This window comes from Methylobacterium brachiatum (assembly GCF_020523825.1).
GTDB lineage: Bacteria > Pseudomonadota > Alphaproteobacteria > Rhizobiales > Beijerinckiaceae > Methylobacterium > Methylobacterium brachiatum.
Window position 1 is genome coordinate 558,118 of record NZ_JAJALK010000002.1, and the last position, 57,671, is coordinate 615,788.

The window sequence follows — 57,671 nt, forward strand, 5'->3', positions numbered from 1 at the left end:
CCCGGGTGATGCCTGCGATGATCGCAGCCTCGCCGGATTCCCGGCGCTGGTCGCGCGGCTCGTACCAGTTCCAGCAGCGCTGGACATGGGCCTGCCGGCTCTGGGCCGGGTAGGCGACGAAGAAGCCGGCGCGCTCGGCCAAAGCGTTCATGCCGGTGCCGGCGGCGAAATCGTCCGGGTTCTGCGTGCAGCCGTGCAGCATCACCACCAGCGGCGCCGGCTCGGCCGGATGGCCCGGAATGAACAGCTTGTAGTCGCGACTGCCGGCCGGCTCGGCGTGGCTGAGGGCGACGAAGCGGCTCTCGGCCGGCGTCCGGGGGGCCGGCGGCCGCGCGGGGATGCGCCGCGCATGGCCGAGCCCCTTCAGCACCGGCGCCAGGCCGCGCACGACCTTGCCGACCGCCTTGCGGACCCGCACCGCCGGCTCGGCGATCACCGTGCGGGCGGGCTCGGTGCGCGGCGTCTTCTGCGGGACCTCGCGCCGGGCCTCTTGGGGCGCTTCCGCGCGGCGGGGCTGTGACTGAGGGGCGGGTGCCTCGGATTCCGGGCGCGGCGCGGCTGCGTAGCCCCCCAGGCTGCGCTGGATCAGGGCGGTCGCCTCGTCCAGACGGCCGAGGCTCGTGAGGCGGGTGACCTCGATCATGTCGGCGAAGGGCGAGCGGACATTCCTGTCGCGGACGCCGTCCTGCACATCCTTCAGCTTGCTGAAGGGATCCATGATGGGTGCACGCTTGGTCACATCAGCGTCCGTGTCGCGGCCGGGGTTGGCGCGAAGCTCGCCATATGGTGCGACGCAATAGAGGCCGATGTGCGATGCGACAAGGCCGGTCAGGCCGGGTCGTCGGCGCCGATATAGTCGGCCCAGATCGGCGCCGGGCCGAGGCTCGTGCGGAAGCTGTCGTGCCTTGCCCGCTCCTCATCCGTAAGGCGACTCCGATACGGGCGGGGGGCCGCCGGAACCGCCTGGACGACGGCCTGGACCTGCGGTCCGGCCTGGGCATCCAGGAGGCCGAGGCTGGTCTGCTTGCCACCGAGCAGCTCGACATAGACCTCGGCCAGGATCTGGGCGTCGAGCAGCGCCCCGTGCTTGGTCCGCCGGCTGGTGTCGATGCCGTAGCGATTGCACAGGGCGTCGAGGTTGTTGGCCGCGCCCGGATGCTTGCGGCGGGCCATCGGCAGGGTGTCGACCACGTCGTCCAGCTGGATCGGCGGCGGCGCGTTCGCCCCGAGCCGGGCATATTCCATGTTGAGGAAGCCAACGTCGAAGGGGGCGTTGTGGATGACCAGGCGCCCATCCGCCAGGAAGGCCTGCAGCTCGCCGACGATCTCGGCGAAGACCGGCTTGTCGGACAGGAAGGCGTCCGACAGCCCGTGGACGTTGAACGCGCCCTCCGAGACCGCCCGCTGCGGGTTGCAGTAGCGGTGGAAGGTCCGGCCGGTGGGGATGTGGTTCAGCAGCTCGACCGCGCCGATCTCGATCAGCCGGTCGCCGTTCCGCGCCTCCGTGCCGGTGGTCTCGGTGTCGAGGACGATCTCGCGCAGCATGTTTTTGCGACTCAGAGGGTCAGGATCACTTGCCCGATCGGGGACGGGGCTCCGGGGCGGGTGAGCGTCTTCGGAAGACACTGTCTCCCGAAAGGTTGAGACTTCCCTAGAGCTATCGTTCCGAAAGGGAGCTGCCGGCTTTCGGAAAAAAACGATGCAAGGCAAAGAGCTAGCGCATCGTGCCGGCTCGGATACCCGGCACGATGCGCTGAGCGCCGGCTGACCGGCGCCCGTTCCTCACGCCGCCAGGGCCAGGCGACCCTCGTCCTCGTCGGCCGCGGCCGCCATGAACTGGGCCCGGGCGAGCTCGGCGAAGCGGCCGTTCTGGGCGACCAGCGCGTCGAACGTGCCGGCCTCGACGATCCGGCCCTCGTGGAAGACCAGGATGCGGTCGGCGTTGCGGATCGTGGCGAGCCGGTGGGCGATCACGAAGGTGGTGCGTCCCTCCATGACGGCTTCCAGGGCGCCCTGGAGCTTGCGCTCGGTGGCCGCGTCCAGCGCCGAGGTCGCCTCGTCGAGGATCAGGATCGGCGGGTTCTTCAGCAGCGCCCGGGCGATCGAAAGCCGCTGGCGCTCGCCGCCGGAGAGCGATCGGCCACGCTCGCCGATCACCGTGTCGAGCCCGTCGGGCTGGCGCGCCATGAAAGCACCGGCCTGGGCCCGCTCCAGGGCGTCGAGCATCTCGGCATCGGTGGCGTCGGGACGGCCGACCTGCAGGTTCTCGCGGATCGAGCGGGCGAACAGCATCGGCTCCTGGAACACCACGCCGATGTTGTGGCGCAGGGACGAGAGCCCGATGTCGCGCACGTCGATGTCGTCGATCCGGATCGACCCGGAGGCCGGATCGAAGCTGCGGTGCAAGAGGCCGAGCGTCGTCGACTTGCCCGAGCCGGTGGTGCCGACCAGGGCCACGGTCTCGCCGGGACGGGCCGAGAACGAGACGCCGTCGAGCGCCTGGCGCCGGCCATCATACGAGAAGGCGACGTCGTCGAAGGTGACCTCGCCCTCGAACCGGGCGACCTGGCGGGCATGCGGGCGGTCGGCCACGGCCGGCACGGTATCGTAGATCTCGAAGAACTCGGCGATCTTGGGCGCCTGCTGGAACAGTCCGTTAACGAAGCCGACCACATGGTCGAGCCGCGCTACGAAGGCGGTGGCCAGGCTCATGAAGGCCACGACCTCGCCCACCGTGGTGGTGCCGGCCTGATACAGCCAGATGCCGGTGACGAAGATCGCCGTCATGGTGATGGTCGCCGAGGCGCGGGTCGCGACGTTGGCGAGCGCCCACCAGGACAGGACCGGGATCTGCGCGGCGAGCAGGTTCGTGATGATGCCGCGCATCGCGTCCTTCTCGGCCTTGGCGCGGGTGAAGGACTGGATCACCGCGACGTTGCCCAGCGCGTCGGAGGCGTGGGCGGCGAGGCCCGAATTGAACGCCTCGACCTGGCCCTGGAGCGTCTCGGTCCGGCGCATCACGAAGGTGGTGAGCGCCGTGAAGGCGAGCACGAGGACGACCAGGATCGAGCCGAGCTGCCAGTTGATGAACAGGGTCATCGGCAGGAGCACGACCAGCGAGACCAGGGCGACGAGGTGATCCCGGAAGAAGCCGAGCCACAGCCAGGCCATGCCGTTGGTGCCCTCCAGCATCGCCTTCAGCACCCGGCCCGAATGGTTCGCCGAGTGGAACGCCAGCGGCAGGTCGAGCACGTGCTCGAAATAGCTCGCCATTGAGGACAGGCGGTTGCGGTGGGCCAGCCGGTCGGCGTGGAGCGCGATGAACACGCCCGCCGCGATGGTGAAGAAGCCGAACGCCACCCAAGCGGCCAGCAGGGGGAGCATCGTGCCCATGGCGTTGCCGCCGCGCTGCAGGTGGGTCAGCTGGTCGATGATCCGGCCCATGAGCAGCGGCTCGGCAAACGCCGCGATCGCCAGCACGACGTTGGTGGCGGCCAGACCGATGGCCAGCCGCCGCTCCGCCTTCAGGAAACCAAGGACCCGCCCGTACAGACGAACCATCGCCACCGCTCCACCACCCCCGGCGCGGCCCGTGTGTCCGGGTCTCGCGCCAATTCTTAAGGTCCGTGCGGCGGGCGGACACAGCCGCCTTCGCCACCAAACCCCTCACACGACACGGCTTATGCCCGGGCCCGCCTGAACGGGCGATGACGGCCCTCGACAGGGTCGAGGCCATCGCCTTTACGGTTCGTTCAGCAAGATTTCCTACCGCTGTGAATAACCCGGCCGCAAGCGACCGCGGGGTCAGCTTTTTTTACGTTTCCGGACCGGGCGCCGCAGCATGGATCTCGCAACTGCACTCGGCCTCCTCTCAGGCCTCGGCGTCGTGGTCGGGCTGATCGTGCTCGATGGCGGCCATTTCGGCGCCTACGCGTCGGAGCACGCGGTCGTCGTGGTGTTCGGCGGCGCCACCGCGGCCACGATGATCCGCTTCCCGTTCTCGGTGATCGTCCACGGCCTGCCGATGGGCCTGCGCTTCGCCTTCATGATGCGCTCGGTGAAGCCGCAGGAGCTGATCGAGGAGATCACCAAGCTCGCCGACGTGGTCCGCAAGTCCGGCCCGATGGCGCTGGAGAACATGGAGATCTCCGACCCGTTCCTGGCCCAGGGCGCGCGCTATATCGCCGACGGCTACGACCGGGACTTCATCCGGGACACGATGGAGCGGGACCGCGACAACTTCCTGATGCATCTCGACGAGGGCTCGAAGGTCTACCGGGCCTACGGCGACTGCGCCCCCGCCTGGGGCATGATCGGCACGATCCTCGGCATGGTGGCGATGTTCGCCAACATGTCCGACCCCTCGAAGCTCGGCCCCGCCATGGCGACCGCCCTGCTCGCCACCCTGTACGGCGCCGTGATCGCCAACCTGATCACCCTGCCGCTCGCCGACAAGCTGCACGTCAAGCTGGAGGAGGAGGACGTCTCCCGCTCCCTGATCATCGACGGCATCCTGATGATCCGCGACCAGAAGAGCCCGATGCTGGTCCGCGAGATGCTGGTCGCCTACCTGCCGCACAACCATCGCGAAGCGCTGCTGGAACCGGCCGCCTGATATGGCCAGACGGAAGCGCGGCGGCGCGCATGGCGGCCACGGCTGGTTCGTGACCTTCGCCGACCTGATGGCGCTCCTGATGAGCTTCTTCGTGATGGTCGCGGCCTATTCGACGCAGGACCAGAAGAAGATGCAGGTGGTCGCCGGCTCGATGCGCGACGCCTTCGGGGTGAACAAGGAATCGAAGTTCGCCGGCATCCTCGAATCCGAGGGCCTGCCGGCCGCCGACCATGTGAAGTACCTGCGCAGCATCCCGCCCGAGAAGGCCACCGACCGGACGACACCGCCACGGCGCGACCAGAGCAGCGAGTTCGGCCTGACCGAGACCGGCGAGCCGGACAATTTCGGCCTCGCGGCGGCCTCCCTGCGGCAGGCGCTGCAGGACATGCCGGACATCGCCGAACTGTCGAAGAACGTCGTGATCGTCCGGACCGACCAGGGTCTCGAACTGTCAATCGTTGACCAGGACGGGCGCGCGATGTTCCCGGACGGCTCGACCCGCCCGAACGAGCGCACGAGGCGCCTCCTGGAGAAGCTCGCCCCGGCCTTGCGGCAGATGCCCAACCGCATCGCCATCACGGGCTTTACCGCCACCGAAAGGCCGGGCCAGCGCCTGCCGGTGTCGCCCTGGGAGCTGTCGGCCGGCCGGGCGATCAGCGTGCGCGAGATCCTGGCCGGGGCGGGCGTGCAGGACGACCGGTTCGCCTCGGTCTCCGGCAAGGCCGACACCGAGCCCATGTTCCCCGACAACCCCTATCTCGCGGCCAACCGCCGGGTGACGGTGACGCTGCTGAAGGAGGCGCCCCCGGTGCCGAACGTGAAGGGGCTGCCGTAGCGCGCCTACTTGGCGGTGAGCAGCGCCCAGTAGACCTTGTATTTCGAGCCGGGCGCGTAGGCGGTGGCGATCCCCATCCGGGTCGCCCGGGGGTCGAGCATCGTGGCGTCGTGCGGCGCGCTCTCGCGCCAGCCGGAGAACGCCTCGGCCAGGGTGTGATAGCCGGCCGACAGGTTGGCGTTGACGTCGGAGAAGCCGAGCCGCCCGACCGCGGCCTTCACGGTCTGCGCCTTGCTCGGCCGGTCGGCGACCGCCATGGCGGCGGCCTCGGCCTCGGCCAGACGCTGCAGCTCGGGATCGACCGTGAGCGGCCCCGCGCCGCGGTTGCGGCGATAGGACGAGATCATGTCCCGGGCGGCGTCGGTGTCGACATGGGCGGCCTGGCTGGCCAGCGGCAGGTAGATGCTCGGCAGCGCCGCCGTGGTCGGCGCCTCGGTGGCGCAGGCGCCGAGCAGCGCCAGCGCCGGGATGCAGGCCGCCGCCCAGAAGCCTCGTCTCAGGTTGCGTCCGCCCACGTTCGAAGATCCATGCTCACGCATCCGGCTCGGACGCCCGGCCCATATAGGGAGCCCCGGGCGATCGCGCGACCGGACCCGTTGAGGCCGCGCGTGCGCCTTCAGCCCCCGGCGCTCTGGAGGCCGCGGTCGCGCTGCGGCTGGGACGGCGGCGCCTCCTGGGGCTCCGGGATCTCCTTCGGCTCCTGGGGCCCGGGGGCGGGCGCGGCCTGGCCGAACCGGCTCGCGATCTCGCCCATGGCGGCCTGCATCGTCTCGAAGCCCTGCACGGTGACGATGCTGGCGCCGGGGCCGAGCGGCGGGATGAAGCCCGCGCCCGACAGGGTGGCGAACACCGCGTAGTTCAGGTCGGTCTGGACCTTCAGGCCGAGGCTGACATCGACGATCCAGACCAGCAGCTCGAATTCCAGGAACGGGTCGCCGATCTTCTTGAACACCACCCGGGGCGCCGGGTCCTTCAGCACGTCGGCATGGGCCTGGGCGCAGCCGACGATCATCTCGGCGGCCCGCACCGGGTCCTGGTTGCGCAGGACGCTGACCGTGATGCTGACCCGGCCCGAACGGTCGCCGCGCACGCGGTTCTTGACCACCCCGGAAATCAGGTTCGAGTTCGGCACGATCACGGCCGAGCGGTCGAAGGTCTGGATCTCGGTGGAGCGCACCGAGATGCGCTTCACGATGCCCTCCGAATCGCCAATCACCACCTGGTCGCCGACCCGGATCGGGCGCTCCCACAGGAGCAGCAGGCCGGAGACGAAGTTGTTGACGATCGACTGCAGGCCGAAACCGATACCGACCGACAGGGCGCCGGCCACGATGGTCAGCTTCTCCAGGCTCAGGCCGAGATACGAGAAGGCGAGCGCCAGGGAGAGCAGGAAGCCGCAATAGCCCGCGATCGTGGTGATCGAGTTGCGCAGGCCGGCATCGAGGTCGGTGGCGGGCAGGTAGGTCTGTTCCAGCCAGCGCTGCACCGCCCGGGTGACGAACACGCCGAGCACCAGGATGCCGATGCCGAAGGCGATGCTCGACAGGGAGATCGTCACGTCCCCGACCTTGAAGCCGAAGAAGGCCTGCCGGATCGACGAGACGATGTCGGTGGAATCGAGCCCCCAGGGCGCCAGCACGAGCAGCGCCGCCACCAGCATCAGCACGACCCGGGCGGCCCCGGTCGCCAGGACCGAGATCTGGTTCAGCGAGCGCTTGCGCAGGCCGGTATTGGCCTGGAGCGCGGTGGCGAGCCGGGTCTCGTCGGTGAGCGCGCGGCCGATGAAGGTGTCGACGCTCTGGACCAGCAGGTAGAGCAGCACGAGCACGCCCGCGGCCCAGATCAGCTGGTCGATCAGGAAGGCCGCGAAGGCGACGTAGCCGACGAGCGCGCCGAGCCCGATCAGCGCGACCCCGGCCCAGCCGAGGAGCCGGGCCGGGCCACCGATGCCCGTGGTGGTCTTGGTCGGCACGTAGGGGCCGAAACAGGCCTCTTCCTCCTGCTCGGTATCGGCGAAGCGGTGGAGGCCGACCGCCAGGATCAGCGCGGTGGCCACGGCGCCGAGGCCGCGGGTCGCGATCGAGATCGGCAGCGCCGCCGAGATCCCGGAATTGAGCGCCTCCACGGATTTCACCACGGTGATCACCGTGGCGATGCCGACCGCGAGCCGGGTCAGCCGGGTGGCGGCCGCGTCGCCGACCGGGGCGGGGCGCCAGGCTGGCTTGTCGGGGCTCAGCAACCCGTCGCACAGGGCCTCGACGAAGGCGATGAAGGCCAGCCCGCCCAGGATCGCGGCGGCCACCGGCAGCAGCCGGGACGGCAGCAGGTTGGTGGCGTCGAGCGCGTAGTAGACCGCGTAGGAACCCGCCACCGCCGGCACCGTGCCGAGCAGGATCACCCGCCAGGCGGCCAGCAGGGTGGCGCGGCGCGACGGCTCGGTGGCGGAGGCGTCCCGGCGGGCGGCCCGGGGCGCGATGTTGCGCCGGCCGAAATACAGCGCGACCGAGATCCCGAAGGCGAGCCCCAGGAACAGCAGGTTACCCATGCTGCCGTTGCGCGAGAACAGCAGCCCGATATCGGACACGGCGCTCTGCAGCGAGCGGGTATCGCGCGGTATGTCGGCCATGACCTTGGCCCAGAGGCCCGGGCTGACCAGGGGCTGCGAGCGCTGGAACAGGTCGCGGGTGAACGATTCGCGCCGGCGGTTCGACACCCGGTCGATGATCTGGTCGCCCTGCACCAGCAGGGAGCGGGCGAGCCGCTGGGTCTCGTCGATGCGGGTCACCGCCGCCTCGCGCTCCACGCGCTGCTCGGCGATCTCGGGGCTTTCCTGGGTGTCCTTCGGCTTCGGACCGAGCTGCGCCAGCCGCTCGCGCGCCGCCTCGAGGGGCGCGTCGAGCCGGGTGATCAGCGCGCGGATCTCCTCGGTGACGGTCCCGGCGCTGTCGCGGATCGCCGCCAGGTCGGTGGCGGTCAGGTCGGGATGCCCCAGCTGCTTCTCGCGCGCCTCGAGCTCGGCCTTGGCGGCATCGAGCTGGGCCCGGACCGCCTTGAGCTGCTCCGACATCTCGGGTTTCGGCGCCGCGGGCTTGGCGTCGGGCGCCTTCGCGTCGGCCGGCTTGGCGTCCGCGGGCTTGGCATCGGCGGGCTTGGCATCGGCGGGCTTGGCATCGGCGGGCTTGGTCCCCGGGTGCTGCCCGGCCGGCGCCTCGCCCTGGGCCCAGGATGCGGGCGGCGCGGCGGCCGGGATGCCCAGCATCAGCGCGGCCAGGAGGGCCAGCGCGGCGGGCCGGCGCGGCGCGCCGTTCGGCTTCCGGGGGCGCACGGGCGTGCGGATCATAGGCTACCTCTCGTCGGGCGCGCCGGGCGCGCGGTCGGGGCCCGGCATCGGCGGACCGGCGGTCGTCGGGAACCGCGCGGGCTTTCTCGAGCGCTCGCCGCCGGAGGGGATACCGGCGGGGACGCCGGTTCGGCGTCGGCGAGCGCGTGAATCGAAGCCTGAGGGGCGCGCCTGACCGCAGGGCGATTCGGGCACGGCCCTCGAGGCCGGGCGCTGTGGGCCTCCAATAGGGCGAAACCGTGCCCCTGCCCACCCTGGCGCCGGCCGGCGCGCCCGGCACCCGCTGTGGGTGCGTCCCCGGGACCCTGAGGGACGAGCTTCACAAGGCTGTCACGGTGGGATTAGATGAACACCAGATGGACAGGGCCTTTTCGTCGTCACGCGAAAGGGTTCGGCCGGCGCCGATGCCGGTCCGGCCCGGCCGCGTTCCGGTTGCTACCGCACCGACTGGCGTCACCGCGCGCCGGCCCGCCGCCCTGTTGCTCCTTCCGCCTCTCCCGCCGAGCCGACGTCCTGTCCGCCGGCCCGTCCTGTACCGGCCCGCGGCCGCGTCGGACGGGCCGGTGGGGCGCCGGCGCGTTCCCGCGCGTTATACGCGTCAGAGATAGTCCGAAGAGTCGCGCCGATGATGGATCTCCAAACCCTCGTCCTGAACGCGGATTATCGGCCGCTCTCCTACAATCCGCTCTCGCTCTGGTCGTGGAAGGACGCCTTCACGGCCCTGTTCCTCGACCGCGTCACCCTGGTGGCGAGCTACGACGTCGAGGCCCGCTCGCCCTCGCGGGCGCTGCGGGTGCCGAGCGTGGTGGCCCTGAAGAACTACGTGACGCTCGCGCGCAGCCCGGCCTTCACCCGCTACAACATCTACCTGCGCGACGGTTTCAGCTGCCAGTATTGCGGCCTGCGGCTGCCCTCGGGCGGCCTGACCTTCGACCACGTGGTGCCGCGCTCCCGGGGCGGCCTGTCGAGCTGGGAGAACGTCGTGGCGGCCTGCTCGCCCTGCAACCTGCGCAAGGCCAACCGCACGCCGCAGGAGGCCGACATGCCGCTCGCGACCGAGCCCCGCCGGCCGACCCGCTACGAGCTGCATCACCGGCAGCCCGAATTCGACCACCGCCAGTACCACCACACCTGGCTCGACTACCTGTACTGGGACAGCGAGCTGGAGAGCTGAAGCGGGATCACCAAGCCGGCCCGCGGCGGGGCGGCTCGTTGTACATCGGGACGTTGTGATTGCGCGGCAGGTAGCCCCGGACGATCACGGGTGGCGGCACGGCCGACAGGTCGGGTCGGACGCGGACCACGCGCCGGAGGCGGGGCGGATCGAAGTTGCGGTCCTCGGGCCAGGCGGAAGCCGGCGCGGGGATGAGGGCGAGCCCGGCGAGCAGGCCGAACGTGAACGGTCGCAATCCCCTCGGGTCGAGCATCGGAAGCCTCCCGGCGCCGGGCCGCATCAGAACTTGACCGCCGCGCCGGCCCGGACCGTGTTCAGGTTGACCTTGTGCCCATCGAACTGACTGAACAGCACGTATTGATACTCGGCGCGCAGCAGGATGTTCGGCGTGATCGCGTATTCGAGACCGGCGCCGACCGTCGCACCGGCGACCACTTTGGTCTTCGATTGCGTCTGGATCGACGTGAACGGCGTGCCATTGTAGGGCGCGTTCGGATTGAAGCTCGTATAGCCGAAATTGGACACGTAGGTCGGTGTCCCGGCGAGGTTGGCGTTGTAGGCGGTGACGTCGAAGCCATAGTTCCGGTACATCGTCGTGTCGGCGATGCGCGCCCGGCCGATCGCCAGACCGCCGGTCACGAAGGGCAGGATGTTGCCGAGAGCGTAGCCGGCCCGGGCTCGCAGCGTGCCGTAATCGTTGACGCGCGTGGCCGTGTATCCGGCCATATCGACTGTTTCGAGAATGTTCGAGGCGGTCTTGCTGCGCCCGAGTCCGTCGCTCGACACGCCCATCTTGCCGAAATTCGTGTAGTCGGCCTCGAAGCCGAAGACGAAGTCGTCGAACTGGACATTGTAACCGACGAAGGCGCCAAAACTCGTGTCGCCGACCCGCTTCGACGGAGGATTGAGAAGGGTCGACGCACGAAACGTCGATTCGCCCGTCGTATCGTGAGAGTCCCGATAGATCAGGGGTTGCAGCGCGCCCTTTGTACCCAGCGCCGCGGACGTATACCCGCCATGGCCACCCACGTAGACGCCGCTCCAGTCGACCACCGGGGCCGGGACCGGGTCGTAATCGGCGCCACGCAGGTAATCGTAGTCCAGGTCGGCGGCCCGGGCGGTGCTGGCGCCGCAGAGGCTGAGGACCGCCAGCAGCGGCAGGGTGACGGTACGCATCGGGATCGTCCTGGAACTGCGAGACGGACGGCGGCTCGGGCCTCGATGCAGTGATAGTTGGGTAACCTTAAGCGTCCGTTATTTCGGGGTTCTTCGGAGATCCCGATTCGATCATCGCGACTGGGCCAGAACTATCCGACGGCCCAATGTTGCTCTGCGCCTTGCGATCGATGTCTGCCCCGGCGGCAGGACGAAAAAAAACGGCGCGGAGAGCATCCGCGCCGTCGGCCGTCAGAGCGTTGGAAAGACGATCAGTATTTGCGGACCAGCGGGCCGGGGATCGGCTCCGGCATCAGCGGCGGCAGCGGCGCCGCGACCAGGCCGCCGAGGTAGTAGCGCAGGCCGATCTTCACGTCGTGGGCCTCGATGTCCTTCACCTTGATCGGGCGCAGGGCCTCGGTGCAGCACGGCACGAAGCCGGCGCCGGTCTCGGCCTTGCCGAGGTTCAGGTAGCGATAGGCCACCTCGATCTTCAGGGCGTCGCTGACGTCGTAGGCCAGACCGGCATGCAGCGCCCAGGCGAAGCTACCGCTGGTCTTGCTCTTGTAGAACTTGCTGCCGCTGTTGGTGTTGTACACCGGGTTGCCGTTGTTGTCGTAGACCGGCGCATAATTGTAGTAGGGCTGGCCGCACTTGCAGTCGTAAATTGGGTTGCCGTAATCGTAGGCGTAGGTCGGGCTGGTGAACTGCTGGTTGGTCGAATAGCCCGAGATATGGTTGAAGGCGTAGCCGACGCCACCGCCGATGAACGGGGTGATCCCGTACCAGGTGCCGAGGTCGAAATACGCGTTGGCCAGCACCACCGCGGAATCGAAGTTGCTGGTCGACTTGTTGACCCCATAGGAGCCGAGGCCGTTGTCGAACTCGGGGCCCTTGTAATACTCGCTGCCGCGCAGGCCGGTGGAGTAGCGGTACTCACCGGTGACGTCGCCGCGCAGGAACGGGGTGAACTGGTAGCCGACGCCGACACCCGCGAAACCACCGCCGCCGATCTCGTTGCCGAACGACCGGTTGGCATCCGCGTAGCCGGTGTAATCGTAGGCCTCGGTGTATCTCGGGCGGGTGTAGACGCTCGCGCCGACATCGCCGCGCAGGTACCAGCCGCCGCCGACCTCGATCGGGGGCGGAGGGGGCGGGGGCGGAGGCGGGGGCAGCAGGTCCGCAGCAGCGGCTAGGCAGGGCGCGCCGACGCTCGCCGCGAGCGTCAGGCTACGCACCAAAGCGTTCAGCTTGGAGCGGGCCATAAGGATTCCTTCACTGGACTCGTGTGCCGGAAGCTTGACATGCCGGCTCTGATGACGAGGCGAAGGATGGATCGAACGTCTTAAATCCGGCTTAACGTTAAATGTTAGCCTTGCCGGGCGCCTACAGCCTGGACAAGCCACAGCTCAGCAAAGGATTCGCCAGTCTTGGTCGCAGCACCCGGCACGATCGCGACACCCTTCGCCCACGGGCCGGGCTGAGCCGGTGCTGCCCGAGGACGTGCGCGCCCTGGCGCTGATGCTGCCCGAGACGGTGGCGGGCGCCCATCGCGGCAACCCGGATTTCCGCGTCGGCGGCCGGGTGTTCGCGACCCTGTGGGTCGAGGAGGACCGGGTCGTGCTGCGCCTGGCGCCCGCCGACCAGGCCGAATTGTGCGAGGCCGAGCCGGACCTGTTCACGCCGCTCGACGGCGCCTGGGGCCGGCGCGGCTGGACCAATCTCGACCTCGACCCGTGCGAGGAGGAGACCCTGCGCGCCGCCCTGCTGGCGGCCTGGCGGTTCACCGCACCGGCGATCCTGCGCGCCGCCTACGCGTGAGCGGTGAGCCCTCAGGGGCTCCGCCCCTGAACCCCGCCGAAGGGCCGCGGGCCCTTCGGGATCCCGGTCCTCAGGCCGCGACCTTGGTGACCGCCTCGACCACCTCGTCGACCACCTCGTTGACGAGGCCGCGGTCGTCGCCCTCGGCCATCACGCGGATCACCGGCTCGGTGCCGGAGGGGCGGATCACCAGGCGGCCGCCATTGCCCAGGCGGGCGCGGGCCTGGGCGATCGCGCTGACCACGCTGTCCTGGCTCAGCGGCTCGCCGGCCCGGTAGCGGACGTTCTTGAGGATCTGCGGCAGCGGGTCGAAGCAGTGGCAGACCTCGCTCACCGGCCGGCCCTGGCGCTGCACCACGCTGAGCAGCTGCAGGGCCGCCACCAGGCCGTCGCCCGTGGTGGTGTAGTCCGACATGATGATGTGGCCGGATTGCTCGCCGCCGAGATTGTAGCCGTGCTCGCGCATGTGCTCGAGGACGTAGCGGTCGCCCACTGCGGTGCGGGCCAACGTCAGGCCGAGGCCGCCGAGGAAGCGCTCCAGGCCGAGATTGGACATGATCGTCGCCACCAGCCCCGGCTGGGTGAGCCGCTCGTCCTCCTGCCAGGAGCGCGCGACCACGGCCATCAGCTGGTCGCCGTCGACCACGTGGCCTTTCTCGTCGACGATCAGCACTCGGTCGGCGTCGCCGTCCAGCGCGATGCCGATATCGGCCCGGCGCTCGCGCACCTTGGCGACCAAGGCCGCCGGGGCGGTGGAGCCGACGTCGCGGTTGATGTTGAACCCGTCCGGCTCGGTCCCGATGGCGATCACCTCGGCGCCGAGCTCCCACAGGGTCTCGGGGGCGACCCGGTAGGCGGCGCCGTTGGCGCAATCGACCACCACCCGCAGGCCGTCCAGCGTCACGTGCCGGGGCAGGGTGCGCTTGGCGAACTCGATGTAGCGGGCATGCACGCTCTCGATCCGCTTGGCCCGGCCGAGATCGGCGGAGCCCGCCAGCTTCGTGTGCAGCTCGGCGTCGATCAGCTCCTCGATCTCATGCTCGATCGTGTCGTTGAGCTTGAACCCGTCCGGGCCGAACAGCTTGATGCCGTTATCCTCGAAGGCGTTGTGCGAGGCCGAGATCATCACCCCGATATCGGCCCGCATCGAGCGGGTCAGCATCGCCACCGCGGGGGTCGGCACCGGGCCGAGCAGCAGCACGTCCATGCCCACCGAGGTGAAGCCCGCCACCAGGGCGGTCTCGATCATGTAGCCGGACAGGCGGGTATCCTTGCCGATCACCACCCGGTGGCGGTGATCGCCGCGCTGGAACACCAGGCCCGCCGCCTGACCGACCTTGAGGGCGAGTTCCGGGGTGATCACCCCGTTGGCCCGGCCCCGGATGCCGTCGGTTCCGAAATACTTGCGCGCCATCAGGATCTCCGGTGCCGGGCCTCTCGCCCGGCCAACGCGGCGACAGAGTAGCCCGACAGAACTTAGCAGATTGGATTGCCCCGGGTGCTCCCCGACAAAGACGGTCGAAATGCGGCGTGACCCCGGGCGGGGCGCTACAGCACCCGCGGGAGTGCCGCCGCCAGCAGCGTGATCCCGGAGATCGTCAGGAGGCCGAGCACCACCCGGCGGAAGGCCGTCTCGCTCAGGCCGACATAGACCCGGGTCCCCAGCAGGACCGGGATCAGCATGGCGAGCAGCACCACGGCCAGCATCGGCAGCGCCGTGCGGGTCACGAGGCCCGAGCCGAGATAGACGAGCATCGTGACGGCCAGCATCGTCAGGTTGAAGTTCTGGATGATCGTGCGCTGCACGTCGCGCTCGTAGCCGCGCAGCACGCACCATAGGGTTGGCAGCGTGCCGGTGAAGCCGCCGAGCCCGCCGAGCATGCCGCCGCTCATGCCGACGACGGCGTCCGCCAGCCGCCCGCCCGTGGTGATCCGCGGCAGGTCCTTGGCGAGCAGCATGGCCGGGCACCAGACCACCAGCAGGGTGCCGAGCACCACCTTGAACCAGTCGGCATTGAGGTGCGGCAGCAGGAACACGCCCAGCGGAATGCCGGCGAGCCCGCCCAGCACGAACGGGGCGAGGCGGGCCCGGTCGAAGCCCCGCCGGACCGTGACGGCGGCCACGACCTGGCCGGTGAGCGACCCGGCCACCGCCAGGACGGCGGCGAGCTGCGGATCGATCACCCAGGCCCAGAACGACAGGGCCACCAGCCCGAAGGCGAAGCCCGACAGCCCCTGCACGAAGCCGGCGACCGCGGCCCCGAGGGCGACGACGAGATAAACGGACAACGCCATCGGGTGCGCGGCTCGGAAGATTCCCGTCCCGGTCTTTCCGATTCGCTGCCGAGATCCGAGCCTAAGGCCGAGCTTCCGGGGGGCGTTCACGGACAGGCGGAGCGGATTGTCATGCGGGGCGGCCCAGGACGGTCAGTCCGGATCTGGCCCCACGCCTTCCCTCCACGGCGCTCCATGGTGGTCACACATCGGTCGGCGCGGATCGCGACGTGCCCCCGGCTCCCGTGCGGGAGAGGGGACCCGCGCCATATCAGGCGCTGTGACGTCAGATCATCGCGCAACGGGCCCGGCGCGGAAAAACCCAACGAAAAAGGGCGCCTCGCGGCGCCCTTCTCATCCTTCCTTTCCGGCTCAGGCCTGCGGCTGAGGCTCCAGGCCGCCGTCGCTCTCCTTCGGCCGGCCGCGGCCGGCGGAGGGGACCGAGGAGCCCCGGGCCGGGGTCGGAGGCACGTCGCCGCCGTCGCGAATCGGGGGCTGGCCACGCAGGAGGTTGCGGATCTCGTCGCCCGAGAGCGTCTCGTATTCGAGCAGCCCCTGGGCCAGGACTTCCAGGTCGTCCTTGTGCTCGGCCAGGATGCGGCGGGCCTCCTCCAGGCCAGTCTCCACGAGGCGGCGGACCTCGGCGTCGATCTTCTGGGCGGTCGACTCGGAGACCGATTGCTGCCGGCCCATCGACATGCCGAGGAAGACCTCGTCGTTGTTCTCGCCGTAGGCCACGGTGCCGAGCTCGGGCGAGAAGCCCCAGCGGGTCACCATCATCTTTGCCAGCCGGGTCGCCTGCTCGATGTCCGACTGGGCACCCGAGGTCACCTTGTCCCGGCCGAAGGTCATCTCCTCGGCGATGCGGCCGCCCATCATGATCGCCAGCCGCGAGGTCATCTGCTCGAAGCTCATGGAGAGCTTGTCGCGCTCGGGCAGCTGCATGACCATGCCGAGCGCACGACCGCGCGGGATGATGGTCGCCTTGTGGACCGGGTCGGTGGCCGGGACGTTCAGCGCCACGATGGCGTGGCCGCCCTCGTGATAGGCGGTGAGCCGCTTCTCGTCCTCGGTCATGACCAGGGTCCGCCGCTCGGCGCCCATCATGACCTTGTCCTTGGCGTCCTCGAACTCGTGCATCGTGACGATGCGCTTGCCGCGACGGGCCGCCAGCAGGGCCGACTCGTTGACGAGGTTCATCAGGTCGGCGCCCGAGAAGCCCGGGGTGCCGCGCGCGATGGTCTTGAGGTCGACATCGGGGGCCAGCGGCACCTTGCGGACATGGACCCGCAGGATGCGCTCGCGGCCGGTGACGTCCGGGTTCGGCACCATGATCTGGCGGTCGAACCGGCCCGGACGCAGCAGCGCCGGGTCGAGCACGTCGGGGCGGTTGGTCGCCGCGATAATGATGACGCCCTCGTTGGCCTCGAACCCGTCCATCTCCACGAGGAGCTGGTTGAGGGTCTGCTCGCGCTCGTCGTTGCCGCCGCCCAGGCCGGCGCCGCGATGGCGGCCGACCGCGTCGATCTCGTCGATGAAGATGATGCAGGGCGCGTTCTTCTTGGCCTGCTCGAACATGTCGCGCACGCGGCTGGCGCCGACGCCCACGAACATCTCGACGAAGTCGGAGCCCGAGATGGTGAAGAACGGCACGTTGGCCTCGCCCGCGACCGCCCGGGCGATCAGGGTCTTACCGGTGCCGGGCGGGCCGACGAGCAGCACGCCGCGCGGGATCCGGCCGCCGAGCCGCTGGAATTTCTGGGGGTCGCGCAGGAACTCGACGATCTCCTGCAGATCCTCCTTCGCTTCCTCCACGCCCGCGACGTCGTCGAAGCTGACGCGCCCGTGGGCCTCGTTCAGGAGCTTGGCCTTCGACTTGCCGAAGCCCATGGCGCGGCCGGCACCGGACTGCATCTGGCGGCTCAGGAAGATCCAGGCGCCGATGAAGACGAGGATCGGAAGCCAGCTCACGAGCAGCTGGATGAACCAGGGGGTGTTGTCCGACGGCGGGCGGGCCGTGATCGTCACGCCCTTGCCCTGGAGCTTGGAGACCAGGCTCGGGTCGTTGGGCGCGTAGCTGGTGAAGTTGCCGCCCCCGACATAGGTGCCGGACACGTCCTGCCCGGAGATCACCACCGACTGGATCTTGCCGGCATCGGCGTCGTTGAGGAGCTGACTGTAGGCGATCTCGCTGCCGCCGCCCCGGTGACCCGGGTTCTGGAACAGGGTCACGAGGGCCAGCACCAGCAGGAAGATGACGACCCACAAGGCAAAGTTGCGAAAATTCGGGTTCATCGATCGATCCTTGGTGCGTGCGGCCCCCTAGACGGACACATCGCGCGGCTTTGCCGGTCCATCCGTGCACACCTCGCCAATGTAGGCGGGGGGGCCTTCGTTGCCAAGTAAGCCGGTCCCCCCTGCGGCGAGGGGAACATCTGTTCTTCAATCTGCCGCCCTGGAACGCCGGGGCGGCGCAAGGGTGAGGGTCACGATACCGGCGGCATCGGCGGCGACCAGGATCCCCGCCAGGGTCCGCCGGATCGGCTCCCGGCGGCGCAGGGCCGGAAGCAGCGCGTCGAGCACCAGGGATTCCAGGCGCTCCAGGCGGCGCGGCCCGGCGCCGGCCCGGGTCAGGGCGGTGTCGAGGCCGCGCAGGGCGAGGGCTTCCGGCAGGGCCGCCAGCGCGGCGCCGTCGAGGTGCAACGCCGCGGCGTCGGTATTCTTTGCCGGCAGAAGGGCCGCCGAGAGGGCCTGCTCGGCCGCGGCCCGGAGGGCGTCGTCGTCCCGGGCGGCCCGTTCGGCGAGGCGCGCGAGCCGCGCCGGGCTCAGGCCCTCGCGCTCCAGGGCGGCCCAGGTGGCGCGCAGGCGAGCCCGGGCGAAGCGCGGATCGGCATTGGCCGGGTCGCGGACATGCGGGATGCCGCGGGCCACGCACCAGGCCGTCAGGGTCGCCTTCGGCAAGGCCAGGAACGGCCGCCCGAGGGTGATGCCGGGGGCGAGGGGGCGCTGGATCCGCATGCCCGCGAGCCCGGCCGGTCCGCTACCGGCGGCGAGCCGCATCAGCACGGTCTCGGCCTGGTCGTCCTGCGTGTGCCCGGTGAGCACGAGGCCGGCGCCGACCGCCTCGGCATGGGCGGCGAGCAGCCGATAGCGGGCGGCCCGGGCCGCGTCCTGCAGGCCGGTGCCGGGCTTCGGGCCGGCCCAGGTCAGGACCGCGTGCGGCAGGCCGAGCGCCCGGGCCGCCTGGCCGACGCCCTCGGCCTCCGGTCCGGAATCCGGGCGCAACCCGTGATCGACGGTGGCGACCTGCACCGAGGCGCCGAGCGCCGCGGCGGCGTGCATCAGCGCGCTCGAATCGGGCCCGCCCGAGACGGCGAGCAGCACGCCCCGGTCGGACCGGCCGAGCCAGGGTCCGAGGGCGCAGAGGACCGGATCGTCCGATGGACCCGTCATGGATTCAAAAGGTCCGAGACCTTTTGCGGGTGCAGGGCAGGGCCCTGCTGCCGGGCATGCCCGAGAATCGGGGCTCCGCCCCGACACCCCGCCAAAGGGCTGAGCCCTTTGGGATCCCGATCAGGCCGAGCAGCGCGCGCGCTTCTGCTCCCGGACGACGCCCTGGCGGACGGTGCTGCCGGCATTGGGGAACTTCCGGTCGAGCTCGGCCAGGGTCGCGCAGGCCTGCTCGCGGGCCCCGAGGGCATTGAGCGTGACGCCGAGCTTCAGCATCGCGTCCGGCGCCTGGGACGAGCGGGCATAGTCGGTGGAGACCTTCAGGAACTGCTCGGCCGCCTCGCGGTTGCGGCCGCGGGCCAGGTAGCTCTCGCCCAGCCAGTAGGTCGCGCCGGCGACCCGGTTGTCGCGGGGATGCGACTGGATGAACTGGCGCAGGCCCATCTCGGCCTGCTCGTACTGCTTGGAGCGGACCAGCTCGACCGCGGCCTCGTAATCGGCGGCCGGGTCGCCGGTCCGGGTGGCGGCCACGCTCTCGGCCGGTCGGGTCGCCGGGACCGGGATCGCGCCGGTGCGGGCGGGGGGCCGCAGGTCCACCGGCTCGTCGTAGCCGGGGGCGGCGCCCTCGGCGTCGGGATCCTCGTCCTCGATCGCGGCCCGGGGCAGAGCCTGCGGCCGGGCCGGCGCCGCCTCGGCGGCCTCCCGGGCCGGCAGGGGCGGGGAGGGCTGGGTGCTGCCGAGCGGCATCGGCGCCCCGGGGGCGCCGGGGGCCTGGGACGGGTCGAAGGCGTCGCCGCGCTTGCCCGGACGTCCGGCACCCGGATTGCCGCCATTGACCGCGCCGGCCGGAGCCGGCGCCGCCGAGGGAGCCGCCTTACCGCCGCCGCCCTTGCCCTCGTTCAGGCGAAACTCGACATCCTCCTGGAACTTGCGCAGCTGCTCTTTCAGCTGGCGGTTCTCATACTGGAGGGTCTCGATCTGCCCGGCCATGATCCGGGACTGGTTCTCAATGCGCCCGAGGCGCACCACCAGTTCCGAGGCGTCCTGCGCGGCGGCCGGATGGCCGAGGAGCAGGGCCCCGAGGATCGTCGTGAGCGCGAGGCGAGTGCGAAGACGGGCGGGCATGATGGGCTGCGGTCCGATGGAAGCGCGAGGCCCTATCAGATGCGCCGTTCCGCGGCAAAACTGCGGCGCGCTCCGGTCGGAGTCGGGGCCGCGCGCAGAGGTCCGGGCCGAACCGCAAGCCGCACGCCATCTTGGGCGCCTACGAGGTCGGTCCCTTCCGTGCTGCAGCGCGGGTTCTGCCCGGGGGTGCGCGACCGCGTCAGACGTCGGCGCGCCCCGGGCGGAAGCCGCCGAGGTCGCCGATTTGACCGATCCGTCTCCGCCTCTTCGCCAGCCGGTCCGCGATCCCCGCGCCGCGGAGGCGCCGCGGGATCGGGAGCTGCATCTCCTGGTCGGCCTCACCAAGGCGAGCAAGTTCATCGAGATCGGGCCGGCCCACAACCCGCTCGTGCCGCGCAGCGCCGGGTGGAACAGCTTCAGCCTCGACCACGCCACCCGTGCAGATCTGATCGCCAAATACGCCGGCGACCCGGCGGTGGACCCGACGCGGATCGAGGAGGTCGATTTCGTCTGGCACGGCGGATCGCTGACCGATGCCGTCCCGGCCGAGCACCACGGCACCTTCGACGGGTTCATCGCCAGCCACGTCATCGAGCATACGACGGATGTCGTCAGGTTCCTGCAGGCGGCCCGGACGCTCCTGCGGCCCGAGGGCGTCGTGGTCCTGGCCGTGCCGGACAAGCGCAAGTGCTTCGACTTCTACCGGAACCCGTCGACCACGGCCGACGCGATCCTGGCCTACGAGGAGAAGCGGGACCGGCACGATGTGCGCACGCATCTCGATTACGGCCTGCGGATCGCGAAGAAGGGCGGTTTCCCGGCCTGGTTCGAGAGCGACACCCAGCCGGCCGAACTCGTCTGCGGCATCGATGTGGCCTGGCAGATGCTCGGCTACCGCGACGTCCGCGACTACGTGGACGTCCATAACTGGGTGTTCGTGCCGGCGAGCTTCGAGCTGATGATGCTCGAACTCGGCCAGCTCGGGTTCCTCGACCTGCGGGTCGAGAGCCTGACCGAGATGCCGGACACCGAATTCCTCGTCCGGCTGCGGCCTGGAACGGATACGATCGATCCGGCGGAGACCCAGCTGCGCCGCCGCGGGCTCCTGGAACGGATGCTGATCGAACTCGCCGATCAGACCCGGCAGATCGCGGGGAGCCCGCTCGCCGTGCCGCCCCCGGATTCGTCCCGGCCCGGGGCGTGCGCCCGATGGCGCCGCTGGCTCGCGGCCGGGCCCTGGCGTCGCCGCGTCAGCCTTTGAAAGCCTGGTTCCCGGAGGGCGGCATACCCTCCGGGAACCGGATTCCGGCGGGATCGCCGCCTTAGGCGCCAGCGCCGCGGTCGAGCACGATCACCGCGCGGCGGTTCTGCGACCAGCACGAGATGTCGTTGCACACCGCCACCGGCCGCTCCTTGCCGTAGGAGACGGTGCGCATCCGGTTCGCCCCGATGCCCCGCGTGGCCAGGTAGTCGTTGACCGCCTGGGCCCGGCGGGCGCCCAGGGAGAAGTTGTACTCGCGGGTGCCGCGCTCGTCGGCATGGCCCTCGATGATGAAGGTGTAGCGCGGGTAGCGCTGCAGCCAGGCCGCCTGCTTGTCCAGGGTGGCGGTGGCGGTGGGCGTCAGGTCGGTGGAATCCGATTCGAAGAAGACCCGGTCGCCGATATTGACGACGAAGTCCTGCGCGCTGCCCGGGGTCGCGGCGCCGGCCCCGAAGGCGGAGGCGTCGGCGAGATCCTTGTCGTTGCTGCAGGCGCCGAGCCCGAGGGCGGCGCAGACAGCGAGGCCGAGGGCGAGTGCGCGGAAACGCTGGGGCATGATCGTTCAACTCCTCGAGCGGTGCCGAAGGCCGGCTGCTGGTCTTCGAGGCGGGTCCGCGTAGTCCTGAGCGCCGGTGATAGGCGCGGATGGTTAAGCGACGGTTCCGACCGGCGCCGCGGAGCCTCCTGCGAGTCCCGGCCGGTCGGCGGCGTGCGCTGCCGCACGCAGGAGGATGCTGACGCGCCCGGATTGCGGCACCGCCGGGGCGGAGGCGCAAGCGCGGCCATTTCCGCCCCGGCCGGTTGCCGCGATGCAACAGGGCCGGATACCGCTTTCGAGGCCGCTTTAAGGGATCCTCAACCCTGTGGGTTCTTGATTCACCCAATCGATCCGCGGACCGCCCCCATGCCCCCCGCCCAGTGCGTCCTCATCGTCGAGGATAGCTACCTGCTCCTCGAGATTATCGCGAGCCTGTGCGAGACGCAGGGCATCCGGGTGATCGAGGCCTCCACGGGCGAGGCGGCGCTGACGCTGCTGCGGGCGCGGGGCGCCGAGATCGACTGGCTGTTCACCGACATCCACCTGCCCGGGCTGATCGACGGCTGGACCGTGGCCCACGCCTTCCGGGCGATCCATGCCGACCGGCCGGTGGTCTATACCTCGACGGATTCGAGCGGCGGACGGGGCGTCCCGGGCAGCCTGTTCCTGCGCAAGCCGTTCCAGGTGCAGGCGGTCAACCGCCTGGTGCGGATGATGGTCGAGGGCCTGAGCGACGCGCCCCTGTGCGCGGCAATCTGAGCGGGGCTCGCCTATCCGGCCCGGAACAGGGCGACGATCTCGGGCGCGGCGAGCCACGCATCCACCCGCTGGCAGGCGAGGTCGCCGGCCGGCATCGCGTCGTAGATCGCGAAGCTCGCCGCGATAAAGCCCTGCAGGTCGTAGAGCTTGGGGAAATCGTCGCCCCGGGGCTTCATCTTGAACAGGAACGAGCCGGTCAGCCCGAAATGCTCGGCGATCGGCGGGTAGAGCGGCCAGACCACGTCCTGGGCCAGCTCGTCGCCGAGATAATCCTCGACCTCCACGGGCTCGGGCCGAATCCCGCTCTCCAGCAGCAGCCGCCGGGCGATGTCGCCAATGACGAAGGCCTTGGGGTGGTTCATCACGTGCATGAAGGCGCCCCGGCGGGCCCAGCGGGTCACCTCCCGGTCCAGGCCGAAGCCCAGGGCGGACGCGGACGTGACCAGCTCGTGGACGGCCGGATCCCAATGGTCGAGATAACCGAGCCGCCGGAACACGTCCTCGCGGAACAGGGCGGCGGTGCGCCCGGCATCGAGGCCGAGCCGGTGGGCGCAGAGGACGATCGCCGAGTGGTACTGCCCCATCGGCGAGGGCGCGAGCTTGAGCGCGGCAAGGTCCGAGGCCTGGCCGACATAGACCATGTCGGGATGGAAGGCCGAGAACACGATCGACGGGAACAGCTTGAGCCGCGGGTCGGCCGCCCGCAGGGTCGCGATATCGCCCCCGGGGATCAGGCCGGCCGGGAAGGCCTGCGAGAAGACGTGGTCGTGGGAGCGCAAGGTCCGGATCAGGCCGTCGACATGGCCGTGGTCGCGCTTGAGCGAGCCCATCGGCAAGTAGCGCACGGGGCTCTTCGGCGCGAGCAGGCGCATCGCCTGGGCGATCCCCCGGGCCTGGCAATTGCCCAGCACCGCGATAGCCGGTCCGTCGCGCGTCGTGGCGGCGCGCGCGCGGTTTCGCCATGGTGTCGCCCAGGTAGGCGCCCAACTGGGGGTCGACAGGGAAAACGCGCTGCGGGCGCGCCGGGGCAGATCGTTCAGGGCCACGTCGCGTGCCGGTGTCAGCGGACGGCTCAGCATCCCCGAGGGCGCTCGCCGTCGTGAAGAAGAGGGTTCGAAGATGGCGTTGAATCCGTATACGGGTCTACCGGCCGAGCGATTCTGGCGCAAGGTCGTGACCAACGTGCCGCCCTTCGCGGTCAATCCGCACCCGAAGGACACGTTCGCGATCGGGCCGACTGACAAGGTCGCCACCGGCGGCTCCTGCTTCGCGCAGCGGGTGGCCGAGGCGGTGCGCGGCGCCGGCTTCAACTACTACCTGACCGAGCCGCCGCCCCCCGGCATGACCGCCGAGGAGGCCAATGCGCGCCAGTTCGGCACCTTCTCGGCCCGGTACGGCAATCTCTACTACACGCGCCAGTTCGTGCAGCTGTTCGACCGGGCCTACGGCCGCTTCGAGCCGGAGCTGAAGGCGTGGCTGCGCGACGACGGCCGCTACGTCGATCCGTTCCGCCCCACCGTCGAGCCGGCGGGCTTCGCCAGCGAGGCCGAGGTGGTCGCGGCCCGCGACGCGCATCTGGCCGAGGTGCGCCGCCTGTTCGAGACCCTGGACGTGTTCGTGCTGACGCTCGGCCTCACCGAGGGCTGGCGCTGGCGGGCCGACGGCGCGGCGCTGCCGCTTGCCCCCGGGGTCGCGGGCGGCACCTTCGATCCGGAGCTCTACGAGTGCGTCAATGCCGGCGCGGGCGAGGTGCTTGGCGACCTCAACGGCTTCCTGGACCGGCTCTGGAGCGTGAACCCCAAGGCCCGGGTGATCTTCACGGTCTCGCCGGTGCCGATGATCGCGACCTACATGGACCGGCACGTGATGGAGTCGAACAGCTACTCCAAGTCGGTGCTGCGTGTGGCCGCCGGCGAGGTGGTCGGCCGGGGCGATCCGCGGGCGGTGTATTTCCCCGCCTACGACATCGTCACGAGCAACGTGAATGCCGGGCGCTACTACAACGAGGACCAGCGGACCATCAACGACGCGGGCGTGCGCCACGTCATGCGGCTGTTCCTCTCGACCTTCGCGCGCGACCGCGCGGCAGCCGCCCCGACCCACGCCCCCGTGGACCTCGCGGCCGAGTTCGAGGGCAATGCCGGCGTGATCTGCGACGAGGAAGAGATCGAGCGCAGCGTGGCGTGACCGACCGCGCCGAGCACGCGGGCCGCGCGCCTACAGGGTGCCGATCCGCGTGCTCGTCAGCGGAAGCTCGAACATCGATCCGGGCCTGGCCCGCTCGGCGAAGGTCTCGATCCCGCTCCAGAGGGCCAGGATGCGCTCCGCCTGCTTGACCAGGGGCGCCTTGCAGAGGCCTGCCGACAGGAAGAAGCCGGTCAGCCGCGACGCCCGGAAAGCGTTGAACTCCGCCTTGTTCCTGCGGATGCGGCGGTCCCCCGAGATAACCACCCAGCCGCCCTCGCGGCTCAGCTCGGAGATCCATTGCAGGTCCGTCACCCCGGGCCCGTAACGCTCGCGGATGTGGAGGATCTGATGCTCGCCCGCGAACAGGGCCGCCAGGGCCCGGGCCAGGGCGGGCGAAAGGTTCTCGTCGACGACGACTTTCACGCCGCCTGGAGGGACGCTTCGAACCGCACGGCATCCCGGACCACGGCTACGGGAACCTCGTACAGACGCGCCACCCGCTCGGTCGAGCCCTCGGCTGTGACGGCCTCGGCCAGGGCCACGGTCGGCACACCGGAGATGGCTGCGATCGGCTGGCCGAAGGCACGCCGCGGGTCGATGACGATCGAATCCCGACCCTGAAACGGCCGCCAGCGGACGACGATGTCACCCTCGATGTCGAGATCGCGAAACGTCTGCTCCAGGACCGCCCGGATGACGTATTGTCCGCGCGCCAGATCGATCACCTCGCTCTCGCCATCGGATTTCAGGCTTTCGAGGAAGATCGTGCGTCCGTCGGTCTTGAACCGGCGGGTTGAGAACGGCCGGGAATCCTGCACGGCCTCGCGCGCGGCTTCGAGGCAGCGGCGGATCACGCGCAGATCGACATTCTCGCGCACGAACGCCTGGACGAAGCGCAACTCGATCAGATCGCGGAAGCCGAGTTCCAGGTGATGATCGTTCGCCGGCAGTTCGGGCGTCCAGAGCGGCGGCATCCGCCCCGGACGGCCGCCGGAGGTGAACGCATAGCCCCCGAGCCAGCGGCTGATGGTCCGGGCCGGCAGGCGAATCAGCCGTGCAGCCTCGGGAACGGTGTAGAACCCGGTCCCCAGGGGAGCCGCCTCAAGGGCAGAACTGTCCGTACGCGCCGTCATCGCGGCGAGCGTACCCCGCTCGAAGGCGCTCCGCTACGGGCATGGCGGCCCGGCCGCACCCGGTTCGGGTTTGCCATCGGCCGAGCGTTTCGGGCAGTGTCGGCGCCACTGAAGCGTAACCGTGCCGGAGTCGATCCCCGTGAGCCTGCCCCCGCCCCGCCAGCCCGACCACGCCATCGATCCGATCTTCGTGGCGCGGCACTCGCCCCGCGCCTTCACGGGCGAGGCGCTGCCCGAATCCGAGCTGCTCCGGATGATCGAGGCGGCGCGCTGGTCGCCCTCGGCGTACAATTCGCAGCCCTGGCGCTTCCTCTACGCCCTGCGGGGGGATGCCAACTGGGACACGTTCTTCAGCCTGCTGGTGCCCGGCAACCAGAAATGGGTCTCGGGCACCGGCGCGATCCTGTTCCTGGTCTCGAACGGGTTGATGAAGGTCGGCGACGAGCTGAAGCCGTCCTACAGCCACTCCTTCGACACCGGCACCGCCTCGCTGGCATTCCAGCTCCAGGCGATCCACCAGGGCTGGCACGCCCACGGCATGACCGGGTTCGACCATGTCCGCGCCCCCGAGGTGCTGCGCCTGCCGGAGAACCACCGGGTCGAGGCCGCCTTCGCGGTGGGCCGCAAGGTCCCGGATGCCGAGCTCACCGAGGAGCAGCGGCCCCGCGAGGCCCCGAACGGCCGCCGGCCGATCACCGATTTCCTCATCGCCGGCCCGTTCCCGCAATCCGACCGCTGACGCGGTCCGGAACCGGGGGTGCGACCGGGACTTGGTCGATATTGCCATCGCGCGGCGGGGCTGACGCATCCCCCGCCCCGCGCCGATCGGAGTTCGCCCATGGACCCGAAAGCCTCGGCCCCGCCCGGCGGCACGGCCGCCCCCGCGCCGTTCCTGGACGAGGGCGGGTTCGACCACGCCTCGGGCCTGCAGAGCATCGCCGAGCGCCACGGGGTCGGCCTCGATGCGGTCCGCCATCTGGTCCAGGCCCTGGAGCGCGGGCACGGCACGATGGCGCAGTTCAACCATCCCGATCTCGGCGGGATGGGGCAGTGGTTCTCCGGCGGCATGGTGATGGTCGGCCGGATGTTCGACGACGGCCTGAAGGCGCGGGTCGACGCCCTCTGCACCGAACTCGCCGCGGCCCTGCCGGCGGGCGGGTTCTCGGACGCCACACCCGAATCGCGGCGCGGCGGCGGCGATTGGTGGCCGGCCGGCCTCGGACACCCCGCGAGCACCGGCGCGCAGGACGGGATGCGCTACGCCTATTTTCCCGAGACGCGGCGGCTCGCGATCGATTCGGGGGCCGGCATCGCCCTCTACGATACCGGCGAGCACCACATCTCCGGGGTCTCGCAGGCGAACGGCAGCCTCGACCTCACGGGCCCGCGGGGCGTCGTCGCCCTCGACCGCCTGCGCCGCATCGAGGCGGAGACGGCCGCCCCCCGGCAGGTCGACCCGGCCGCGTTGCCGGCCGGCCCGTCTCAGCCGGTCGCGCCGGAGGCGTCATCCTCGGGCGACGTGCTGGCGACGATCGAGCGGCTGGCGGAGCTGCACGCCCGCGGCGTGCTCACCGAGCGGGAGTTTTCGGACAAGAAGGCGGAGCTGCTGGCGCGGCTGTGACGTTTCGGGCCGCAGGCCTATCGGCCATCGCGCCTCCCATCCCCCCTCATCCTGAGGTGGCAAAGCGAGGCGGAGGCCTCGAAGGGCCCCTGTAGGGATCGCAGCGACTCATGGAGGGCTCCTTCGAGGCCCGCTGGCGCGGGCACCTCAGGATGAGGGGTGGATGGGAAGATCCTCGCTCGCGATCAGCGGGGCATCGACCGCTCAGGCGATGCCGGCGCGCAGCAGATCGTGGACGTGGACGATGCCCACCGGCCGGCCGTCCGTGACCGCGAAGACCGCGGTGATCAGCCGGCGGTTCATCAGTTCGAGGGCCGCCTGGGCGAGCTTGTGCGGCTCCACGGTGATCGGGTCGCGGGTCATGATCGCCGAGACCGGGGTGTCGAGGATCTCGGGGCCCATGTGGCGGCGCAGGTCGCCGTCCGTGACGATGCCGACGAGGCGGCCGGCGCCGTCGGTGACGCCGACGCAGCCGTAGCGGCGCGCCGCGATCTCGATCAGCACCTCGGACATCAGCGCGGTCTCGTGGACCAGCGGCATGTCCTGCGGCCCGTGCATCACCTGCTGCACGGTCTTCAGCCGGGCCGCGAGCGTCCCGCCCGGATGGAGCGTGTGGAAGCGCGCCGAGGTGAAGCCGCGCCGCTCCAGCAGCGCCACCGCCAGGGCGTCGCCGAGCGCCAGCTGAATCAGGCTGGAGGAGGTCGGGGCGAGGTCGTGCGGGCAGGCCTCGCGGACCCGGGGCAGTTCCAGCAGCACGTCGGCGGCCTTGCCGAGCGTGCTGGCGCCGTTGCGCGTGATGGCGACCAGGGGAATCGAGAAGCGGCGGCTGAAGCCGACGAGGTCGGACAGCTCCGCGGTCTCCCCGGACCAGGACAGGGCGACGATCACGTCGTCGCGGGCGATCATGCCGAGATCGCCGTGGCTCGCCTCGGTGGGGTGGACGAAGAACGCATGGGTGCCCGTGGAGGCCAGCGTCGCGGCGATCTTGCGGCCGATATGCCCGCTCTTGCCGATGCCGCTGACGATCACCCGGCCCTTGCTCTGCAGGATGGTCTGGACCGCCTCCTCGAAGGCCACGCCGAGCCGGCCCTGGAACGCTGCGCTGGTCTCCTGCAGGGCGGCGATGCCCAGTTGCAGGCTGCGGATCCCGACATCGCGGGTGCTGGCGAGGTTCGTGGACGCCGAATCGTAGAGATCGTCGCGCAGGGCGCTGGAGGCGGGAGCGTTCATCGGTTCCGTTCTGGACCCGTCGGGCGGATCCGGCGCCCAAGGGGCTGCAAGGGGGCGATGCGAAGCAAGGCCCGCGACGCTAGGGAGCCGTCATGGTTGAAATGTGACGCCGGGACGACATGCCGCCCCTCTCTGTCCGCCCGGCGGTTGAAGGCAGGCCCCGGCGGGTCCATGCTCCCGGCACGCCAGATCAAGAGAGGGCCCGAGCCCCATGACCATCCGCTTCCCCGAGCCCGACCCAAAAATCCTCGCCCGGCGGGAGGCGATCCTGGCGGGCCTCGCGCCCCTGGTCGCCCCGGAGGCGCTGGTGACCAGCGAGGACGAGCGCCGGGCCTTCGAGACGGACGGCCTCACCGCCTACCGGCAGATGCCCCTGGCCGTGGTCCTGCCCTCGACCACCCAGGAGGTCGCGGCCGTGATGGCCTATTGCCACGCCCAGGGCGTGCGGGTGGTGCCCCGGGGCGCCGGCACCTCGCTGGCCGGCGGGGCGATCGCGCAGGGCGACGCGATCATCCTGGGGGTCGGCAAGATGACCCAGGTGCTCGACCTCGATTTCGAGAACCGCACCGCCCGGGTGCAGAGCGGGCTCACCAACCTGGCGATCTCGGGCGCCGTCGCCCATGAGGGCTTCTTCTACGCCCCCGACCCGTCGAGCCAGCTCGCCTGTACCATCGCGGGTAACATCGCGATGAATTCCGGCGGCGCCCACTGCCTGAAATACGGGGTGACCACCAACAATCTGCTGGGCGTCACCCTGGTGCTCAACGACGGCACCGTGGTGGAGGTCGGCGGCCAGCACCTCGACAGCCCCGGCTACGATCTCCTGGGCCTCATCTGCGGGTCGGAGGGCCAGCTCGGCATCGTCACCGAGGCGACGGTGCGGATCCTGCGGGCGGCCGAGGGCGCCCGGCCGGTGCTGGTCGGCTTCTCGAAGGTCGAGGATGCGGGCGATTGCGTCGCCGCGATCATCGCGGCCGGGATCATCCCGGTGGCGATCGAGTACATGGACCGCGAGGCGATCCTGATCACCGAGGATTTCGCGAAAGCCGGCTACCCGCGCGACGCCGAGGCGATGCTGATCATTGAGGTCGAGGGCTCGGATGCCGAGTGCGAGGCGATGCTGGCGCGCATCGAGGCGATCGCCAAGGATTTTCGACCGACCAGCCTGCGCGTGTCTCGCTCGGAGGCCGAATCCGCCGCGATCTGGAAGGGCCGCAAGTCGGCCTTCGGGGCCACGGGGCGGATCTCCGACTACATCTGTATGGACGGCACGATCCCGACCGGACAGCTCGGGCCGGTGCTGGAGCGAATCGGGGCGATCTGCGCCGGGCACGGCCTGCGGGTGGCCAACGTGTTCCATGCCGGCGACGGCAACCTGCACCCGCTGATCCTGTTCGACATCAACAAGCCGGGCGAGTTGCAGAAGGCCGAGGCCGCCGGCGACGAGATCCTCAAGCTCTGCGTCGAGGTCGGCGGCTGCCTCACCGGCGAGCACGGCGTCGGCATCGAGAAGCGCGAGCTGATGCGCTTCCAGTACAGCCAGGCCGACCTGGAGCAGCAGATGCGGGTGAAGGCGGTGTTCGATCCCGACTGGATGCTCAACCCCGCCAAGGTTTTTCCGCTGGAGGGACGGCTGGAAGCCAAGGCAGCCTGAATTCGGGGATCCCAAAGGGCTCAGCCCTTTGGCGGGTCGTCAGGGCAGAGCCCTGATGACGCTCTGACTCTTTGTCAGGCCGCCACACCGTCGCGACCCTGCCCGACTTCCGGTGCCCGCAGGCTTCCCGAGGTGAGGGCGAGGATCGCGGCGAGGTCGGCCACCGGCGCGGGGCTGCCGAACAGGGTGCCCTGCAGCTCCTGGCAGCCTTCCTCGCGCAGGATCCGGGCCTGCTCGGGGGTCTCGACCCCCTCGGCGAGGACATCGATCTTCAGGGCCCGCCCGAGCCAGACCAGGGCCCGCAGGATCTCGACGCTGCCGCCGTCGCGCGCCAGCCCGCGCACGAAGCCCGGGTCGATCTTGAGCCGATCGAACGGGAACCGGTGCAGGGTGCCGAGGCTCGAATACCCGGTCCCGAACGCGTCCATGGCGATCCGCACGCCCGCAGCGCGCAGCGCCCGCAGGACCGACAGGTTCGCGGCGTTGTCCTGCGACAGGACCGATTCCGTGATCTCGAGCTCGAGGCGTTCCGGGCGCAGGCCGCTCTCGGCGAGCGCCGCCCGCACATCCGCGTCGAGGCCCTCGCCGGCGAAATGCAGGGGCGACAGGTTGACCGCGACCCTCACCGAGTCCGGCCAGGCGGCGGCGGCCCGGCAGGCGGTGGCGAGCATCCAGGCACCCAGCGGCTTGATCAGCCCGACCTCCTCGGCCAGCGGGATGAACTCCGCCAGGCCGACATCGCCGTGCTCGGGGTGATGCCAGCGCGGCAGGGCCTCGAAGCCGTGCAGGGCCTGGCTGTGGGCCCCGACGATCGGCTGGAAGTGCAGCACGAACCGGCCTTCGGCCAAAGCGTGCCGCAGGTCGGTGCCGAGCTGGCGGCGGCGCTGGATCTCGACATCCATGGCCGGATCGAAGAAGCGCCAGGTGCCGCGCCCGGCGGCCTTGGCCTGGTACAGGGCGATGTCGCCCTGCCGCAGGAGCGTGGCGGCGGTGCCTGAGGCGTCGTCGGCGCTCGCGATGCCGATGCTGGTGCCGATCGCGAGCGTGTGGCCGTTCACCGTGATGGGGGCCTCGAGCGCCGCCACGAGGCTCCGGGCCAGGCGCGCCGCATCCGCCGGCAGGGCGGCCATGCCGAGGACGATGGCGAACTCGTCGCCGCCGAGCCGGGCCACGAGGTCGTCAGCCGCCACCGTCGCGGCGAACCGGGCCGCCACCGCGCAGAGCAGCGCGTCGCCGACCGGATGCCCGTGGGTGTCGTTGACGGTCTTGAACCCGTCGAGATCGAGGCACAGCACCGTGGCCGGGGCGCGGGGGTCGCAGCGGGCGAGCGCGGCATCCATGCGCTCCTTCAGGACGAGGCGGTTCGGCAGGCCCGTGAGCGCGTCGTGCCGGGCCATATGGGCGACCCGGGCCTCGCTGCGGCGGCGCTCGGTGACGTCCTCGTGGGTGCAGAGCCAGCCGCCGCCGGGGATCGGCGCGTGGGCCACGTTGACCGCCCGGCCGTCGGCGAAATCGCAGGTCAGCGAGACCGGATGGCCCTGCGCGGCGGTGTGCTCGCAGGCCGCCACCAGGGCCGCGGCGGCTGCCGGGCCGAGGCCGCGCCCGGGGTCTTCCAGATGGGCGAGGAGGGCGGGCAGCGCGGTCCCGGGCCGGCGCAGGGCCTCGGGCACCGCGTACATCCGCGCGAAGCGCGCGTTCATGACGATGAGGGCAGCGTCCCGGTCGAACAGGCACAGGCCCTGGACCATGTTGTCGAGGGCGATGCCGAACCGGGCATCCTGGACGCGCAGAGCCCGCTCGCCGCGCTCGCGCGCCTCGGCCGCAGCCCGGGCCGCCTCGGACTGGGCGAGCTGCGCCTGCGCGCGGGCCCGCCGGCGGCCGAGCAGGACCAGCCCGAGCAGGCCGAGATCGAGCAGGAGCGTCGCGGCGCCCACGATGGCCGCCTGCTGGCGCACGGCCGCCAGGCAGGCCGCGGCGGTGCGGCTGACGCTGAGGATCAGCGGATAGGTCTTCAGGGCGCGGGCGGCCACGAGCCGGTCCTGGCCGTCGATCGGGCTGACGGTGCGCGTGACGCCGCCGAGGGCGGGGCTTGCGGAGATCAGGGTCGCGCCGGCCTGGGAGAAGATCCGGCCGATCGCCCCCGGGAAGTGCGGGTGCCGGACCAGCAGCATGCCGTCGTTGCGGAACAGCGACACGACGGCGTCGTCCGCCGGCGAGATCCGATCGTACAGGCCCTCGAAATAGCCGAGCTCGACCGCGCCCAGGACCAGGCCGAGGAAGGTGCCGTCCGGGGCCGCGACCTTCCGGGCGATGTAGATCGTCATGGCACCGTCGCCCCGGTTGGAGACCGGACGGCCGACGTAGCGCTGCAGGCTCGGCTCGGAGGAGAGCGCCTTGAAGTAGTCCCGGTCGGCGATGTTGACCGTCGGGATCGGCCAGTAGCGGCTGAAATTGAGCAGCTGTCCGCGCGCATCGACCAGCGTGATGGCGTTGGCCTGCGGCAGCGCCGCGATCCAGGTCCGCAGGGCAGCGTGCATGGCCGGCCGGGAGGCCACCTCGGCATATTGGTCGGCGCTGCGGATCCCCGCGGTCCGGAACTCGGCCAGGACGGCATCCTGGACGAGCTCGATCGCCTGCAGGGCCCGGTCCGCCTGGTCGGCCAGGATCGTGGCGAGGCCGCCGAGGCTGCGCTCGTTGTCCTCGACCGCGCGGGTTTCCAGGTGGACGATGAACAGGGCGGCCGAGCCGGTGATGACCAGGGCGAGGCCGAGGGCCGCCCAGGCCCGCAGATCGAGCGCGTGCCGCCCGCCCATGCGCCGGCCCGCCCACGCGACGAACGGCATGATAGATTTCGAACCCACCTGACCACGCCCGAACAACGCTCGATAACAGCGCTATAGTGGCCCCGTTAATGAGTTGTTGTTCCGATCGTGTGGATCGGCGGGCGATTCGACAATTGATTTTCGTGTGCGTTGTGTGCCGCCACGGGCGATACCGGCCTTCACTCGGCCGCGCGCAGGGTCGGGACGCTCAGCCACGCATCCCCCTGACGGGCTGCCAGGAGACCCGTCAGGGCGGCCGCCGGCATCGCCCGCCCGTAATGGTAGCCCTGGCCGACCTTGCAGCCCAGCGCCCGCAGGACGACCTCCTGGCCCTCGGTCTCGATGCCCTCGGCCACGGTGTCGAGGCCGAGATCATTGCTCATCCGGATGATGGCGCGGGTGATCGCCGCGTCGTTGGCCTGGGTGAGCAGGTCGCTCACGAAGGTCCGGTCGATCTTCAGGGTCGTCAGCGGGAAGCGCTTGAGGCTGCTCAGCGAGGCGTAGCCGGTCCCGAAATCGTCGAAGGCGATGCGCACCCCGAGGGCGCGCAGGTCCCGGATCGTCCCGAGGGTGCGGTCGTCGCTCTGCAGGACGACCCGCTCGGTGATCTCCAGCTCCAGCCAGTCCGGCGCGACCCGGTGGCGGGCGAGCGCGTCGGCGACCTCGCGCACGAGGTTGCCCGCCTTGAACTGGGCGGAGAACAGGTTCGCCCCGACCCGGAAGGGCGGCAGCCCCTGGTTCCGCCAGGCCGCGATCTGCCGGCAGGCGGCGTCCAGCACCCAGGCCCCGACCGGGAGCGCCAGCGGGCTCATCTTGATCGCCGGAAGGAACGCGCCGGGCAGGAGGAGGCCGCGCTCCGGGTGCTGCCAGCGGATCAGGGCTTCGGTGCCGACGAGCCGGCCGGTCGCGAGGCAGATCTGCGGCTGGTAATGCAGCACCAGCTCGTCGCCGTGCAGCGCGCGCAGCAACGCGTCCTGGGTGCTGCGCAGCGCCACCGCGGCATGGCGCATCTCGGAGGTGAACATCCGCGCACCGCCCCCGCCCTCCTGCTTGGCCCGGTAGAGCGCGAAATCGGCGCTGCCGATCAGCTCCTCGCCGCTCCGGCCGTGATCGGGGGCCAGGGCGAAGCCGATGCTCGCGCCGACCCGCAGGACATGGGCCTCGACCACGACCGGATCCGCCAGCGCGGCCAGGATCGCGCTGGCGCAGGTGCGCGCCGCCAGGGGATCGCCGGTCCCGGGCAGCAGGACGACGAACTCGTCGCCGCCCAGGCGGGCCATCACGGCCCGGCGCGGCAGCACCGCCGGGATCCGGACCGCGATCGCCTGCAGGAGCGCGTCGCCGACCGCGTGGCCGAGGCTGTCGTTGACCGCCTTGAACCCGTCGAGATCGACCAGCAGCACCGTGGCGGCCTCACCGCGGCGATACAGGTCGTTCAGCAGGGACTCGAACCGACGCCGATTCGTGAGGCCGGTCAGGTCATCCTGGTGGGCGAGCTGGAGCAGACCGGCCTCGCGCCGACGCCGCGCGGAGATGTCCTGGATGACGGCGCCGAGATTCGGTTCGCGCGCGTCGTCCCACAGGGACAGGGAGACCTCCACCGGGCATTCCGTGCCGTCCTTGCGCCGGACCATCACCTCGAGGGTGCGGCCGACGACTTTCGCGAGATGGCCTTCGAAGATCCGCCCCAGGGCGGCCCTGTGGGCCGCGCGCATCCGCTCGGGCACGATCAGCTCGAAGGGCGCGCCCAGCATCTCGTCGAGATCGTAGCCGAACAGGGACGCGGCCGCCCGGTTGGCAAACCGGATCCGCCCCTCCCGGGTGAGCGCCAGCAGCGCCAGCTCGGTGGCGTTGGCGAAGCCCATCATGGACAGCCGCGCCAATTCGCTGCGCCGCAGGGTCATCTGCTCGACCACCATCGCGGCGAGATCCGCCAGCGCCTGGCGGTCATGGGCCGGGAAGAGCCCGCGCGGCGCCGTGTCGGCCACGCACAGGGCCCCGAGCCGGAAGCCGTCGGCGGTGATCAGGGGGGCGCCCGCGTAGAAGCGGACGAAGGGCAGCCCCACGACTCGAGGATTGTCGATGAAGCGCGGGTCGCGCTGCGTATCCGGGATGACCAGAACATCGTTCGACCGGATCGTGTGGGTGCAGAACGACGCGCTGCGGGGCGTCGGCCCCTGATCGAGGCCGACCGGACCGAGGCCGGTCTGCGCCTTGAGCCATTGCCAATGCTGGTCGATCAGCGAGACGTAGGCGATCGGCGTCCGGAACAGGCGCGCGGCCAGCCGGGCGATCGCGTCGAAGCGCTCCTCCGGGGCCGTTCCCGTGATCTGGAACCGGCCCAGCGCGTGAAGGCGCAGCGATTCCTGCTCCGCCAGAGCATATTCCGACGTGGTCGCTGCCGACACCAGTTCTGCCCCCGGCGCTTCAGACCCGACATTCGCGGGCGCTGCCGGGGATGAACTTAATCCGCGAGTCTTATCGGAGGTTTAAATCAGTGGTTGTTGCGGCGTTCCGGTCCTGAAGACCGCGTCGCGCCCGTTCAAAACGACGGCTCTCGACCGTTTCCGGCCGCGAGCCTGTATCCGTCCGGCGATCGCGCCGCAATCTGTGTCACCCGCGACGCGATTGCCTCAATCCGAGATCGCGAAATCGTGCCCCGGCCCATGACGGGGCCGGGGACGATCCGCGAGAGCCCTCAGGCGGCCTCGACCGACTTGCGGCTGGCGCGCCCCTTGGCGGCGGGGGCGGATTCGGTCTTGCGGCCGCGGCGGGCCGGGGCGGGCGTCGGCTCCGCGTCGGTCTCGACATCCAGCTCCTTGCCGCCCTGCTGGGCGCGGCCGGGCTGGCCGAGGCCGAGGCTCTTGGCCAGGGCCGAGCGCTGCGCCGAATAATTCGCCGAGGTGGTCGGGTAATCGGCCGGCAGGCCGAAGCGCTCGCGGTAGCTCTGCGGATCCAGGCCGTGCTTGGTCAGGTGGCGCTTGAGCGTCTTGTACGACTTGCCGTCGATGAAGCTGATCAGGCCATCGGGCCGGATCGACTTGCGGATCTGGGCCGGGGTCGGCCGGTCCACAGTGTCTTCGGCTGCGGCAGAAGGTCCCGAGGCGATCGAATTCAGCGCCTCATGGATGCTCGCGATCAGCGACGGCAATTCGGTGGGGGGCAGGGAGTTGTTGGCGACATAGGCCGCGACGACGTCCACGGTCCGCTCGATATAGTGCACTTGGGATGTCGGCGCTTCTTCGGAAATTCTCACTTTCCCTGGGTTGGACGCTCGTTGAGGTAGCCTCTTACTGCGAATTAAAACAGCGGCTGGAAAAAGCAAGGTGACCCATACAATTCCCCGTGATCGTGTGAAAGTTCAGGTCTACATCGACCGGCCATGGCTACAGGTTGAAGTTGCATTGGCAGCGTTTTCACCGCACTTGCCCAGCGCTTTGTCCTCACGCGGGCGACGAATGCTGCTGCAGGCCGGAGGCCGGGTTTTCGCTGGCGGGAGAGACAGTTACGCCCTAGGTGAACGGCGGCCGCGCGCGGTCTAGGCGGGTCTTTCCCGACACTGCACCGGTCTTGCCATGAAGACGCAAAATATTTTTGCTGACCCGTCAATCGCCTGTGTGTTCCCGCACAGCGGGGACGGCTGATTCGGGCTCAGGCGAAGGATTTGCGCGGATCGAACGCGTCGCGCACTGCTTCGCCGGCAAAGACGAGGAGGCTCAGCATCACCGCGATCACCAGGAATCCGGTCAGCCCGAGCCACGGGGCGGTCAGGTTGTCCTTGCCCTGGGCGAGCAGCTCCCCGAGCGAGGGCGAGCCGGGCGGCAGGCCGAAGCCCAGGAAGTCCAGGGAGGTCAGCGTCGTGATCGAGCCGTTCAGGATGAACGGCAGGAAGGTCAGGGTCGCCACCATGGCGTTGGGCAGCAGGTGAACCGTCATGATCCGCAGGTTCGACAGGCCCAGCGCGCGCGCGGCCCGGACGTATTCGAAGTTCCGGGCCCGCAGGAACTCGGCGCGCACGACGCTGACCAGCGCCACCCACGAGAACAGCAGCATGATCCCGAGCAGGACGAAGAAGCCCGGGGCGATGAAGGCCGAGATGATGATGATCAGGTAGAGGGTCGGGATGCCGCCCCAGACCTCGATGAAGCGCTGGAAGGCGAGATCGACCCAGCCGCCGAAATAGCCCTGCACGGCGCCGGCCACGACCCCGATCGCCGACGAGACCGCGGCCAGGATCAGCCCGAACAGAACCGAGATGCGGAAGCCGTAGATCACCCGCGCCAGCACGTCCCGGGTGGTGTTGTCGGTGCCGAGCCAGTGCCAGGGAATGTCGGCGCAGGTCGCGCCGCCGAGCTTCTCCGCCACCGGCTTGCACTGGACCTCCGAGAGCATCCAGGTCGGCGGCGAGGGCGAGGGCGTCGGCAGGTCCTCGTTGATCGTGTCGTAGGAGAACCGGATCGGCGGCCAGAGCGCCCAGCCGTGCTCGGCGATCTCCTTGCGGATCTCGGGCGAGCGGAAATCCGTGACCGCCAGGAACCCGCCGAACTTCTCCTCCGGGTAGTCGACCAGAACCGGGACCAGCCATTCGCCCTTGTAGGACAGGACGATCGGGCGGTCGTTGGCGATGAATTCGGCGAACAGGCTGAGGACGAACAGCGCGGCGAAGATCAGGAACGACCAGTAGCCGAGGCGGTTGCGCCGGAAATTGTCGAGCCGGCGCCGGTTGAGCGGCGACAGCCAGCCGCGCCCGCCCGAAACCGGGGCCGGCACGGGAACGGCCTCATCGGGCCGCAGGACGATCGGCTGGGCGCCGGGCATCGGCGCCGGGACGACCTCGCTCTCGCCGGGACGCGCGATCTCGTTCATGGCCGCGGCCCTTTGCGAACGGGACGGGCCACGTCCGGCCGCGACGTCCGAAGACCGATCAGGTGTCGAGGCGGATCGCGGTGCCCTCGATCTCGTTCGGGCGGACGCCGCCGGTCCGCTCCATCCAGCGCCGAAGCAGGTGGACGTTGCGGCGGTTGGCCTTGAAGGCGGCATCGAACAGGTCGCCCGCCAGGGGGACCACGCCGAGCAGGCCGTCGACGGCGACGTTCAGCCCCATCCGGGCGACCAGCCAGCGGGGCGCTCCGAGGCGTTTGGCCTCGTAGACGATGAACGAGGAGATCACCATGCTGGCCACGTCGCCGATCACCGGCACGAGGCCGATCAGCGCGTCGAACCCGACCCGCCGGTTGATCCCCGGAATCACGAAGGCGGTGTCCATGACATGCGCCAGCGTCTCCAGACGGGCGAGGCTCGCCTCGCGGTCGAGATTCGCCGACAGGAACGGCGGCAGTCGAGTGGATGTCGCGCCGGCGGAATTCCTGCCGCCGGGAAGGGCCTCGGCGCCCACGAAGGGACCGGTCCGGGGAGCCTGCCGGGAAGCCTGGGTGAAATCCATCGCGGGGATCCGTCGGAGAGCCATCACCCTCAACGACGTGGCCCCCCGGCCGGATCCTCGCAAGGCGGCGGCCTGCGACCATCATGCCGCACCCCCGGCGAGGCCGCGCATCCGCTCCAGGGCGGTGTCCAGGGTGGCGTCGGCCTTGGCGAAGCACAGGCGCACGAGGCTGCGCACCGACCCGTCCGGATAGAAGGCGCTGACCGGGATCGCCGCGACGCCGTGGCGGGTGACCAGAGCCTCGCAGAAGGCCACGTCGTCGGCGTAGCCGAGGCCGGTTATGTCGATGTTGAGGAACCATGTGGCCTGCGCCGGCAGGACCCGGAAGCCGAGATCGCGCAGGCCCGCGTCCAGCCGGTCGCGGGAGGCGGCGTAGCCCGCCCGCATGGCGTCGAACCACGGATCCGGCTTGGCGAGGCCGTAGGCCACCGCATCCTGGAGGTTGGGCGGCGTGGTGAAGGTCAGGAACTGGTGCGCCTTGGCGAGCACACGCATCAGCCGGGCATCGGCCATCACGAACCCGACCTTCCAGCCGGTGAGCGAGAAGATCTTGCCCGCCGAGCCGATCTTGACCGTCCGCTCGCGCATCCCGGGCAGCGCCATCAGCGGCTGGTGGCGGGCGCCGTCGAAGACCACGTGCTCCCAGACCTCGTCGCAGATCGCGGTGACGTCGAAGCGCGTGCAGTATCGGGCGAGCAGCGCCAGGTCGTCCGCCGCGAACAGGGTCGCGCTCGGGTTGAGCGGGTTGTTCAGAACCACGGCCCTGGTCCGCGGGCCGAACGCGGCGGCGAGCGCCGCCTCGTCGAGCCGGAAGAAGGGTGGCTGCAGGGACACGATCCGCGGCACGCCGCCGGCCCGCTGCACCAGGGGCAGGTAGGCATCGTACATCGGAGCGAACAGCACGACCTCGTCGCCGGGCTCGATCAGCGCCAGCAGGGCGCCGGCCAGCGCCTCGGTGGCGCCGGAGGTCACCATCACCTCGGTGTCGGGATCGAGGGTCAGGCCCTGGTGCCGGGCGTAATGCGCGGCCACGGCCTCGCGCAGGGCCGGCAGACCCATCATCGGCGGGTACTGGTTCCAGCCGTCGATCAGGGCCCGGGCGCCACGCTCGCGCACATCCGCGGGGCCCGGATCGTCCGGAAAACCCTGCCCGAGATTGACCGCGTCATGGGCCCGGGCGAGCCGCGACATGGTCTCGAACACCGTAGTCGGCAGGGCGGCGAAGACCGGGTTCATGCGGGGCGGGACGCCGCTTCGGGCGCTGCAGACGAGCGAGACATCCTCGGCATGTAGCATGGGGTCGGCGGCGTGCGGAATGTGCGCGGCCGCACAGACCCGGACGACACGGCCGGACGCCGGGACTGACGAATGTTGACATTCATCAGTCGTATCGTAGGTTCGTCTCACGGCTGGGGCGGCGCTCTCGCCGGCGGGGCTTTGCCCCCTCGCTCCGTCAGCGAGACGCCGCTCCGGTCCCGTCAAAGGGCCACCGATCCCCGGATCGGTGGCCCTTTTCGCATGCCGGGGGCCGGTCGCTCTGGTAGCGTCTCAGGCCCGACGGATGCGACCATGCGGACGACACGCTGCCTCCTCCTCGCCGTGCTGATCGCCGGCCTGGGCCTCGCCCTCCGCCTCGGCGTGCCGGTCGCGCCCGTGGACCCGCCGTTCCGCACCGTGCTCGACGCCTACGCGGCACCGGATTCGTCGGCGGCGGAGCCCAGCAACACGGCTGAAACCTCGCCGCCCTAGTGACGGCGCATTGGCCGGGCATCCAACACCCGCCCGGCGACGGAATATGCCGCAGCGGCCGGACGCCGTCCGGCCCCTATAGCCGCGTAGGCCGATGCGACCGTCCGGGCCGCCGAAGCGTAGGCGGCCGGGACATGCGCCATGGGGGCGTGCACAGCGAGGGATAGGGTACCGTCGGTCGCGCAGGCGTCCGGCATGTGCTCTAGTCAGGCATGAACGAGAGTTCACCGATCCGCACCGACACGGCGCGCGCCTACCAGCCGGGCGAGGCGCCGGCGCGCGACGTCCGCACGCGGCGATTCCGGCCGATCCGGTGGCTCGTGATCCTGGCCCTGCTGGCCGGAGCCGGGGCGATCGGGCACCGCTGGTACGAGGCGCGCACCGACAAGGGCGCCGAGCCGGCCACGGCCCACAGGGCCGGCGGCCGCGGCGGGCGGCACGGCGGCGGCGACATGGCGCAGGCGGTGGGCATCGCCACCGTGACGACCGGCGACATGCCGGTGGTGCTCCAGGGCCTCGGCACGGTGACGCCGCTCGCCACCGTGACGGTGAAGTCGCAGATCAGCGGCTACCTGATGGCCGTGAAGTTCCGCGAGGGCCAGACCGTCAAGGCCGGCGACGAGCTCGCCCTGATCGATTCCCGGCCCTACGAGGCGCTGCTCGCCCAGTACCAGGGTCAGCTCGCCCGCGACCAGGCGCTGCTGCAGAACTCGAAGCTCGATCTCCAGCGCTACCAGACGCTGAACCGGCAGGACTCGATCTCCAAGCAGAACGTCGACACGCAGGCCGCTCTGGTCAAGCAGAACGAGGGCACGGTGGCGGCCGACCAGGCGCTCGTGGACCAGCAGAAGCTCAACATCGCCTACACCCACATCACGTCGCCGGTGGACGGGCGGGTCGGCCTGCGCCAGGTCGACCAGGGCAACTACGTCTCGGCCGCCTCGACCGCGATCGTGGTGGTGACCCAGCTCCATCCGATCTCGGTGATCTTCACCCTGCCGGAGGACGACGTCGCCCGGGTGATGCGCCAGGTCCGGGCCGGCGCCAAGCTCGCGGTGCGCGCCTACGACCGCGGCGACGCCCACCAGATCGCGGTCGGCAGCCTCGACACGGTGGACAACCAGATCGACACGACCACCGGCACGGTGAAGCTCCGGGCCCTGTTCGACAATGCCGACGAGGAGCTGTTCCCGAACCAGTTCGTCAACGCCAAGCTCACCGTCGACACGGTGCGGGGTGCCGCCCTGGTGTCGAATTCCGGCCTGCTGCAGGGCACGCCCGGCACCTACGTCTACCTGATGGACGGGGACAACAAGGTCACGGTCCGGCCGGTCAAGACCGGCGAGACCGACGGGACCAACACCGTCGTGGTCTCGGGCCTGAAGCCCGGCGACCGGGTCGTCGTCGACGGCACCGACCGGCTCAAGGACGGCGCCGAGGTCCGGATCACCGACGGCGCGCAGGCCGCGGGCGCGACCGGCGCGGTCACGGGCGCGGGCGACAAGCCCGGCGGCAAGCCGGCCGCCGGACCCGACGGGACGGCCGATACCGCCCGCCCGGCCGCTCCGGAGGGCGGGCGCCGGCGCCGGCAGCAGCCGTGAGCCTGGCTTCGGCGCGCCTGCCATGAACCCGTCCCGCCTGTTCATCCTGCGGCCGGTGGCGACGACGCTGCTGATGCTGGCGATCCTGATCGTCGGCGGCGTGTCGTACCTGAACCTGCCGGTCTCGGCGCTGCCGGCCGTCGATTACCCGACGATCCAGATCCAGACCTTCTATCCGGGCGCGAGCCCCGAGGTGATGACCTCCTCGGTCACGGCGCCGCTGGAGCGGCAATTCGGCCAACTCGCCAACCTCAACCAGATGACCTCGCAATCCTCGGCGGGCGCCTCGGTCATCACGCTGCAATTCAGCCTGGATCTGGCCCTCGACGTGGCCGAGCAGCAGGTCCAGGCCGCGATCAACGCCGCCGGCAACCTGTTGCCCTCGGACCTGCCGGCCCCGCCGATCTACGCCAAGGTCAACCCGGCCGACGCGCCGGTCCTGACCCTCGCGCTGACCTCGAAGACCCTGCCGCTGACCCAGGTGCGGGACCTCGCCGAGTCGCGGCTCGCCCAGAAGATCAGCCAGGTGGCGGGCGTCGGCCTCGTCAGCATCTCGGGGGGCCAGCGCCCGGCGATCCGGGTGCGGTTCAACGCCCGGGCGCTGGCCGCCTACGGGCTGAACATCGACGACCTGCGCACCACCATCACCAACCTGAACGTCAACACCCCGAAGGGCTCGATCGACGGGCCGAAGCAATCCTACGCGATCAACGCCAACGACCAGATCCGCGACCCGAAGGCCTATAATTCGGCGATCATCGCCTATCGCAACGGCGCCCCGGTGATGCTGTCGGAGGTCGCCGACGTGGTCGAGGGGCCGGAGAACACCAAGCTCGGCGCCTGGGCCGACGGGACGCCGGCGGTGATCCTCAACATCCAGCGCCAGCCCGGCGCCAACGTCATCGCCACGGTCGACAAGATCAAGGCGCTGCTGCCCCAGATGCAGGCGAGCCTGCCGACCGCGGTGGCGGTGGCGCCGCTCACCGACCGCACCACCACGATCCGGTCCTCCGTGGAGGACGTGCAGTTCGAGCTCGGGCTGGCGATCGCGCTGGTCGTGCTGGTGATCTTCCTGTTCCTGCGCAGCCTGTCGGCGACGCTGATCCCGAGCCTGTCGGTGCCCCTGTCGCTGATCGGCGCCCTGTCGGTGATGGACCTGTACGGCTTCTCCCTCGACAACCTGTCCCTGATGGCGCTGACCATCGCCACCGGCTTCGTGGTCGACGACGCCATCGTGGTGATCGAGAACATCGCCCGCCACGTGGAGGCCGGCGATTCGCCCCTCGAAGCGTCCCTGAAAGGATCGCGCGAGATCGGCTTCACCATCATCTCGCTCACCGTCTCGCTGATCGCGGTGCTGATCCCGCTGCTGTTCATGGGCGACGTGGTCGGGCGCCTGTTCCACGAATTCGCGATCACGCTGGCGGCCACCATCGTGATCTCCGCGGTGGTCTCGCTGACCCTGGTGCCGATGCTGTGCGCGCGCCTGCTCAAGCACGTGCCCGAGGCCCAGATCCGCCGCCGCGAGGGCGTGGTGTCACGCGCGGGCCGGCGCGCCATCGACGGCCTGATCGCCGGCTACGGCCGCGCCCTGCGCGTGGTCCTGAACCACCAGGGCCTGACCCTGCTGGTGGCCCTCGGGACCCTGGTCCTGACCGTCTACCTGTTCGTGGTCATCCCCAAGGGGTTCTTCCCGGTGCAGGATACCGGCGTGATCCAGGGCATCACGCAGGCGGACCAGTCGGTCTCCTACGGGGCGATGGCCGAGCGCCAGCAACGGATGGCCGCGATCATCCTGCAGGATCCGGACGTGGCCAGCCTGTCCTCGTTCATCGGGGTCGACGGCCAGAACGTCACGCTCAATTCCGGCCGGATGCTGATCAACCTCAAGCCGCGCGACCAGCGGACGGACTCGGCCAGCGCGATCATCCGGCGGATCAATGCGGCGGCCCGGGCCGAGCCCGGCATGCGCCTGTACATGCAGCCGATCCAGGACCTGACCATCGACACCGCGGTCTCGGCGACCCAGTACCAGGTCATCCTCGAGACCCCGAACCTCAACGATTTCGAGACCTGGGTGCCGCGCTTCACCGAGGCCCTGGCGAAATCCCCCGTGGTCGCCGACGTGGCGAGCGACCACCAGGCGCAGGGGCTGGCCGCCTACGTCACCATCGACCGGCCCACGGCCGGCCGCTACGGCATCACCCCGGCGACCATCGACAACGCCCTCTACGACGCCTTCGGCCAGCGGATCATCTCGACGATCTTCACCCAGTCCAACCAGTACCGGGTGATCCTGGAGGCCGACCCGACCCTGCACACCACCCTGCGCAGCCTCGAGACGATCTACCTGCCGTCCTCGACGGCGGCCAACGGCCAGGTGCCGCTCTCCGCGGTGGCGCGGATCAGCGAGCGGCGGGCGCCCCTGCTGATCTCGCATCTCGGGCAGTTCCCCGCCACGACGGTGTCGTTCAACCTCGCACCCGGCGCGGCCCTCGGGCAGGCGGTCGAGGCGATCGAGCAGGCCAAGGCGGCGATCGACCTGCCGCCCTCGTTCCGGGTGGTGCCGCAGGGCTCGGTCTTCGCGTTCCAGTCGGCGCTCAGCAACGAGCTGTTCCTGGTGCTCGCGGCGATCATCACGGTCTACATCGTGCTGGGCGTGCTCTACGAGAGCTTCATCCACCCGATCACGATCCTGTCGACCCTGCCATCCGCCGGCATCGGGGCGCTGCTCGGCCTGATGCTGTTCGGCCTGTCCCTCGACATCATCGCGGTGATCGGCATCGTGCTGCTGATCGGCATCGTGAAGAAGAACGCGATCATGATGATCGACTTCGCGCTCCAGGCCGAGCGTGAGGACGGGCTCGATCCCCGGGAGGCGATCTTCCAGGCCTGCCTGCTGCGCTTCCGCCCGATCCTGATGACCACGCTGGCCGCCCTGTTCGCCGCGGTGCCGCTGATCCTCGGCACCGGCGTCGGCTCGGAGCTGCGCCAGCCGCTCGGCATCTGCATCGCCGGCGGCCTGATCGTCAGCCAGGTGCTGACCCTGTTCACGACCCCGGTGATTTATTTGGCGTTTGACCGGCTGGAACGCCGGATCGCCGGGCGGCGGGCGCCGGATGTCGCGGGCGGCGAGGCGCTCCCGTGAACATCTCCGAGCCGTTCATTCGCCGGCCGGTCGCGACCACGCTGCTCACGATCGGCGTGCTGCTCGCCGGCCTGTTCGCGTTCCTGAAGCTGCCGGTGGCGCCGCTGCCGCAGATCGACTTTCCGGTCATCCTGGTCCAGGCGCAGATGCCGGGCGGCTCGCCCGAGACCATGGCGACCACCGTGGCGGCGCCCCTCGAGCGGCGGCTCGGCGCCATCGCGGACGTCAACGAGATGACCTCCACGAACGCGCTCGGCTCCACCCGGATCGTGCTGCTGTTCGGCCTGAACCGCGACATCGACGGGGCGGCCCGCGACGTGCAGGCGGCGATCAACGCGGCGCGCGCCGACCTGCCGGCCTCGCTCCGGCAGAATCCGACCTACCGCAAGTTCAACCCCGCCGACACGCCGATCATCATCCTGGGCCTGACCTCGGAGACGCTGACCCGCGGCCAGGTCTATGATTCGGCCGCCACGGTGGTGCAGCAGAAGCTCTCGCAGCTGCCGGGCGTCGGCAATGTCGATATCGGCGGCTCGTCCCTGCCGGCGGTGCGGGTGGAACTCGATCCCACCGCCCTGTTCAATTACGGCATCGGCCTGGAAGGCATCCGGGCCGCGCTCGCCTCAGCCAACGCCAACTCGCCCAAGGGCGAGATCGATGCTGGCGGACGGCGCTACCAGCTCTACGCCAACGACCAGGGCCGCAAGGCCGCAGATTACCGCGACATCATCGTGGCCTACCGCAACGGCGCCGCGGTGAAGCTCACGGATGTGGGCCAGGTGCTCGACGGCGTCGAGGACAAGCGCAACCTCGGCATCGTCAACGGCAAGGACGGGGTGCTGCTGTTCGTCTACAAGCAGCCCGGCGCCAACGTGGTCGAGACCATCGACGCCGTGAAAAAGGCGCTGCCGCAGCTCACCGCGGCGCTGCCGGGCGGCATCGACATCAAGCTCACCGGCGACCGCAGCGCCACGATCCGGGCGTCGCTGGCAGCGACCGAGGAGACGCTTCTCGTGGCGGTCGGCCTCGTGATCCTGGTGGTGTTCGGCTTCCTGCGCTCCGGCCGAGCGACCCTGATCCCCGCGGTGGCGGTGCCGATCTCGATCATCGGCACCTTCTCGGCGATGTACCTGCTCGGCTACTCGCTCAACATCCTGTCGCTCACCGCCCTGATCATCGGCACCGGCTTCGTGGTCGACGACGCCATCGTGGTGCTGGAGAACGTCCAGCGCCACATCGAGGAGGGCAAGCCCCGGCTGCAGGCGGCCCTGATCGGCGCCCGGGAGGTCGGCTTCACGGTGATCTCGATGAGCCTGTCGCTCATCGCGGTGTTCCTGCCGATCTTGCTGATGGGCGGGCTGATCGGCCGGATCTTCCAGGAATTCTCCGTCACCCTGTCGCTGTCGATCCTGATCTCTCTAGTGCTGTCGCTCACGACGACACCGATGATGTGTGCCCGGCTGCTGCGGCCCGAGGGGCACGGGCGTCCGGCAGGACGCCGCCCGAATATCCTGATCCGCGGCCTGGAGGGCGGCTTCTCCTGGCTGCTCGACGCCTATGCCCGGACGCTCGCGGTGGCGCTCGCGCACCCGCGCCTCGTGCTGCTGAGCCTGCTCGCCACGGTGGGGCTCAACGTCTACCTCTACGTCATCGTGCCGAAGGGCTTCTTCCCCGAGCAGGATACCGGCCAGATGATGGGCGGCGTCCAGGCCGACCAGCGCATCTCGTTCCAGTCCATGGAGACCAAGCTCCGGCAGGCCACCACCATCGTGGGCGCGGATCCGGCGGTGGAGAGCGTCGTCGGCTTCACCGGCGGGCGCGGCACCAACTCGGCCAACGTGTTCATCGGCCTGAAGCCGATCGGCGAGCGGGCGCCGATCTCCGCCGTCATGGCGCGGCTCCGGCCGAAGCTCGCCCAGGTGGCGGGCGCGCGGCTCTACGTCTTCCCGCGTCAGGACCTGCAGATGGGCGGCCGCCAGAGCTTCGCCCAGTACCAGTACACCCTCCAGGGCGACACCGCCGAGGAGCTGTTCGCCGCCGCCCCGAAGCTGCTGGCCGCCCTGCAGAAGGACCCGACCTTCGCGGACGTCACCTCCGACCAGCAGGAGGGCGGGCTGGAGACCCGGGTCGTGATCGACCGCGCCACCGCGTTCCGGTACGGCATCACCCCGAACAAGATCGACAACACGCTGTACGACGCCTTCGGCCAGCGCCAGGTCTCGACGATCTACAACCCGCTGAACCAGTACCACGTCGTGATGGAGATCGCCCCGCGCTACCTGGAATCCCCCGAGACCCTGAAGCAGATCTTCGTCTCGACCTCCGGGGGCAACGCGCCGGGCTCGGCCACCACCAACGCGGTGGCCGGCACCGTGGCGGCGGCGGGCGGCGTCAACACCAATGCGGCCACCGGCACCAGCAGCCCGGGGAGCGGCGCCGCCGCGACGGGGGCCACGACCGGCACGGGCGCAGTCGGCGGCGGGCCCACCGGCGTCGCCGCCGCGGCGACCGCGGCCGCCAGCACGGCCGACGCATCGTCGAACGCCGCCGCGATCGCCTCCGATTCGGCCCGCAACGCCTCCTCGAACGCCATCGCGGCGAGCAAGGGCGGGGCCTCGTCGAGCGCGCCGGTCTCGGCCGCCAAGGAGACCATGGTCCCGCTGTCGGCCTTCGCGCGGATCGAGCCCGGCAACGCCCCCGTGCAGGTGAGCCACCAGGGCCTGTTCGTGGCGACCACGATCTCGTTCAACCTGGCGCCGGGCAAGAGCCTGTCGGATGCCACGGTGGCGATCGACCGGGCGATGTCGTCGCTGCGGCTGCCGGCCACGATCCACGGCGAATATGCCGGCGCGGCCAAGAACTACGTCGCCTCGGCCTCGCGCCAGCCGCTCCTGATCCTGGCCGCGATCCTGGCGGTCTACGCGGTGCTCGGCATCCTGTACGAGAGCTTCGTCCACCCGCTGACGATCCTCTCGACCCTGCCGTCGGCGGGCGTCGGGGCCGTGCTGGCCCTGCTGGTGACCGGCACCGAATTCACCATCATCGCGCTGATCGCGGTGTTCCTGCTGATCGGCATCGTGAAGAAGAACGCGATCATGATGATCGACGTGGCCCTCGACGCCGAGCGGACCCGGGGCGCGAATCCCGTGGACGCGATCCGCGAGGCCTGTCTCGTGCGCTTCCGGCCGATCATGATGACCACGCTCGCCGCGATGCTCGGGGCCGTGCCGCTGATCCTGGCCACCGGCGAGGGGGCCGAGCTGCGCCGGCCCCTGGGCATCGCCATCGTGGGCGGATTGATCGTGAGCCAGATCCTGACCCTGTACACCACCCCCGTCGTCTACCTGACCCTCGACCGCCTCCGGCACCGGGTGCTCGCCCGCCGCAGGCGCGCCGGGCGCGGCGGCGCAGCGGCATTGCCGGCCGGAGAGTGATGCGTCCGTTTTCACGTGAAACACCGGCGGCACCCGCGCGCGCGCCTTGCTCTCTCGGCTCCGAGAACCCGTCGTCGATCGATGGACGCGACGCAGCCGGCGCATTCTCTCCCACCTCTACGGGGGGAGGGAGACGCGCCCGCAGCCTCGGGCTGCGCCATATTCTCTATCTCCCCCTCATCCCCGCCCTGGCGGGCTGCGTGGTCGGCCCCGACTACGCCCGGCCCTCCGTCGAGACGCCGCTCGCCTACAAGGAAGGCGGCAAGCGGGAGGACAGCCCGGCCGTCGTGGCGGCGCGCAAGAAGGGTTGGCGCGAGGCCCGGCCCAACGACGCGGCCGAGCGCGGCGACTGGTGGCGGGTGTTCAAGGACCCGATCCTCGACCGCCTGATCCGCCTGGTCGACGTCGACAACCAATCCCTGCGGCAGGCGGTGGCGAATTACCGGCAGGCCCGGGCCCTGGTCGCCTCGGCCCAGGCCGCCCTGTACCCGACCGTCATCGGCGCTCCGAGCATCACCCGGACCGGCAGCGGCAACACCGTGCGCACCAGCGCGTCGCTGCTCGGCCAGGCCAGCTGGGAGCTCGACCTGTTCGGCGGCACCCGCCGGAATATCGAGAGCGAGGCGGCGCTCGCCCAGTCCGACGCCGCCACGATCGCGTTGACCCGCCTGACCATCCAGGCCGAGATCGCCGCCGACTACCTGACCGTGCGCTACGCCGACGCCCTCCAGAAGGTGCTCGACGAGAACGTGGCGAACTTCAAGAAGACGCTCGCCATCACCGAGAACCAGTACGCTGCCGGCGTCGCGGCCCGCTCCGACGTGATCACCGCGCAGACCCAGGTCCAGACCATCGAGGCCCAGGCCATCGCGGTCCGGCTGACCCGGGTGCAATACGTCAACGCCATCGCCACCCTGATCGGGCGGCCGCCCTCGGAGGTCTCGATCCCGGTGGCCGGCATCGGCCGCAACCCGCCCGCCGTGCCGGTCGGGATCCCGTCCGACCTGCTCGAGCGGCGCCCCGACGTGGCCCAGGCCGAGCGCTTGGTGCAGGGACAGAGCGAGCGGATCGGCGTCGCCGTGGCCGCCTTCTTCCCGACCGTGACGATCTCGGCCCAGGGCGGGGTTTCCGGACTGACCCGCAACGGCCTGTTCTCGGCCGCCAATCAGGTCTGGTCGACGACCGCGGCCGGGACCGAGGTCCTGTTCGATGGCGGCGCCCGGACGGCGGCCGTGCGCTCGGCCGAGGCCGGCTACAACGCGGCGGTGGCCAATTACCGGCAGGTGGTGCTCGCCGCCCTGGCGGAGGTCGAGAACCAGATGGCGGCCCTGCGCATCCTCGGCCTGCAGCAGGGGGCCCAGGATGCGGCGGTCGAATCCTCACGCAAGGCCGTGGAGATCACCCTCAACGAGTACCGGGCCGGCACGCAGAACTTCACCACCGTGGTGACCGCCCAAGGCCTGCTCGTGAACAACGAGATCAACGCCCTCCAAGTCCGGCTCAGCCGCTTCACCGCAGCGGTCACGCTGATCCGGGCGCTCGGCGGCGGCTGGGACGTGCGCTCCCTGCCGAGCGACGCCGAATTGAAGGGCCCGACCCTGCCGATCGACCGGGGCGGCCAGGCCGTCCGGGTGGACGAGTAGCTTATCGGGGCTCCGCCCCGAACCCCGCCAAAGGGCCGAGCCCTTTGGGATCCCGGATCAGGCATGCCCCGGGCAGGGCTGCACCTCGATCGTGACGTGGCTCAGGTCGCGCAGCCCGGCGAGCCGGGCCTTGTAATGGGCCGGCGGCTGCGGGTTGTCGCTGACCAGGGCGATCACGGCGGCGCGGTGGCCCGGCCCGACCTGCCAGAGATGCAGGTCGCTCACCCGGTCGCCGTCCGTCTCCAGGCGGGCACGGATCTCCGCCGTGGCGGCCGGCGACGGCCGCGCGTCGAGGAGCACGAGGCCGGCCGTGCGCAGGAGGCTCCAGGACCAGGCCAGGATCACCACCGTGCCGACCAGACCCATGGCCGGATCGAGCCAGGCGAGGCCGAGATAGCGCCCGCCGAGCAGGGCGGCGATCGCCAGCACCGAGGTCAGCGCGTCGGCCAGCACGTGGATGTAGGCGGCGCGGAAATTGGTGTCATGCCCGCCATGCCCGTGGCCACCATGACCGTGCCCCCCGTGCCCGCCATGGCTGTGGCCGCCATGGGCATGGCCGTGATGCCCGTGGTCGTCATGGTCGTCGTGCAGGAGCCAGACGCTGGCGAGGTTCACGGCCAGCCCGAGGATGGCGATCGGGATCGCCTGCCCGAAGCCGATCGGTGCCGGATGGAGCAGCCGGTCCACGCTCTCGGCGCCGATCAGGAGCGCGACCAGGCCCAGGATGATCGCACTGGCGAACGCCGCCAGATCCCCGAACTTGCCGGTGCCGAAGGTGAAGCGCGGATCCTCCGCGTGCCGCCGGGCGAAGCGATAGGCCAGGGCCGCGATGCCGAGCGCCGCCGCATGGGTCGACATGTGCCAGCCATCGGCCACCAGCGCCATCGAGCCGAACCAGGTGCCGCCGGCGATCTCGACCACCATCGTGACCGCCGTCAGCGCCACCACCGCCCAGGTCCGGCGCGCGTGCCGGTCGTGCCGATCTCCCAGGAAGACGTGGCCGTGGCTCCAGGGTTCGAGGGAATGGGTATGCATGCGCATCTCCGTTGCAATCGTCTCGGTGCAGCATAGCGGCGGACGGCCGGAACGGGCATTGCTACAGGCCAGTTGTCACGCCGATTTGCTGCACCGCAGCCCGATGGGAGCCAGGAATGGCCGAGCAGACGATAGCCCTCAAAGATGATGCGGCCAGCGGCACCAAGCCGGCGCCGCCTTGCACGCTGGTGATCTTCGGAGCCGGCGGCGACCTGACCAAGCGCCTGCTGATGCCCTCGCTCTACAACCTCGCCGGGGCCGGGCTCCTGCCGGAGGGCTTCTCCATCCTGGGCGTCGACCATTCCGACGGCACTGACGAATCCCTGCGCGACAGCCTCACCAAGACGATGGAGGCGTTCAGCAAGGACCCGACCTCGGAGTTCCACGCCGACCACATCGATCCCAAGAGCTGGGGCTTCATCCGCGACCGGCTCCATTACCTGAAGGGCGATTTCGAGAAGCCCGAGACCTTCGCCGCGGTCAAAGACAAGGTGCGCGGCAGCGCGGTGTTCTACTGCGCGGTGGCGGCCCGCTTCTTCGGCACGATCGTCGACGGCCTCGGCCAGGCCGGGCTGCTCCGCCAAGAGAACGGCGATTTCCGCCGAGTGGTGATCGAGAAGCCGTTCGGCTCCGACCTCGCTTCCGCCCGGGAGCTCAACGCCCGGATCCTGAAACAGGGCGACGAGAGCCAGTTCTACCGGATCGACCACTTCCTCGGGAAGGAGACGGTCCAGTCGATCATGGCGTTCCGCTTCGCCAACGGCCTGCTGGAACCGGTCTGGCGGCGGGAATACATCGACAGCGTCCAGATCACCGCGGCCGAGACCGTGGGCGTCGAGGAGCGCGGTGGCTTCTACGAGCCGACCGGGGCGCTGCGGGACATGGTGCCCAACCACATGTTCCAGCTGCTCTGCATGGTCGCCATGGAGCCGCCGAACTCCTTCGACGCCGAGGCGGTGCGCTCGGAGAAGGCCAAGCTCGCCCAGGCGGTCAAGCCGATCCCCCCGGAGGACGCGGTGCGCGGCCAGTACACCGCGGGCACGTCGGAGGGGCACGACGTGCCGGGCTACCGCGACGAGCCGCATGTCGCCAAGGACTCGGTCACCGAGACTTACATCGCCCTCAAGCTCAACATCGAGAACTGGCGCTGGGCCGGCGTGCCGTTCTACGTCCGCACCGGCAAGCGCATGACCGGGCGGCGCACGGAGATCGCGGTGCTGTTCAAGCCGGCACCGTTCAAGATGTTCGAGGACACGCCCAACGCCGATCTCGGCCCGACCGTGATGCGGATCATGATCGATCCGGACCACGGGGTCAGCACCGAGTTCAACGTGAAGGTCCCGGGCCCGGAGATGCGGATCGGCCGGGTCGGCGCCGCGTTCCGCTACAAGGACTTCTTTCCGGACCAGCCGAATGTCGGCTACGAGACCCTGCTGTACGATTGCATGATCGGCGACGCGACCCTGTTCCAGCGGGCCGACAACATCGAGGCCGGCTGGGCGGCGGTCGATCCGCTGCTCAAGGGCTGGCCGCAGGCGGATGTGAAGCCCTATCCCGCCGGCAGCACCGGGCCGAAGGAGGCCGACGCCCTCCTGGCCCGCGACGGCCGCCATTGGCTCGGCCTCGACGGCAAGACGGATTGAAGGCCAGCGCCCTGGGGCTCGGCATCGATCCTCCGGAATCCTGGATTCAAAAGGTTCGAGACCTTTTGCGGGTCCAGGGCAGAGCCCTGGTCCATCGGGGCTCCGCCCCGATACCCCGCCAAAGGGCTGAGCCCTTTGGGAACCCCGATTTCAGCGCCGCTTGAACGGCAGCATCGCCGCCACGGCGAGCGCATCGACCCGGTTGTTCAGCGGGTCGCTGGCATGGCCCTTGACCCAGTGCCAGGCCACGTCGTGGCGCTCGCGGGCGGCGTCGATCCGGCGCCAGAGGTCCTCGTTCTTCACCGGCTTCCTGTCGGCGGTGCGCCAGCCCCGGGCCTTCCAATTGTGGATCCAGCTGGTGATGCCCTGGCGCAGGTACTGGGAGTCCGTGAACAGGTCGACCCGACAGGGACGCTTGAGCGCCTCCAGGGACTCGATCGCGGCCAGGATCTCCATGCGGTTGTTGGTGGTGAAGGCCTCGCCGCCCGAGAGCTCCTTCTGGGTGTCGCCGAAGATCAGGATCGCGCCCCAGCCGCCCGGGCCGGGATTCCCCGAGCAGGCGCCGTCCGTGTAGATCTTCACCCGCGTCGGCTCGGACGCGGTCTCGGTCACGTCGTCGCTCATCCGTCCCTCAGGACTGCCGCCCGTAATCCTGCGCGTCCCGCGCCTGGCGGTGGAAGGTCAGCCGGTGATCGAATTCCCGCGGGTCCTTGGGCTTCACCAGGGCACCGGGCGGCACGTTCAGCCAATCGACCAGGCGGGTCAGCATGAAGCGGAGCGCCGCACCCCGGCACAGGATCGGCAGCGCCGCGACCTCCGCGGCCTCAAGGGGTCGCACCGCCTCGTAGCCGGCAATCAAGGCAGCCGCCATGTCCCGGTGGAAGGTGCCGTCGGCCTCGAAGCACCAGGCGTTGAGGCAGACCGCGAGGTCGTACGCGAAGGCGTCCGTGCAGGCGAAGTAGAAGTCGATCAGCCCCGAGAGGGCGTCGCCGATGAAGAACACGTTGTCGGTGAACAGGTCCGCATGGATCACCCCGCCCGGCAGGTTTTCGGGCCAGGACGTTTCGAGGAGCGTGAGGTCGGCGCAGGTGCGCTCCGCCAGCCCCGGCGCGACCGAATCGGCCTGGGCCTCGGCCTGCGCGAAGAGCGGGCGCCAGGATTCCACCGAGAGGCTGTTCGCGCGCGCCATGCCGAAATCGGCGCCGGCGGCGTGCAGCTCGGCCAGCGCCCGGCCGAGTTCCCGGCAATGCCCGACGCCCGGTGTCTTGACCGAGACGCCCTCCAGGAAGCTGACGATGGCGGCGGGCCGTCCGCAGAGCTGGCCCAGAGCCGTGCCGGCCCGGTCCCGCACCGGCTGCGGGCAGGCGAGCCCACGGGCGGAGAGATGCTCCATCAGCCCAATGAAGAACGGCAAGTCCCCCTCCCGCACCCGCTTCTCGTAGAGGGTCAGGATGTAGCGGCCCTGGGTGGTCTGCAGGAAGAAGTTGGAATTCTCGACGCCCTCGGCGATGCCCTTGAAGGAGAGCAGGCTGCCGATGTCGTAGGCGGACAGGAACTCGGAGAGCGCCGCGTCGGATACCTCGGTGTAGACGGCCACGTGTTCGCGCTCGGGTTCGGGATTCGTTTGGGAGTCGGGATCGCCGATGAGCGTCGGCGAAACCGACGTCGATCCCGGGCTTCCCACCCATGCCCCTCATCCTGAGGTGCTGCGCGATCATCGATCGCGCAGCCTCGAAGGAGGCTTCCAGGGATCGGGGCGGGATCTGGAGCCCTCCTTCGAGGCCCGGCGATCTTTGATCGCCGGGCACCTCAGGATGAGGGTGTGGGTTGGAAGAACCTACTCGGCCGCTTCGCTGCGCAGCTCGCGCGGCAGCGGGAAGACCATGTCCTCGACCACCGTCGAGACCGTGTCGACGATCACGTCGTAGCGGGCCGCGAAGGCCTCGATGATCTCCTCGACCAGCACCTCGGGGGCCGAGGCGCCGGCCGTGAGGCCGAGCTTGCGGATGCCCTCGAAGGCCGGCCAGTCGATCTCCTCGGCGCGCAGCACGAGGCGGGTGATCGGGCAGCCGACGCGCTCGGCGACCTCGCGCAGGCGCTGCGAGTTCGAGGAGTTCGAGGAGCCGACCACGATCAGGGCGTCCACCAGCGGGGCCACCTGCTTCACCGCCTCCTGGCGGTTGGTGGTGGCGTAGCAGATGTCGTCCTTGTGCGGCCCGGTGATGTTCGGGAACTTCTTCTTCAACGCCTCGACGATGTGGCGGGTGTCGTCGACCGACAGGGTCGTCTGGGTGACCCAGGCGAGGTTGTCGGGATTCTCCGGGGTCAGGGCCTGGATCTGGTCCAGATCCTCCACCAGGGTGATCGAGCCCTTGGGCAGCTGGCCCATGGTGCCGACCACCTCGGGATGGCCGGAATGGCCGACCAGCAGCACGTGGCGGCCGCGCTTGTGATGGATCTCGGCCTCGCGGTGCACCTTGGTCACCAGCGGGCAGGTGGCGTCGATCGTGGTCAGCCCGCGGGAATCGGCGTTGGCCGGCACGGTCTTGGCGACGCCGTGGGCGGAGAAGATCACCGGGGCGCCGCTATCGGGCACCTCGTCGAGCTCGCGGACGAACACGGCGCCCTTCCGCTTCAGGCTCTCGACCACGTACTTGTTGTGGACGATCTCGTGCCGGACGTAGACGGGCGGCCCGTAGAGGGCGAGAGCCCGCTCGACCACGTCGATGGCCCGCACCACGCCGGCGCAGAAGCCGCGGGGGGCACAGAGCAGGATCTCCAGCGGCGGCTTGCCGGTGGTGCCTTCACCAGAGGGGCTCTGGGCGGGCGCGAGGGACGCGATGTCTGCGGTCATGGGGGCGATGTGGCGAGGGCGGGGCTGTCCTGTCAACGGTCCTGGACTGCGAACCGGGCAGGAAGACGACCGCGGAGCGCCTCTGTAGCACGTTTGCCGCGCCAATTGGACTCGGGGTGCCCGGATACGCCCCCTAGAGCCGCCGGATCCCCGTCACCGCCCCAAAACTGTTCTCCTGGATCCGGGCGACCGCGCCGGCCAGGGGCTCGACTGCCACGGCCATGTGGTGGCCGTTGGCGTGGATCAGCGTCTCGGGGTCGAGCATCAGCCCGACATGGCCGCGCCAGAACACGAAGTCGCCCCGGCGCAATCCTTCCAACGCCAGCGGCAGCGCCCGGCCGAGGTCGCGCTCCTGCATGTCGGCGTCGCGCGGGCAGGAGAGGCCGGCGGCGTCGAGGCAGAGCTGCACGAGGCCGGAGCAATCGAGCCCCAGGCTGGTGCGGCCGCCCCAGAGATAGGGAATGCCCACGAGCCGCTCGGCCGTGGCGGCGTAATCGGGCTCGTGCTGCGCCAGCGGCGCGCAGTGGCGGGCGAAGACGTAGCCGCCGGGAGTCTCGAGATAGGCCCCCGCCTCACCGGTGACCACGAGGCGCGCGCCGAGGCTGAGATGCGCGCGCACCGGCCGCTTCAGGTCGGGCTCGGGATACAAGAAGGTGCGCAACGCCGTGACCCGATGGGTCGGCGCGGGGTCGGCGTCGCCCAGGGATTCGGCCGGCAGGTAGCCGACATAGCCGTCCCGGACGAGCTGCACGAAGGCGAACCCGTCCTGCTCGGCGTAAAAATCCACGGCGTCGCCGAGCAGCGCCTCGGTGTCGAGCCCGGCCACCGGGGAGGGCGCCCGGCGCAGCGGCGCCACGGGCGCGACGACCCGGCGCGGCGTTGCGGCGACGAACCGCTCCGCCGGGACCCGGCCTTGCAGGCGCAGGTCGGCGATCTCCGGGCGCGCCGGGGTGAGGCGGGGATCGAGCGATTCGGTCATGGCGGTCAGCCTACACATTCACCGCCCCGCCCGGGATCGGACGGGGCGCTCCGTCTGGCCGTGGGCCGACATGCGCGCTCTTATGCCGCATCGGGATGCCGGACGACCGCCGGATGATTTCGCCTTGGGAAATCAGGCCACTGGGCTGCCCGATGCCGTGACATCGGTGCGAGACATGTTCCCGGGACGGGCGGCCGACGATTTTGATGCACTGCACAACCCGCTGGGAAAGCGCTATGTCTGGCCCATGATGACCGCGAGTCGCCCCGTGAAGAAGACGCAGAAGAGCTTCGCCGACCTGCCGCCGATCCGCGTGCGCCGCGAGCCGCCGACGGTGAACGAGGCGGTCGCCGCCGCCCAGGACCTGGCCGACGATGTCGAGCAGCAGGTCGAGATCGCCGCGGGCCTGATCGGGCTTCCGGTCGATGAGGTGCGCCCGCACGTCCTGGCGGCCAAGAAGGCCAAGCCGGAGCGCGCGCCGGAGCGGATCCTGACCCATGCCAGCCCGAGCCGGGCGCCGCGCACCGTGGTGGTCGAGCGCCGCACCCGCCCGACCGTGGTGATCGAGCGCCGGAGCCGGCCCCTCGCGCCGCCGCGCTGATCGGGCCGGACCGATCCCCACCGGACCTCACGGGCGTCGGCGCACCGGCTGCGGCCCGGCGCGACGCAAAGTCCAAAAAATCAATCGGCGGTCTGGACCGACCAGGTGGCGTGGCGGATGCCCGGCGCCTTGGCGAGGTCGGCCGTGACGGCATCGAGCTCGTCCGCCTTCACGGCACTGGCGGTGAGCGTCGCGACCACGTCGACCGCACCCTCGCCGCGCTCTTCCACCTCGACGCTGCTCACCGGATAATTCGCCGCCTCCAGGCGCTCGACCAGCAGGTCCTGGGCGGGGCCGGCCTCGCCGGGCGCGGTGGTCACCTGGACCTCGTAGGTCGCCTCGGTCGCGGATTCCCGGATCGGCGCGCGGTTGATGGCGTTCACCAGCGGCCGCAGCGCGGTGTTGCAGGTCAGCACCGTGACGGTGACGAACACCGCCTCCAGCGGCAGGTCGGCGCCGCAGAACGCCCCCACGGCGGCGGAGCACCACAGGGTCGCGGCCGTGTTGAGGCCGCGCACGTTCATCCCCTCCTTCATGATCACGCCGG

The 57,671-nt window shown here is 70.3% G+C and carries 47 protein-coding genes (2 of these 47 only partly in view); 17 read left to right on the forward strand and 30 right to left on the reverse strand.

Translation table 11 applies throughout. From position 1 onward, the window contains the following. The 3 genes from LGR69_RS06335 to LGR69_RS06345 form a co-directional block, all read right to left on the reverse strand. Window positions 1-718: the 5' portion of an extracellular catalytic domain type 1 short-chain-length polyhydroxyalkanoate depolymerase gene (locus LGR69_RS06335; protein WP_230365501.1), read on the reverse strand. 557 nt of this gene lie to the left of the window's left edge; only the first 718 of its 1,275 coding nucleotides appear in the window; its start codon is at window positions 716-718; the stop codon falls past the left edge of the window. A gap of 110 nt (window positions 719-828) precedes the next feature. Further along, window positions 829-1,545 (reverse strand): DNA polymerase III subunit epsilon, encoded by a 717-nt coding sequence (gene dnaQ / locus LGR69_RS06340; RefSeq protein ID WP_230365502.1) that lies wholly within the window; start codon window positions 1,543-1,545, stop codon window positions 829-831. A gap of 237 nt (window positions 1,546-1,782) precedes the next feature. Next, complete coding sequence (locus LGR69_RS06345; RefSeq protein ID WP_039902940.1) at window positions 1,783-3,567, reverse strand: glucan ABC transporter ATP-binding protein/ permease; 1,785 nt, start codon at window positions 3,565-3,567, stop codon at window positions 1,783-1,785. A 274-nt stretch (window positions 3,568-3,841) separates the two neighbouring features. On the opposite strand from LGR69_RS06345, the gene LGR69_RS06350 reads away from it, so the two are divergent. Both LGR69_RS06350 and LGR69_RS06355 read left to right on the forward strand, forming a co-directional pair. Further along, the gene (locus LGR69_RS06350; protein ID WP_039902939.1) at window positions 3,842-4,615 is read left to right on the forward strand and encodes a motility protein A; all 774 of its coding nucleotides are present in this window, start codon (window positions 3,842-3,844) and stop codon (window positions 4,613-4,615) included. 1 nt (window position 4,616) lies between these two features. After that, the gene (locus LGR69_RS06355) at window positions 4,617-5,450 is read left to right on the forward strand and encodes an OmpA/MotB family protein (RefSeq protein WP_007563408.1); all 834 of its coding nucleotides are present in this window, start codon (window positions 4,617-4,619) and stop codon (window positions 5,448-5,450) included. 5 nt (window positions 5,451-5,455) lie between these two features. On the opposite strand, the gene LGR69_RS06360 is transcribed toward LGR69_RS06355, so the two are convergent. Both LGR69_RS06360 and LGR69_RS06365 read right to left on the reverse strand, forming a co-directional pair. Next, window positions 5,456-5,965 carry a CAP domain-containing protein gene (locus LGR69_RS06360; protein ID WP_205836111.1) on the reverse strand — a complete coding sequence of 170 codons (510 nt, stop codon included), beginning with the start codon at window positions 5,963-5,965 and terminating at the stop codon, window positions 5,456-5,458. 101 nt (window positions 5,966-6,066) lie between these two features. Beyond that, a complete protein-coding gene (locus LGR69_RS06365; RefSeq protein WP_230365503.1) occupies window positions 6,067-8,790 on the reverse strand; it encodes a DUF3772 domain-containing protein in 2,724 nt (907 codons plus the stop codon). Between the two features lie 625 nt (window positions 8,791-9,415). Here LGR69_RS06365 and LGR69_RS06370 point away from each other — a divergent pair. Then, entirely contained in the window at window positions 9,416-9,964 is a 549-nt protein-coding gene (locus tag LGR69_RS06370) for an HNH endonuclease (RefSeq protein ID WP_007563401.1), read from the forward strand. Window positions 9,965-9,971: 7 nt separating this feature from the next. On the opposite strand, the gene LGR69_RS06375 is transcribed toward LGR69_RS06370, so the two are convergent. From LGR69_RS06375 to LGR69_RS06385, 3 genes are all read right to left on the reverse strand, one after another. Next, window positions 9,972-10,217, reverse strand: a complete 246-nt coding sequence (locus LGR69_RS06375; protein WP_007563400.1) for a hypothetical protein — start codon at window positions 10,215-10,217, stop codon at window positions 9,972-9,974. Between the two features lie 26 nt (window positions 10,218-10,243). Continuing rightward, complete coding sequence (locus LGR69_RS06380) at window positions 10,244-11,140, reverse strand: outer membrane protein (RefSeq protein ID WP_007563399.1); 897 nt, start codon at window positions 11,138-11,140, stop codon at window positions 10,244-10,246. 251 nt (window positions 11,141-11,391) lie between these two features. Continuing rightward, window positions 11,392-12,384 carry an outer membrane protein gene (locus tag LGR69_RS06385; protein WP_050734593.1) on the reverse strand — a complete coding sequence of 331 codons (993 nt, stop codon included), beginning with the start codon at window positions 12,382-12,384 and terminating at the stop codon, window positions 11,392-11,394. Between the two features lie 223 nt (window positions 12,385-12,607). Between LGR69_RS06385 and LGR69_RS06390 the strand changes: the two genes are divergently transcribed. Further along, on the forward strand, window positions 12,608-12,940 hold the full coding sequence (locus LGR69_RS06390) for an MmcQ/YjbR family DNA-binding protein (RefSeq protein WP_007565394.1): 333 nt from the start codon (window positions 12,608-12,610) through the stop codon (window positions 12,938-12,940). A gap of 70 nt (window positions 12,941-13,010) precedes the next feature. On the opposite strand, the gene glmM is transcribed toward LGR69_RS06390, so the two are convergent. The 5 genes from glmM to ybgF form a co-directional block, all read right to left on the reverse strand. Next, window positions 13,011-14,354, reverse strand: a complete 1,344-nt coding sequence (glmM, locus tag LGR69_RS06395; RefSeq protein ID WP_007565392.1) for a phosphoglucosamine mutase — start codon at window positions 14,352-14,354, stop codon at window positions 13,011-13,013. Window positions 14,355-14,488: 134 nt separating this feature from the next. After that, on the reverse strand, window positions 14,489-15,235 hold the full coding sequence (locus LGR69_RS06400; protein ID WP_230365504.1) for a sulfite exporter TauE/SafE family protein: 747 nt from the start codon (window positions 15,233-15,235) through the stop codon (window positions 14,489-14,491). 351 nt (window positions 15,236-15,586) lie between these two features. Next, window positions 15,587-17,509: an ATP-dependent zinc metalloprotease FtsH gene (ftsH, locus tag LGR69_RS06405; RefSeq protein WP_230365505.1), complete on the reverse strand. Its 1,923-nt coding sequence runs from the start codon at window positions 17,507-17,509 to the stop codon at window positions 15,587-15,589. 147 nt (window positions 17,510-17,656) lie between these two features. Beyond that, window positions 17,657-18,667, reverse strand: coding sequence for a tRNA lysidine(34) synthetase TilS (gene tilS, locus LGR69_RS06410; RefSeq protein ID WP_230365506.1), 1,011 nt, complete (start codon window positions 18,665-18,667; stop codon window positions 17,657-17,659). Window positions 18,668-18,787: 120 nt separating this feature from the next. Further along, window positions 18,788-19,789, reverse strand: a complete 1,002-nt coding sequence (gene ybgF / locus LGR69_RS06415; RefSeq protein ID WP_122161777.1) for a tol-pal system protein YbgF — start codon at window positions 19,787-19,789, stop codon at window positions 18,788-18,790. A gap of 244 nt (window positions 19,790-20,033) precedes the next feature. Between ybgF and LGR69_RS06420 the strand changes: the two genes are divergently transcribed. Next, on the forward strand, window positions 20,034-21,050 hold the full coding sequence (locus LGR69_RS06420; protein ID WP_230365507.1) for a class I SAM-dependent methyltransferase: 1,017 nt from the start codon (window positions 20,034-20,036) through the stop codon (window positions 21,048-21,050). A 61-nt stretch (window positions 21,051-21,111) separates the two neighbouring features. Here LGR69_RS06420 and pal read toward each other — a convergent pair whose 3' ends face one another. Beyond that, a complete protein-coding gene (pal, locus tag LGR69_RS06425) occupies window positions 21,112-21,606 on the reverse strand; it encodes a peptidoglycan-associated lipoprotein Pal (protein ID WP_007565379.1) in 495 nt (164 codons plus the stop codon). 348 nt (window positions 21,607-21,954) lie between these two features. On the opposite strand from pal, the gene LGR69_RS06430 reads away from it, so the two are divergent. Then, the gene (locus tag LGR69_RS06430) at window positions 21,955-22,347 is read left to right on the forward strand and encodes a response regulator (RefSeq protein WP_007565378.1); all 393 of its coding nucleotides are present in this window, start codon (window positions 21,955-21,957) and stop codon (window positions 22,345-22,347) included. An 11-nt stretch (window positions 22,348-22,358) separates the two neighbouring features. Here the strand turns inward: LGR69_RS06430 and LGR69_RS06435 are convergent, their stop codons facing one another. After that, window positions 22,359-23,258, reverse strand: a complete 900-nt coding sequence (locus tag LGR69_RS06435) for a WcbI family polysaccharide biosynthesis putative acetyltransferase (RefSeq protein WP_230365508.1) — start codon at window positions 23,256-23,258, stop codon at window positions 22,359-22,361. Between the two features lie 208 nt (window positions 23,259-23,466). On the opposite strand from LGR69_RS06435, the gene LGR69_RS06440 reads away from it, so the two are divergent. Further along, a complete protein-coding gene (locus LGR69_RS06440) occupies window positions 23,467-24,534 on the forward strand; it encodes a GSCFA domain-containing protein (RefSeq protein WP_230365509.1) in 1,068 nt (355 codons plus the stop codon). Between the two features lie 30 nt (window positions 24,535-24,564). Here the strand turns inward: LGR69_RS06440 and LGR69_RS06445 are convergent, their stop codons facing one another. Next, window positions 24,565-24,957 carry a DUF5615 family PIN-like protein gene (locus tag LGR69_RS06445; RefSeq protein ID WP_007565372.1) on the reverse strand — a complete coding sequence of 131 codons (393 nt, stop codon included), beginning with the start codon at window positions 24,955-24,957 and terminating at the stop codon, window positions 24,565-24,567. Next, window positions 24,954-25,667: a hypothetical protein gene (locus LGR69_RS06450; RefSeq protein ID WP_122161773.1), complete on the reverse strand. Its 714-nt coding sequence runs from the start codon at window positions 25,665-25,667 to the stop codon at window positions 24,954-24,956. Before LGR69_RS06450 ends, LGR69_RS06445 begins: the two co-directional genes overlap by 4 nt. Window positions 25,668-25,806: 139 nt before the next feature. Here LGR69_RS06450 and LGR69_RS06455 point away from each other — a divergent pair, with 139 nt between their 5' ends. Then, window positions 25,807-26,406, forward strand: a complete 600-nt coding sequence (locus LGR69_RS06455) for a nitroreductase family protein (RefSeq protein WP_122162918.1) — start codon at window positions 25,807-25,809, stop codon at window positions 26,404-26,406. A gap of 99 nt (window positions 26,407-26,505) precedes the next feature. Further along, window positions 26,506-27,288, forward strand: coding sequence for an SHOCT domain-containing protein (locus tag LGR69_RS06460; protein WP_230365510.1), 783 nt, complete (start codon window positions 26,506-26,508; stop codon window positions 27,286-27,288). Window positions 27,289-27,492: 204 nt separating this feature from the next. Here the strand turns inward: LGR69_RS06460 and LGR69_RS06465 are convergent, their stop codons facing one another. Then, a complete protein-coding gene (locus LGR69_RS06465) occupies window positions 27,493-28,518 on the reverse strand; it encodes a KpsF/GutQ family sugar-phosphate isomerase (RefSeq protein WP_007565364.1) in 1,026 nt (341 codons plus the stop codon). A gap of 211 nt (window positions 28,519-28,729) precedes the next feature. Here LGR69_RS06465 and LGR69_RS06470 point away from each other — a divergent pair, with 211 nt between their 5' ends. After that, on the forward strand, window positions 28,730-30,172 hold the full coding sequence (locus LGR69_RS06470) for an FAD-linked oxidase C-terminal domain-containing protein (protein WP_122161771.1): 1,443 nt from the start codon (window positions 28,730-28,732) through the stop codon (window positions 30,170-30,172). A 74-nt stretch (window positions 30,173-30,246) separates the two neighbouring features. On the opposite strand, the gene LGR69_RS06475 is transcribed toward LGR69_RS06470, so the two are convergent. The 6 genes from LGR69_RS06475 to LGR69_RS06500 all read right to left on the reverse strand — a co-directional run bounded on the left by LGR69_RS06475 (window position 30,247) and on the right by LGR69_RS06500 (window position 39,673). Next, a complete protein-coding gene (locus LGR69_RS06475) occupies window positions 30,247-33,015 on the reverse strand; it encodes a bifunctional diguanylate cyclase/phosphodiesterase (RefSeq protein WP_230365511.1) in 2,769 nt (922 codons plus the stop codon). 158 nt (window positions 33,016-33,173) lie between these two features. After that, window positions 33,174-35,402 carry a putative bifunctional diguanylate cyclase/phosphodiesterase gene (locus LGR69_RS06480; protein ID WP_230365512.1) on the reverse strand — a complete coding sequence of 743 codons (2,229 nt, stop codon included), beginning with the start codon at window positions 35,400-35,402 and terminating at the stop codon, window positions 33,174-33,176. 290 nt (window positions 35,403-35,692) lie between these two features. Then, on the reverse strand, window positions 35,693-36,244 hold the full coding sequence (locus LGR69_RS06485) for a Ros/MucR family transcriptional regulator (RefSeq protein ID WP_230365582.1): 552 nt from the start codon (window positions 36,242-36,244) through the stop codon (window positions 35,693-35,695). A 401-nt stretch (window positions 36,245-36,645) separates the two neighbouring features. Beyond that, a complete protein-coding gene (locus LGR69_RS06490; protein ID WP_230365513.1) occupies window positions 36,646-37,860 on the reverse strand; it encodes an ABC transporter permease in 1,215 nt (404 codons plus the stop codon). Window positions 37,861-37,918: 58 nt separating this feature from the next. Next, window positions 37,919-38,437 (reverse strand): DUF4112 domain-containing protein, encoded by a 519-nt coding sequence (locus LGR69_RS06495; RefSeq protein WP_230365514.1) that lies wholly within the window; start codon window positions 38,435-38,437, stop codon window positions 37,919-37,921. An 81-nt stretch (window positions 38,438-38,518) separates the two neighbouring features. After that, the gene (locus LGR69_RS06500) at window positions 38,519-39,673 is read right to left on the reverse strand and encodes an aminotransferase (protein ID WP_230365515.1); all 1,155 of its coding nucleotides are present in this window, start codon (window positions 39,671-39,673) and stop codon (window positions 38,519-38,521) included. Window positions 39,674-40,006: 333 nt separating this feature from the next. Between LGR69_RS06500 and LGR69_RS06505 the strand changes: the two genes are divergently transcribed. The 5 genes from LGR69_RS06505 (at window position 40,007) to LGR69_RS06525 (ending at window position 50,012) form a co-directional block, all read left to right on the forward strand. Next, window positions 40,007-40,186: a hypothetical protein gene (locus tag LGR69_RS06505; RefSeq protein ID WP_230365516.1), complete on the forward strand. Its 180-nt coding sequence runs from the start codon at window positions 40,007-40,009 to the stop codon at window positions 40,184-40,186. A 212-nt stretch (window positions 40,187-40,398) separates the two neighbouring features. Then, a complete protein-coding gene (locus LGR69_RS06510; protein WP_007565346.1) occupies window positions 40,399-41,787 on the forward strand; it encodes an MdtA/MuxA family multidrug efflux RND transporter periplasmic adaptor subunit in 1,389 nt (462 codons plus the stop codon). A 22-nt stretch (window positions 41,788-41,809) separates the two neighbouring features. Next, window positions 41,810-44,935, forward strand: a complete 3,126-nt coding sequence (locus LGR69_RS06515; RefSeq protein WP_230365517.1) for an MdtB/MuxB family multidrug efflux RND transporter permease subunit — start codon at window positions 41,810-41,812, stop codon at window positions 44,933-44,935. Further along, window positions 44,932-48,369, forward strand: coding sequence for an efflux RND transporter permease subunit (locus LGR69_RS32010; protein ID WP_230365518.1), 3,438 nt, complete (start codon window positions 44,932-44,934; stop codon window positions 48,367-48,369). Before LGR69_RS06515 ends, LGR69_RS32010 begins: the two co-directional genes overlap by 4 nt. Before the next feature lie 152 nt (window positions 48,370-48,521). Continuing rightward, window positions 48,522-50,012: an efflux transporter outer membrane subunit gene (locus LGR69_RS06525; RefSeq protein ID WP_230365583.1), complete on the forward strand. Its 1,491-nt coding sequence runs from the start codon at window positions 48,522-48,524 to the stop codon at window positions 50,010-50,012. A 57-nt stretch (window positions 50,013-50,069) separates the two neighbouring features. Here the strand turns inward: LGR69_RS06525 and dmeF are convergent, their stop codons facing one another. Further along, window positions 50,070-51,047, reverse strand: coding sequence for a CDF family Co(II)/Ni(II) efflux transporter DmeF (gene dmeF / locus LGR69_RS06530; protein WP_230365519.1), 978 nt, complete (start codon window positions 51,045-51,047; stop codon window positions 50,070-50,072). A 116-nt stretch (window positions 51,048-51,163) separates the two neighbouring features. Here dmeF and zwf point away from each other — a divergent pair, with 116 nt between their 5' ends. Further along, complete coding sequence (gene zwf, locus LGR69_RS06535) at window positions 51,164-52,690, forward strand: glucose-6-phosphate dehydrogenase (protein WP_230365520.1); 1,527 nt, start codon at window positions 51,164-51,166, stop codon at window positions 52,688-52,690. A gap of 150 nt (window positions 52,691-52,840) precedes the next feature. Here the strand turns inward: zwf and rnhA are convergent, their stop codons facing one another. The 4 genes from rnhA to LGR69_RS06555 all read right to left on the reverse strand — a co-directional run bounded on the left by rnhA (window position 52,841) and on the right by LGR69_RS06555 (window position 56,523). Beyond that, entirely contained in the window at window positions 52,841-53,314 is a 474-nt protein-coding gene (gene rnhA / locus LGR69_RS06540; RefSeq protein ID WP_230365521.1) for a ribonuclease HI, read from the reverse strand. Window positions 53,315-53,321: 7 nt separating this feature from the next. Beyond that, on the reverse strand, window positions 53,322-54,287 hold the full coding sequence (gene thrB / locus LGR69_RS06545; RefSeq protein WP_230365522.1) for a homoserine kinase: 966 nt from the start codon (window positions 54,285-54,287) through the stop codon (window positions 53,322-53,324). Window positions 54,288-54,527: 240 nt separating this feature from the next. Beyond that, window positions 54,528-55,544, reverse strand: coding sequence for a 4-hydroxy-3-methylbut-2-enyl diphosphate reductase (gene ispH / locus LGR69_RS06550; protein WP_007565327.1), 1,017 nt, complete (start codon window positions 55,542-55,544; stop codon window positions 54,528-54,530). Between the two features lie 133 nt (window positions 55,545-55,677). Further along, window positions 55,678-56,523 carry a C40 family peptidase gene (locus LGR69_RS06555; protein ID WP_230365523.1) on the reverse strand — a complete coding sequence of 282 codons (846 nt, stop codon included), beginning with the start codon at window positions 56,521-56,523 and terminating at the stop codon, window positions 55,678-55,680. Window positions 56,524-56,791: 268 nt separating this feature from the next. Between LGR69_RS06555 and LGR69_RS06560 the strand changes: the two genes are divergently transcribed. Next, the gene (locus LGR69_RS06560; protein ID WP_230365524.1) at window positions 56,792-57,124 is read left to right on the forward strand and encodes a hypothetical protein; all 333 of its coding nucleotides are present in this window, start codon (window positions 56,792-56,794) and stop codon (window positions 57,122-57,124) included. 80 nt (window positions 57,125-57,204) lie between these two features. On the opposite strand, the gene LGR69_RS06565 is transcribed toward LGR69_RS06560, so the two are convergent. Next, window positions 57,205-57,671: the 3' portion of an MgtC/SapB family protein gene (locus LGR69_RS06565; RefSeq protein WP_007565320.1), read on the reverse strand. Its footprint extends 244 nt past the window's final position; only the last 467 of its 711 coding nucleotides appear in the window; its start codon lies beyond the right edge, outside the window; the stop codon is at window positions 57,205-57,207.

Bases quoted from the DNA above. Each gene is read 5' to 3' on its own strand.
- dnaQ (WP_230365502.1), bottom strand. From the start codon at position 1,545: ATGCTGCGCGAGATCGTCCTCGACACCGAGACCACCGGCACGGAGGCG.
- LGR69_RS06350 (WP_039902939.1), top strand. From the start codon at position 3,842: ATGGATCTCGCAACTGCACTCGGCCTCCTCTCAGGCCTCGGCGTCGTG.
- LGR69_RS06355 (WP_007563408.1), top strand. From the start codon at position 4,617: ATGGCCAGACGGAAGCGCGGCGGCGCGCATGGCGGCCACGGCTGGTTC.
- LGR69_RS06365 (WP_230365503.1), bottom strand. From the start codon at position 8,790: ATGATCCGCACGCCCGTGCGCCCCCGGAAGCCGAACGGCGCGCCGCGC.
- LGR69_RS06370 (WP_007563401.1), top strand. From the start codon at position 9,416: ATGATGGATCTCCAAACCCTCGTCCTGAACGCGGATTATCGGCCGCTC.
- LGR69_RS06375 (WP_007563400.1), bottom strand. From the start codon at position 10,217: ATGCTCGACCCGAGGGGATTGCGACCGTTCACGTTCGGCCTGCTCGCC.
- LGR69_RS06380 (WP_007563399.1), bottom strand. From the start codon at position 11,140: ATGCGTACCGTCACCCTGCCGCTGCTGGCGGTCCTCAGCCTCTGCGGC.
- LGR69_RS06385 (WP_050734593.1), bottom strand. From the start codon at position 12,384: ATGGCCCGCTCCAAGCTGAACGCTTTGGTGCGTAGCCTGACGCTCGCG.
- glmM (WP_007565392.1), bottom strand. From the start codon at position 14,354: ATGGCGCGCAAGTATTTCGGAACCGACGGCATCCGGGGCCGGGCCAAC.
- LGR69_RS06400 (WP_230365504.1), bottom strand. From the start codon at position 15,235: ATGGCGTTGTCCGTTTATCTCGTCGTCGCCCTCGGGGCCGCGGTCGCC.
- ftsH (WP_230365505.1), bottom strand. From the start codon at position 17,509: ATGAACCCGAATTTTCGCAACTTTGCCTTGTGGGTCGTCATCTTCCTG.
- tilS (WP_230365506.1), bottom strand. From the start codon at position 18,667: ATGACGGGTCCATCGGACGATCCGGTCCTCTGCGCCCTCGGACCCTGG.
- ybgF (WP_122161777.1), bottom strand. From the start codon at position 19,789: ATGCCCGCCCGTCTTCGCACTCGCCTCGCGCTCACGACGATCCTCGGG.
- pal (WP_007565379.1), bottom strand. From the start codon at position 21,606: ATGCCCCAGCGTTTCCGCGCACTCGCCCTCGGCCTCGCTGTCTGCGCC.
- LGR69_RS06430 (WP_007565378.1), top strand. From the start codon at position 21,955: ATGCCCCCCGCCCAGTGCGTCCTCATCGTCGAGGATAGCTACCTGCTC.
- LGR69_RS06440 (WP_230365509.1), top strand. From the start codon at position 23,467: ATGGCGTTGAATCCGTATACGGGTCTACCGGCCGAGCGATTCTGGCGC.
- LGR69_RS06450 (WP_122161773.1), bottom strand. From the start codon at position 25,667: ATGACGGCGCGTACGGACAGTTCTGCCCTTGAGGCGGCTCCCCTGGGG.
- LGR69_RS06460 (WP_230365510.1), top strand. From the start codon at position 26,506: ATGGACCCGAAAGCCTCGGCCCCGCCCGGCGGCACGGCCGCCCCCGCG.
- LGR69_RS06465 (WP_007565364.1), bottom strand. From the start codon at position 28,518: ATGAACGCTCCCGCCTCCAGCGCCCTGCGCGACGATCTCTACGATTCG.
- LGR69_RS06470 (WP_122161771.1), top strand. From the start codon at position 28,730: ATGACCATCCGCTTCCCCGAGCCCGACCCAAAAATCCTCGCCCGGCGG.
- LGR69_RS06475 (WP_230365511.1), bottom strand. From the start codon at position 33,015: ATGCCGTTCGTCGCGTGGGCGGGCCGGCGCATGGGCGGGCGGCACGCG.
- LGR69_RS06490 (WP_230365513.1), bottom strand. From the start codon at position 37,860: ATGAACGAGATCGCGCGTCCCGGCGAGAGCGAGGTCGTCCCGGCGCCG.
- LGR69_RS06495 (WP_230365514.1), bottom strand. From the start codon at position 38,437: ATGGATTTCACCCAGGCTTCCCGGCAGGCTCCCCGGACCGGTCCCTTC.
- LGR69_RS06500 (WP_230365515.1), bottom strand. From the start codon at position 39,673: ATGAACCCGGTCTTCGCCGCCCTGCCGACTACGGTGTTCGAGACCATG.
- LGR69_RS06505 (WP_230365516.1), top strand. From the start codon at position 40,007: ATGCGGACGACACGCTGCCTCCTCCTCGCCGTGCTGATCGCCGGCCTG.
- LGR69_RS06510 (WP_007565346.1), top strand. From the start codon at position 40,399: ATGAACGAGAGTTCACCGATCCGCACCGACACGGCGCGCGCCTACCAG.
- LGR69_RS06515 (WP_230365517.1), top strand. From the start codon at position 41,810: ATGAACCCGTCCCGCCTGTTCATCCTGCGGCCGGTGGCGACGACGCTG.
- dmeF (WP_230365519.1), bottom strand. From the start codon at position 51,047: ATGCATACCCATTCCCTCGAACCCTGGAGCCACGGCCACGTCTTCCTG.
- zwf (WP_230365520.1), top strand. From the start codon at position 51,164: ATGGCCGAGCAGACGATAGCCCTCAAAGATGATGCGGCCAGCGGCACC.
- rnhA (WP_230365521.1), bottom strand. From the start codon at position 53,314: ATGAGCGACGACGTGACCGAGACCGCGTCCGAGCCGACGCGGGTGAAG.
- ispH (WP_007565327.1), bottom strand. From the start codon at position 55,544: ATGACCGCAGACATCGCGTCCCTCGCGCCCGCCCAGAGCCCCTCTGGT.
- LGR69_RS06555 (WP_230365523.1), bottom strand. From the start codon at position 56,523: ATGACCGAATCGCTCGATCCCCGCCTCACCCCGGCGCGCCCGGAGATC.